The sequence below is a fragment of the Dactylosporangium sp. NPDC000244 genome (assembly GCF_040300725.1).
In the GTDB taxonomy this organism is placed as follows: Bacteria; Actinomycetota; Actinomycetes; order Mycobacteriales; family Micromonosporaceae; genus Dactylosporangium.
In genome coordinates this window covers 54919-110103 of record NZ_JBEPEH010000027.1, presented here as the reverse complement: position 1 = coordinate 110103, position 55185 = coordinate 54919, and the positions used below count along the sequence as shown (strand labels likewise).

The 55185-nt window shown below is 72.7% G+C and carries 55 protein-coding genes (2 of these 55 cut by a window edge); 28 read left to right on the top strand and 27 right to left on the bottom strand.

What is annotated here, in order from left to right; translation table 11 throughout:
• Positions 1–1101 carry the 5' portion of an MFS transporter gene (locus ABT369_RS34655; protein ID WP_350618430.1) on the bottom strand. Its footprint begins 90 nt before the window's first position, so 1101 of the gene's 1191 nt are visible here — the first part of the coding sequence; its start codon is at positions 1099–1101; the stop codon falls past the left edge of the window.
• Between the two features lie 135 nt (positions 1102–1236).
• On the opposite strand from ABT369_RS34655, the gene ABT369_RS34650 reads away from it, so the two are divergent.
• From ABT369_RS34650 to ABT369_RS34640, 3 genes are all read left to right on the top strand, one after another.
• Positions 1237–2016, top strand: a complete 780-nt coding sequence (locus tag ABT369_RS34650) for a lytic polysaccharide monooxygenase (protein ID WP_350618428.1) — start codon at positions 1237–1239, stop codon at positions 2014–2016.
• Positions 2013–2606, top strand: coding sequence for a DUF305 domain-containing protein (locus ABT369_RS34645; protein WP_350618426.1), 594 nt, complete (start codon positions 2013–2015; stop codon positions 2604–2606). Before ABT369_RS34650 ends, ABT369_RS34645 begins: the two co-directional genes overlap by 4 nt.
• Before the next feature lie 77 nt (positions 2607–2683).
• Positions 2684–2836: a hypothetical protein gene (locus tag ABT369_RS34640; RefSeq protein WP_350618424.1), complete on the top strand. Its 153-nt coding sequence runs from the start codon at positions 2684–2686 to the stop codon at positions 2834–2836.
• Between the two features lie 3 nt (positions 2837–2839).
• On the opposite strand, the gene ABT369_RS34635 is transcribed toward ABT369_RS34640, so the two are convergent.
• The gene (locus ABT369_RS34635) at positions 2840–3109 is read right to left on the bottom strand and encodes a hypothetical protein (RefSeq protein ID WP_350618422.1); all 270 of its coding nucleotides are present in this window, start codon (positions 3107–3109) and stop codon (positions 2840–2842) included.
• Positions 3110–3164: 55 nt separating this feature from the next.
• Positions 3165–3428, bottom strand: coding sequence for a hypothetical protein (locus ABT369_RS34630; RefSeq protein ID WP_350618420.1), 264 nt, complete (start codon positions 3426–3428; stop codon positions 3165–3167).
• A gap of 186 nt (positions 3429–3614) precedes the next feature.
• Here ABT369_RS34630 and ABT369_RS34625 point away from each other — a divergent pair, with 186 nt between their 5' ends.
• Entirely contained in the window at positions 3615–4844 is a 1230-nt protein-coding gene (locus ABT369_RS34625) for a sigma factor (protein WP_350618418.1), read from the top strand.
• Between the two features lie 61 nt (positions 4845–4905).
• Here the strand turns inward: ABT369_RS34625 and ABT369_RS34620 are convergent, their stop codons facing one another.
• Entirely contained in the window at positions 4906–6081 is a 1176-nt protein-coding gene (locus ABT369_RS34620; RefSeq protein WP_350618416.1) for a flavin reductase, read from the bottom strand.
• 25 nt (positions 6082–6106) lie between these two features.
• Positions 6107–6835, bottom strand: a complete 729-nt coding sequence (locus tag ABT369_RS34615) for a TetR/AcrR family transcriptional regulator (protein WP_350618414.1) — start codon at positions 6833–6835, stop codon at positions 6107–6109.
• Positions 6836–7150: 315 nt separating this feature from the next.
• Between ABT369_RS34615 and ABT369_RS34610 the strand changes: the two genes are divergently transcribed.
• From ABT369_RS34610 to ABT369_RS34560, 11 genes are all read left to right on the top strand, one after another.
• On the top strand, positions 7151–8320 hold the full coding sequence (locus tag ABT369_RS34610; RefSeq protein ID WP_350618412.1) for an LLM class flavin-dependent oxidoreductase: 1170 nt from the start codon (positions 7151–7153) through the stop codon (positions 8318–8320).
• A gap of 65 nt (positions 8321–8385) precedes the next feature.
• Positions 8386–9594 carry an ABC transporter substrate-binding protein gene (locus ABT369_RS34605; RefSeq protein ID WP_350618410.1) on the top strand — a complete coding sequence of 403 codons (1209 nt, stop codon included), beginning with the start codon at positions 8386–8388 and terminating at the stop codon, positions 9592–9594.
• Positions 9595–10323, top strand: coding sequence for an ABC transporter ATP-binding protein (locus tag ABT369_RS34600; protein WP_350618408.1), 729 nt, complete (start codon positions 9595–9597; stop codon positions 10321–10323). It abuts the gene before it with no gap.
• A gap of 2 nt (positions 10324–10325) precedes the next feature.
• The gene (locus tag ABT369_RS34595) at positions 10326–13031 is read left to right on the top strand and encodes an ABC transporter permease subunit (RefSeq protein ID WP_350618406.1); all 2706 of its coding nucleotides are present in this window, start codon (positions 10326–10328) and stop codon (positions 13029–13031) included.
• A 58-nt stretch (positions 13032–13089) separates the two neighbouring features.
• The gene (locus ABT369_RS34590) at positions 13090–14307 is read left to right on the top strand and encodes an acyl-CoA dehydrogenase family protein (RefSeq protein ID WP_350618404.1); all 1218 of its coding nucleotides are present in this window, start codon (positions 13090–13092) and stop codon (positions 14305–14307) included.
• Positions 14308–14309: 2 nt separating this feature from the next.
• On the top strand, positions 14310–15476 hold the full coding sequence (locus ABT369_RS34585) for an acyl-CoA dehydrogenase family protein (RefSeq protein WP_350618402.1): 1167 nt from the start codon (positions 14310–14312) through the stop codon (positions 15474–15476).
• On the top strand, positions 15473–15778 hold the full coding sequence (locus tag ABT369_RS34580) for a hypothetical protein (RefSeq protein WP_350618400.1): 306 nt from the start codon (positions 15473–15475) through the stop codon (positions 15776–15778). The genes ABT369_RS34585 and ABT369_RS34580 overlap by 4 nt, the downstream gene beginning before the upstream one ends.
• Positions 15750–17300, top strand: a complete 1551-nt coding sequence (locus tag ABT369_RS34575; RefSeq protein ID WP_350618398.1) for a class I adenylate-forming enzyme family protein — start codon at positions 15750–15752, stop codon at positions 17298–17300. Before ABT369_RS34580 ends, ABT369_RS34575 begins: the two co-directional genes overlap by 29 nt.
• Positions 17300–18745 (top strand): 4-hydroxyphenylacetate 3-hydroxylase N-terminal domain-containing protein, encoded by a 1446-nt coding sequence (locus ABT369_RS34570; protein ID WP_350618396.1) that lies wholly within the window; start codon positions 17300–17302, stop codon positions 18743–18745. Before ABT369_RS34575 ends, ABT369_RS34570 begins: the two co-directional genes overlap by 1 nt.
• A complete protein-coding gene (locus ABT369_RS34565; RefSeq protein ID WP_350618394.1) occupies positions 18742–19617 on the top strand; it encodes an enoyl-CoA hydratase/isomerase family protein in 876 nt (291 codons plus the stop codon). The genes ABT369_RS34570 and ABT369_RS34565 overlap by 4 nt, the downstream gene beginning before the upstream one ends.
• A complete protein-coding gene (locus ABT369_RS34560; protein WP_350618392.1) occupies positions 19614–20729 on the top strand; it encodes a hypothetical protein in 1116 nt (371 codons plus the stop codon). Before ABT369_RS34565 ends, ABT369_RS34560 begins: the two co-directional genes overlap by 4 nt.
• On the opposite strand, the gene ABT369_RS34555 is transcribed toward ABT369_RS34560, so the two are convergent.
• From ABT369_RS34555 to ABT369_RS34545, 3 genes are read right to left on the bottom strand one after another with little or no spacing between them, the layout of a single operon-like run.
• Positions 20726–21403: a GntR family transcriptional regulator gene (locus ABT369_RS34555; RefSeq protein ID WP_350618390.1), complete on the bottom strand. Its 678-nt coding sequence runs from the start codon at positions 21401–21403 to the stop codon at positions 20726–20728. The genes ABT369_RS34560 and ABT369_RS34555 overlap by 4 nt on opposite strands.
• A 24-nt stretch (positions 21404–21427) precedes the next feature.
• On the bottom strand, positions 21428–22195 hold the full coding sequence (locus ABT369_RS34550; protein ID WP_350618388.1) for an SDR family NAD(P)-dependent oxidoreductase: 768 nt from the start codon (positions 22193–22195) through the stop codon (positions 21428–21430).
• The gene (locus ABT369_RS34545) at positions 22192–22803 is read right to left on the bottom strand and encodes a TetR/AcrR family transcriptional regulator (RefSeq protein ID WP_350618386.1); all 612 of its coding nucleotides are present in this window, start codon (positions 22801–22803) and stop codon (positions 22192–22194) included. The genes ABT369_RS34550 and ABT369_RS34545 overlap by 4 nt, the downstream gene beginning before the upstream one ends.
• Positions 22804–22902: 99 nt before the next feature.
• Here ABT369_RS34545 and ABT369_RS34540 point away from each other — a divergent pair, with 99 nt between their 5' ends.
• The 4 genes from ABT369_RS34540 to ABT369_RS34525 are packed head-to-tail and all read left to right on the top strand — an operon-like array spanning position 22903 to position 26837.
• Positions 22903–23661 (top strand): SDR family NAD(P)-dependent oxidoreductase, encoded by a 759-nt coding sequence (locus ABT369_RS34540; protein WP_350618384.1) that lies wholly within the window; start codon positions 22903–22905, stop codon positions 23659–23661.
• Positions 23662–23681: 20 nt separating this feature from the next.
• Positions 23682–24848: a thiolase family protein gene (locus tag ABT369_RS34535; RefSeq protein ID WP_350618382.1), complete on the top strand. Its 1167-nt coding sequence runs from the start codon at positions 23682–23684 to the stop codon at positions 24846–24848.
• Positions 24849–24852: 4 nt separating this feature from the next.
• Positions 24853–26034: an acyl-CoA dehydrogenase family protein gene (locus ABT369_RS34530; protein ID WP_350618380.1), complete on the top strand. Its 1182-nt coding sequence runs from the start codon at positions 24853–24855 to the stop codon at positions 26032–26034.
• Positions 26031–26837: a crotonase/enoyl-CoA hydratase family protein gene (locus ABT369_RS34525; protein WP_350618378.1), complete on the top strand. Its 807-nt coding sequence runs from the start codon at positions 26031–26033 to the stop codon at positions 26835–26837. The genes ABT369_RS34530 and ABT369_RS34525 overlap by 4 nt, the downstream gene beginning before the upstream one ends.
• A 58-nt stretch (positions 26838–26895) precedes the next feature.
• Here ABT369_RS34525 and ABT369_RS34520 read toward each other — a convergent pair whose 3' ends face one another.
• From ABT369_RS34520 to ABT369_RS34510, 3 genes are read right to left on the bottom strand one after another with little or no spacing between them, the layout of a single operon-like run.
• Positions 26896–27675 (bottom strand): enoyl-CoA hydratase-related protein, encoded by a 780-nt coding sequence (locus ABT369_RS34520; RefSeq protein ID WP_350618376.1) that lies wholly within the window; start codon positions 27673–27675, stop codon positions 26896–26898.
• On the bottom strand, positions 27672–28652 hold the full coding sequence (locus ABT369_RS34515; protein ID WP_350618374.1) for an NAD(P)H-dependent flavin oxidoreductase: 981 nt from the start codon (positions 28650–28652) through the stop codon (positions 27672–27674). The genes ABT369_RS34520 and ABT369_RS34515 overlap by 4 nt, the downstream gene beginning before the upstream one ends.
• Entirely contained in the window at positions 28649–29272 is a 624-nt protein-coding gene (locus ABT369_RS34510) for a carboxymuconolactone decarboxylase family protein (protein WP_350618372.1), read from the bottom strand. The genes ABT369_RS34515 and ABT369_RS34510 overlap by 4 nt, the downstream gene beginning before the upstream one ends.
• A gap of 121 nt (positions 29273–29393) precedes the next feature.
• On the opposite strand from ABT369_RS34510, the gene ABT369_RS34505 reads away from it, so the two are divergent.
• Positions 29394–30014 (top strand): TetR/AcrR family transcriptional regulator, encoded by a 621-nt coding sequence (locus ABT369_RS34505; protein WP_350618370.1) that lies wholly within the window; start codon positions 29394–29396, stop codon positions 30012–30014.
• Here ABT369_RS34505 and ABT369_RS34500 read toward each other — a convergent pair.
• The 11 genes from ABT369_RS34500 to ABT369_RS34450 form a co-directional block, all read right to left on the bottom strand.
• A complete protein-coding gene (locus ABT369_RS34500; RefSeq protein ID WP_350618368.1) occupies positions 30011–30343 on the bottom strand; it encodes a DUF6285 domain-containing protein in 333 nt (110 codons plus the stop codon). The two genes, ABT369_RS34505 and ABT369_RS34500, sit on opposite strands and share 4 nt — an antisense overlap.
• A gap of 14 nt (positions 30344–30357) precedes the next feature.
• Positions 30358–31260: a phosphotransferase family protein gene (locus tag ABT369_RS34495; RefSeq protein WP_350618366.1), complete on the bottom strand. Its 903-nt coding sequence runs from the start codon at positions 31258–31260 to the stop codon at positions 30358–30360.
• Positions 31257–32774 carry an AMP-binding protein gene (locus ABT369_RS34490; RefSeq protein ID WP_350618364.1) on the bottom strand — a complete coding sequence of 506 codons (1518 nt, stop codon included), beginning with the start codon at positions 32772–32774 and terminating at the stop codon, positions 31257–31259. The genes ABT369_RS34495 and ABT369_RS34490 overlap by 4 nt, the downstream gene beginning before the upstream one ends.
• Positions 32767–36243: an ABC transporter permease subunit gene (locus tag ABT369_RS34485; protein WP_350618362.1), complete on the bottom strand. Its 3477-nt coding sequence runs from the start codon at positions 36241–36243 to the stop codon at positions 32767–32769. Before ABT369_RS34485 ends, ABT369_RS34490 begins: the two co-directional genes overlap by 8 nt.
• A gap of 15 nt (positions 36244–36258) precedes the next feature.
• Positions 36259–37473 carry an ABC transporter substrate-binding protein gene (locus tag ABT369_RS34480; protein WP_350618360.1) on the bottom strand — a complete coding sequence of 405 codons (1215 nt, stop codon included), beginning with the start codon at positions 37471–37473 and terminating at the stop codon, positions 36259–36261.
• Between the two features lie 79 nt (positions 37474–37552).
• Positions 37553–38110 (bottom strand): VOC family protein, encoded by a 558-nt coding sequence (locus tag ABT369_RS34475; RefSeq protein ID WP_350618358.1) that lies wholly within the window; start codon positions 38108–38110, stop codon positions 37553–37555.
• A gap of 20 nt (positions 38111–38130) precedes the next feature.
• Positions 38131–39036 carry an acyl-CoA dehydrogenase family protein gene (locus ABT369_RS34470; RefSeq protein WP_350618356.1) on the bottom strand — a complete coding sequence of 302 codons (906 nt, stop codon included), beginning with the start codon at positions 39034–39036 and terminating at the stop codon, positions 38131–38133.
• Positions 39033–39437, bottom strand: coding sequence for a nuclear transport factor 2 family protein (locus ABT369_RS34465; protein WP_350618354.1), 405 nt, complete (start codon positions 39435–39437; stop codon positions 39033–39035). Before ABT369_RS34465 ends, ABT369_RS34470 begins: the two co-directional genes overlap by 4 nt.
• Positions 39438–39473: 36 nt before the next feature.
• The gene (locus ABT369_RS34460) at positions 39474–40661 is read right to left on the bottom strand and encodes an acyl-CoA dehydrogenase family protein (protein WP_350618352.1); all 1188 of its coding nucleotides are present in this window, start codon (positions 40659–40661) and stop codon (positions 39474–39476) included.
• 106 nt (positions 40662–40767) lie between these two features.
• A complete protein-coding gene (locus ABT369_RS34455; RefSeq protein WP_350618350.1) occupies positions 40768–41913 on the bottom strand; it encodes an acyl-CoA dehydrogenase family protein in 1146 nt (381 codons plus the stop codon).
• Positions 41910–43460 carry an AMP-binding protein gene (locus ABT369_RS34450; RefSeq protein WP_350618348.1) on the bottom strand — a complete coding sequence of 517 codons (1551 nt, stop codon included), beginning with the start codon at positions 43458–43460 and terminating at the stop codon, positions 41910–41912. The genes ABT369_RS34455 and ABT369_RS34450 overlap by 4 nt, the downstream gene beginning before the upstream one ends.
• 113 nt (positions 43461–43573) lie before the next feature.
• Here ABT369_RS34450 and ABT369_RS34445 point away from each other — a divergent pair, with 113 nt between their 5' ends.
• From ABT369_RS34445 to ABT369_RS34430, 4 genes are read left to right on the top strand one after another with little or no spacing between them, the layout of a single operon-like run.
• Positions 43574–44773 (top strand): CaiB/BaiF CoA transferase family protein, encoded by a 1200-nt coding sequence (locus ABT369_RS34445; RefSeq protein ID WP_350618346.1) that lies wholly within the window; start codon positions 43574–43576, stop codon positions 44771–44773.
• Positions 44770–45645 (top strand): SDR family NAD(P)-dependent oxidoreductase, encoded by an 876-nt coding sequence (locus ABT369_RS34440; RefSeq protein ID WP_350618344.1) that lies wholly within the window; start codon positions 44770–44772, stop codon positions 45643–45645. The genes ABT369_RS34445 and ABT369_RS34440 overlap by 4 nt, the downstream gene beginning before the upstream one ends.
• Positions 45638–46705 carry a CaiB/BaiF CoA transferase family protein gene (locus tag ABT369_RS34435; RefSeq protein WP_350618342.1) on the top strand — a complete coding sequence of 356 codons (1068 nt, stop codon included), beginning with the start codon at positions 45638–45640 and terminating at the stop codon, positions 46703–46705. The genes ABT369_RS34440 and ABT369_RS34435 overlap by 8 nt, the downstream gene beginning before the upstream one ends.
• Positions 46698–47858 carry a thiolase family protein gene (locus tag ABT369_RS34430; RefSeq protein ID WP_350618340.1) on the top strand — a complete coding sequence of 387 codons (1161 nt, stop codon included), beginning with the start codon at positions 46698–46700 and terminating at the stop codon, positions 47856–47858. Before ABT369_RS34435 ends, ABT369_RS34430 begins: the two co-directional genes overlap by 8 nt.
• On the opposite strand, the gene ABT369_RS34425 is transcribed toward ABT369_RS34430, so the two are convergent.
• The 4 genes from ABT369_RS34425 to ABT369_RS34410 form a co-directional block, all read right to left on the bottom strand.
• Positions 47853–48257 (bottom strand): MaoC family dehydratase, encoded by a 405-nt coding sequence (locus ABT369_RS34425; RefSeq protein WP_350618338.1) that lies wholly within the window; start codon positions 48255–48257, stop codon positions 47853–47855. The two genes, ABT369_RS34430 and ABT369_RS34425, sit on opposite strands and share 6 nt — an antisense overlap.
• The gene (locus ABT369_RS34420) at positions 48254–48697 is read right to left on the bottom strand and encodes an FAS1-like dehydratase domain-containing protein (protein WP_350618336.1); all 444 of its coding nucleotides are present in this window, start codon (positions 48695–48697) and stop codon (positions 48254–48256) included. The genes ABT369_RS34425 and ABT369_RS34420 overlap by 4 nt, the downstream gene beginning before the upstream one ends.
• A gap of 91 nt (positions 48698–48788) precedes the next feature.
• Positions 48789–50042 carry a hypothetical protein gene (locus ABT369_RS34415; RefSeq protein ID WP_350618334.1) on the bottom strand — a complete coding sequence of 418 codons (1254 nt, stop codon included), beginning with the start codon at positions 50040–50042 and terminating at the stop codon, positions 48789–48791.
• Positions 50043–50097: 55 nt separating this feature from the next.
• Positions 50098–50466: a VOC family protein gene (locus tag ABT369_RS34410; RefSeq protein WP_350618332.1), complete on the bottom strand. Its 369-nt coding sequence runs from the start codon at positions 50464–50466 to the stop codon at positions 50098–50100.
• Between the two features lie 63 nt (positions 50467–50529).
• Here ABT369_RS34410 and ABT369_RS34405 point away from each other — a divergent pair, with 63 nt between their 5' ends.
• Positions 50530–50985, top strand: a complete 456-nt coding sequence (locus ABT369_RS34405; protein WP_350618330.1) for a MarR family winged helix-turn-helix transcriptional regulator — start codon at positions 50530–50532, stop codon at positions 50983–50985.
• Between the two features lie 17 nt (positions 50986–51002).
• On the opposite strand, the gene ABT369_RS34400 is transcribed toward ABT369_RS34405, so the two are convergent.
• Positions 51003–51662 (bottom strand): TVP38/TMEM64 family protein, encoded by a 660-nt coding sequence (locus ABT369_RS34400; protein ID WP_350618328.1) that lies wholly within the window; start codon positions 51660–51662, stop codon positions 51003–51005.
• Positions 51663–52031: 369 nt separating this feature from the next.
• On the opposite strand from ABT369_RS34400, the gene ABT369_RS34395 reads away from it, so the two are divergent.
• From ABT369_RS34395 to ABT369_RS34385, 3 genes are all read left to right on the top strand, one after another.
• Positions 52032–53108 carry a HesA/MoeB/ThiF family protein gene (locus ABT369_RS34395; protein WP_350618326.1) on the top strand — a complete coding sequence of 359 codons (1077 nt, stop codon included), beginning with the start codon at positions 52032–52034 and terminating at the stop codon, positions 53106–53108.
• Positions 53102–54274, top strand: a complete 1173-nt coding sequence (locus tag ABT369_RS34390) for a hypothetical protein (RefSeq protein ID WP_350618324.1) — start codon at positions 53102–53104, stop codon at positions 54272–54274. Before ABT369_RS34395 ends, ABT369_RS34390 begins: the two co-directional genes overlap by 7 nt.
• An 86-nt stretch (positions 54275–54360) precedes the next feature.
• Positions 54361–55185, top strand: the 5' end (the start) of a protein-coding gene (locus ABT369_RS34385) for a diguanylate cyclase domain-containing protein (protein ID WP_350618322.1). Its footprint extends 1056 nt past the window's final position; 825 of the gene's 1881 nt are visible here — the first part of the coding sequence; its start codon is at positions 54361–54363; its stop codon lies beyond the right edge, outside the window.

Here is a 55185-nt window from a genome sequence, read left to right as displayed (position 1 = left end):
GATCACCACGGGCGAGAGGATGAAGCCCGCGCGCGTCGAGGTCACCGCGTCCAGGATGGCGCCGTCGATCGCCGCGCCGGCCGCGGCCCCGACCGAGAAGGCGGTGGCCACCCAGGCGAAGGCCTCCGCGGCCGTGCCCGCCGGGGCGATGCGGTCCACGGTCAGGAACGCCCCGGCCAGCAGCGGCGGCAGGAACAGGCCGCACAGCACGGCGAGCGGCACCATGAGCGCGGCCGGGGACGGGGTCAGCAGCAGCGGCACGTAGGCGAGGCCGAGCAGGGCGCCCAGCAGCGGCAGCCGGCGCGCGTCCACCCGCACGCGGGTGTTCACCAGGCCGCCGATGAGCGCGCCGAAGGCCTGCGCGGCCAGCAGCCAGCTGGAGAACGAGCGGTGCCCGACCGACTCGGCGTAGTCCAGCATCGCCACCGGCAGCGAGCCCACGCCCGCGCCGATCAGGACCACCGCGGTCAGCAGCAGCCGCAGCGGGCCCGAGCGCAGGGCGCCCGCCCAGTGCCGCTCCGCGGGCTCGCCGCGCCAGGCGCGCACGGCCGGGGTGGTCACGAACCAGACGGTGCCGAGCAGCTGGAGCGCGGCGGTGGCCAGGACGCCGGCCGTACCGCCGCCGAGGGCCACCGCCACGCCGGCGACGAGCGGGCCGAAGATGAAGATGAGCTCCTGCACGGCGATGTCGAGGGTGTACGCGGTGGGGACCTGCTCCTCGTCGAGCAGGCTCCGCCAGAGCACCCGCAGGCCGGCCTCGAACGGCGGGGCGCCCAGGCCCGCGAGGAGCCCGGCGATCAGCGCCGCCCAGAGCGGTACACCCTGGACCAGCACGACGAAGCCGAGCGTGGACAGGGCGGCGCCGGCGAGCATGACCGGCGGCTGGCGGAGCCGGTCCGCGATGCGCGCCAGGACGGGGCCGCCCACGGCCAGGCCGGCGGTGTAGACGCCCACGAGCAGGCCGGCGGCGGCGATGGAGAGGCTCTCGCGCGCGTACAGCAGCAGGGCCACCGGGGCCGCGCCCAGCGGCAGCCGCCCGACGCAGCTGGCGGCCAGGACCCGGGCGACCTGCGCGGCGCGCAGCACGGTGGTGAGCGACATGGTCGCGATCATGCCAGCCCGGTCCTGATTAACAACAGCATAAACGGGCGTTAGGCCGGATTTGCAAATCGTACGAGGCGTCCTTAAGCGCAGCTCGGATACGTTTTGCGCACCCGAGAGAAATGGTGTTCGACAATGCGCAGAACGGTGCTGTACCCGCTGGTCGCCCTCGGTGCCGCCGCCGCCGGGACGCTGGTCTACGCCGAGCCGGCCTCGGCCCACGGATATGTGTCCTCGCCGCCGAGCCGGCAGGCGTTGTGCGCGCAGGGCAAGGTCTCCGACTGCGGCGCGATCCAGTACGAGCCGCAGAGCGTCGAGGGGCCGAAGGGGCTGCGCAGCTGCGACGGCGGCAACGCGCGCTTCTCGGTGCTCAGCGACGACAGCCGCAACTGGCCGGCGACCGCCGTGGGCACCTCGGTCACGTTCAACTGGGTGCTCACCGCCCGGCATTCGACGAGCACGTGGCAGTACTTCATCGGCGACAAGCAGATCGCCCAGTTCGACGACGGCGGCAAGCAGCCCAACGCCACGGTGTCGCAGCAGGTCAGCCTGGCCGGGTTCAGCGGCCGGCAGAAGATCCTGGCGATCTGGAACATCGCGGACACGGCGAACGCCTTCTACAACTGCATCGACGTGCAGATCGGCGGCGGCTCGACGTCGACGCCCACGCCGACGCCCACGAAGTCCGTGACCCCGACCCCCACTCCGACGAAGACCGCGACACCCACCAAGAGCGCGACCCCGACGAAGAGCGCGACCCCGACCAGAGGCAGCTCCGACTGGGCGCCGGACACGCTGTATCACGTCGGCGACGTGGTGACGTACAACGGCAAGCAGTATCAATGCCGCCAGTCCCACCGCTCGATCTACACGTGGGAGCCGATCTACACCCTCGCCCTCTGGCTTCCGGTGTGAAGCGCCTGGTGATCGCGGTCCTGCTGCTGTTCGCGGTGACCGCCTGCGGCGCGAAGCCCACGCCCGTGCCAGAGCTTTCGGCCAGCCAGGGCATCGCCGAGGCGGACGCGGTCACCGCGGCCGGCCCGCACAACGACTTCGACGTGATGTTCCTGCAGATGATGATCGCCCATCAGCAGCAGGGCCGGCAGATGCTGAAGCTGGGCCAGCAGAAGGGCGTACGCGAGGAGGTCGTCGACCTCGCCGGCGCCATCGACGTCGTCGAGGCCGAGGAGGTCCGCACCATGCGGCGCTGGCTGCAGGCGTGGAACGTGCCGCAGACCGAGGTCTCCGACCCGGCCCTGCACGCGGCCCACGGCGGGCGGCCGGCGACCGGGCCGGAGGAGATCCAGGCGCTGCAGGACGCGACCGGGGCCGACTTCGAGACGAAGTTCCTCAACCTGCTCATCGCGCACCAGCACAACGCGGTCGAGCTGGCCCAGCAGCTGGCCACGACCGGCCAGAACGTGACGGTCAAGCAGCTGGCGGAGCGGGTGCAGCTGTCCCGCCAGCAGCAGATCAGGCAGATGCTGACCCTCGCCGCGGGCTGAAAGATGTTCCGGCCGGCCGGACCCTGGGCACTACTACCAGGGTCCGGCTTTGCCGTTTTCATCGGAGGTGTACCGCCATGTCGTCGACGGCCACGCAGGCCATCAGCCGCTGCCCGAGCTGCGGCGCCCGCGTCCACGTGAACGCCGGCTCCCCCACGCCCGCCCACCAGCCCGACGGCGCCGGCCCGGGCTCGGGCGAGTGCCCCGGCAGCGGCCGGCCCAGCCGCTGACCCCTAGTCCCGGGCCGGTTTCGGCCCGCGGCGCAGCCCGAGCACCACGCCCACGGCCAGGGCGATCAGCCCCCGGCGCCGCACCGCGAGGGCGAGCAGGGCGCCGGCGGCCAGGCCGAGCACGTAGCCGGCCACGGTGAGCGGCCCGACCGGGCCGGGCTCGGTCCGGGCCAGGTCGACGGCGACGGGCGCGCCGGATCGGACCTTCAGCGACCACTCGCCCTTGCTGGCGGCCAAGCCGTCGCCGAAGGCGGCCGTACGGGTCGTCGCCACCCTTCGCCTACGAGCACACCCCGGGCCCGATGACCTGGCTCATCGGCGACGACGACTACAACGCCGGCGGGCTGGAGCTGACCGCGTCCGGCACCGACGCCTCGTGGCGGGCCACGGTGGTGAAGCGCGCGTCCGGCGCGGCGGGCTGGACCAGGGCCAGCACCGCCGCGCCGGACGGAAGGGCCGGCGCACCGAGCCAGCCCAGCCAGGCGCCGAGCGCCGCGCCGGCCGCGGCCACCGTGAGGGCGCAGACCCCGGCGGCGCTGGCTCGGACCAGACCGGCCCGCGATCGGACGGCGGGTGCGGAGGTGGTAGTCATCGTCGCCTTCGTTTCCTCTCAGGGCGAGCCGCGGCCGGCTCGGTCGGTTCAGCGGAATCGGATCACGGGCGGGTCAGCAGATCCGGACGGGATTGTGGATGTTCACCCAGTGCCACGGCCGGTGCCAGCCCATGCCGACCCACCCGGCGGGGCATGCGTCAGCGTGTGTGTCTTCAGGGAGGTGTGATGGAGGCACAGGACTCGTTCCACGCGTACGTGTCGGGCCGGCTCGCGGCGTTGTCGCGGCTGGCGTTTCTGCTGTGCGGGGACCGGCACACCGCGGAGGACCTGGTGCAGGTGACCCTGATCAGGGTGGCCGCGCGTCGGGAACGGGTGATCGCCGGCGGTGACCCGGACCCGTACGTGCGCCGGGCGATGGTCAACCAGCACGTGTCGCTGTGGCGGCGGCGCTGGCGGCTGCCCGGGGACGTGTGGCGGCGGGGGCGCCGGCGGCGGTACCAGGGACGGATCGCCGGGGCCGGAACGGCCCTGCTGTGCCTGGTGGGGGTGGCCGTGCTGCCGGGTCTCGGCGGCGGTGCGCAGCCGGCCGAGGGCGCCACGGCGGTGATTCCGGCGAGCATCGAGCGGCCGTACCCCTGGCAGGCGACGGTCGACGCGTCACCGCCCGGCCGCGCCTCGGTGCTCTTCGGCGGGGACAGCCTCGGCCTGGGCAGTGACCCGTTCGAGACCGAGGGCGGCAAGCTCGCCGTCGTCGGCCGTGGCGGCGACTACCGGACGCTGCGGTACCCGACCGGAAAGCAACGGGCCGGCCTCGACGTCCGCCTCTCGCCCGACGGCCACCTGGTCGCCCAGAGCGAACTGCACGACGGCCCGGCGGGGTGGCTCGTCGTCACCGACCTGCGCACCGGCCGCAGTCGCGGCTACGGCAACGGCCCCGCGGCCTGCTGCTACGAGGTCGCGGCCTGGCGCCCGGACAGCGGCGCCGTCCTCGTCCAGCACCGGGTCGGCGAGCATTCCCAGCTCACCCTGGTCGACCTTGCCAGCGGCACCGAACTCCCGATCGACGGCGCGGCACCGCGGGACGTCGACCGGTTCGCCTGGGCCGCGGCCTTCGCCCCGGACGGCGCCTCGTTCGTCGCGGCATTTCCCACCGGGGGCGGCACCGAACTGCGCGCGTTCGACGCGAACGGTCAGCGCCGATGGAGCCACGATCTCGGAAGCCGGAGGCTCGCGGGGGCCGGCGCGTACACGGCGGACGGCAGCGCGATCGCCGTGCTCACCATGACCGGTTGTGCCGACGACTGCGACCCGGCCCAGCTCGCCGGGCGGCGCTGGACCGTGTCCTACCTCGATGCCGCGACGGGCGCCGAACGCGGCGGGCCGGCGGTGACGGCGGCCGTGGTGCTCATACGCCGCCGGGTGATGCGCAGGCGCAGGGCCGCGGCCTGGGCCTGAACGGCGCTGACCCGACTCCCCGACCGCCTTCCGCCCGCGCCGGGCGGAAGGCGGTTTCCGGTCAGGCCCCCAGCGAGCGCGTCGCCTTCGCGGCGCAGCCCGTGACGGCGGCGATCGCCTCGCGCACGACATCCGGCCTGGCCTTGAAGCCGAAGACGGTCAGCGCCAGAACCGGGTGCCCCGCGCCGTCGAAGACCGGTGCCGAGATCACGCGCGCCTGCGCCAGCACCTCGTCGGACAGTTCCGGGGGCTCGTAGTCGAGGGACGCCACCAGGGCGTCGAGCTCCTCGTTGGGCACGGTGCCGGGCTCGGCGGCGAGCCGCTCGAGCGCCGCGGCGAAGCGCCGGTGGCCCTCGCTGCCCAGGCCGATGGAGAACCCGCGCTCGCGGATGCGGGCCAGGGCCCGGATCTCGGCCTCCTGCGAGTCCGGCGCGAATCTGGCGACCCACGCCTCCTGCTCCGCCGCGGGCGCCCAGGCCTCGAAGATCGAGGGGCCGTGCGGCCGGAAGGGCAGCCGCTGCCCGACGAGCGTGGTGGGCTGCGCCGCGGCCGACGCGGACGGCGGGTCGAGCTGGCCGACCACGACGACGCTGTCGCTCACCCGCGCGGTCACCAGGCAGCGCAGGCCGTTGTCGGGCAGCTCCTGCGCGATCGAGCGGATGAGCTCGAAGTGGCGCAGCGGGCGGGTGAGGCTCATGTCCGGGTCGTAGGCGGTCAGCGTGAGCGGCGTGAAGCTGCCGTAGCCGCTGCGGAAGAACAGCAACGGCAGCTCGGTGCTCGCGGTGTCGAGGTGGCGTACCTCGGCCAGCGCGATCTTGTGGTCGCCGGCGTCGTGCACCGCGACCGGGACGCAGTCGATCCAGGCCACAGCGCCCTCGATGATCGGGGCGCCCGACGGAGCCGGCCGCCAGGCGATGCCCTCGAAGCGCTGGGCGAGCGGCGCCGTCGCGATCCGGCGGCACACGTCGGACTGGTGGGCGGCGAGGATGTTGACGCACCAGTTGCCGGCCTGGTGCAGGTGCGGCCAGGTCTCCGAGGTGACGCTCGGGTAGAACCCGATCAGCGGCGGGTTCAGCGACACCGACGAGAAGGAGCCGACGACCATGCCGATCGGGGGGCCGTCCTCCGGTTGCGCGGTGATCACGCAGACGCCGGTGGGGTACTGCCCGAGAACGTGACGGAACCAGGCGGGGTCGTCGGGCGAGCCGGGCGGCCGGCGGGCGGTCTCAAGCGACATCTCGGTCCTTTCCATCGGTGCGACCTCACCCGTCGCCGGGCCGCAGTTCGCGGTCCTCGCGCAGCCCTATCGCGTCCGCCCACAGGGTTGTGAGGTGGTCGATCACGCCCTCGGGGTCCAGGGGCGGGTCGGGCGGGTCCGCGACGAAGGCGTCGTAGCAGTACGCGCTCACCATGAGGCTCATGGCGCGCGCCGTCTCCTCCGGGTCCAGGCCCGATCGGACGTGCCCGCTCTTCATGCCGCGCGCGAGCGAGCGTGCGAAGGAGTGGCGGAAGTTGGCGACCCATTCCCGGCGCAGCTCGGCCAGCCGGGCGTCGCTGTGGCTGGCGGTCTCCCAGAGGCTGAAGAAGTCGCGGTTCTCCCACTGGGTCGTCACGATGGCGCTGATCGCCCGGCGCAGGCCGAGCCGGCCGGTCGCCGCGTCCCAGAAGTCGGCGCCGAGGTTGAGCATCCGCAGGGCGCTCTCGCCGGCGAGCGTCGCCACGATGTCGTCGCGGTCGGCGAAGTACTGGTAGACGGTCCCCAGGCTCACCCCGGACTGCTGGGCGATGTCCCCGAGGGAGACGTTGCCGTAGCCGTCGCGGGCGAAGAGCTCCTCGGCGACGTCGAGCAGCTTCTTGCGGGTTCGCATGGCGCGGGGGCCGACCGGAGTCTCCCGGCCGTCCTGGCGCCGCACCGCGCCCCGCAGGTTGGCGGCGACCCGCTCCAGGCGCCTGCTGCGCGCCGCATCCGGCTCGTCAGGCAGATCCTGCATGCCGCCGCCTTCCGTCGCTAGTGCTCCCCGGTGAACGCCGGAGAACCATAACGCCCCCGTGTGGGAAATGCCACCCCGAATCTGAATAGATTCAGGTACGCCACCGGGCGTCGTGCCGCCACCCCACACGTCGAGAACCGTGCATATCCCCACCGGTGCCCGCGACAGGACGGTGACCAACATGTTTCCGGGAGTCTCTTGCGCTTGCCGAGTTTCTGAGTAGATTCAGCACTCACTTGCTTGAGACCGGCGTCACACGCCCGGTCGCCACCCTTCTCCGCTCTCGATCGACGACCGCTTATGAGGGAGATCTCCATGGCCCGCCCGGCGCCCATGACCTTCGGTGTGTTCATCGCCCCGTTCCACGCCAATGACGACAGTCCGACGCTCTCCCTGCGCCACGACCTGGCGCTCATCGAGCTGGCCGACCGTCTCGGCTTCGACGAGGCGTGGGTGGGCGAGCACCACTCGACCGGCGTCGAGCGGATCGCCGACCCGTTCATGGCCCTGGCGGCGGCGGCCGTGCGCACCTCGCGCATCCGGCTCGGCACGGGCGTGGTCAGCCTCCCGTACCACCACCCGCTGCTGGTCGCCGACCGCACCGTGCTGCTGGACCACCTCAGCTACGGCCGCGCGATGCTCGGCGTCGGGCCGGGCGCGCTCATCTCCGACGCCGACATGATGGGCATCGCGCCGGTGACCCAGCGGTCCCGGATGAACGAGGCACTGGACGTGATCATCAAGCTCCTCGACGGCGAGACCGTCACCGCCTCCACCGAGTGGTTCGAGCTGCGCGAGGCCCAGCTGGCCTTCCTGCCGCTCAACCCGAAGGGCGTCCCGATCGCCGTCGCCAGCACGACCTCACCCTCGGGCGTGACCACGGCCGGCAAGCACGGCGTCGGCGTGCTGTCGCTGAGCGCGGGGTTCATCGGCGGCAAGAAGGACATGCGCGCCCAGTGGGAGATCGCCGAGCAGGCCGCCAAGGACGCCGGCACGACCATCAGCCGCGACGAGTGGCGGATGGTCGTGCGGGTCCACCTCGCCGAGGACCGCGAGCAGGCGATCCGCGACGTCGAGCGGGGCCGGGCCGAGGAGCGGGAGAACTACTTCAAGCCGGTGCTCGGCCTGGAGAACGACTACACCCTGGCCGACGAGATCGCCGACGACAGCTCCATCATCGGCACCCCCGCGGACGCCATCGCGGCGATCGAGCGCATGCTCGAGCAGACCGGCGGCTTCGGCGGATTCATGATCATGACCCACGACTGGGCGAGCCGGGAGAAGGCGCTCACCAGCCTCGAACTCTTCGCCCGCTATGTCATGCCGCACTTCCAGGGCACGCTCGCGGCCGCCCAGCGGTCCGCCCGTGTCGTCACCGAGAAGCGACCGTCCTACAAGCCACTGGCCCAGGCGGCGATCTCCAAGGCGTACTCCGACTCCGGCCGCGAGCTGCCCGCCGGCGTGAACATCCAGAGCCTGCGCTGACTTGGTCCCGTGCTGCACACCCCTCTCCACAACGGAGACAGCTCGGATACTCCGAAAGGACCGACATGCCCTTCCCCTCACCCCGCCATGTCCTCGTCCCGTTAGCCACCCTCGCCCTCGCGGCCGGCCTCGCCGGCTGCCGCGGTGAGGCCCAACCAAGCTCCGCCGCCAGCAACACCGGCCCGATCAAGATCATGCAGATCGGGACCTTCGAAAGCCCGAACCTGTCGCTGAAGGACGCCAAGGCCGGTCTCGACGCGCACGTGCAGTCCATCAACGCCGCCGGCGGCATCGACGGCCGGAAGATCGAGGTGTCGTTCTGCAACGACGCCTACAACGCCAACACCGGTGCGGCCTGCGCCCGCCAGGCCGTCAGTGACGGCGTCGTCGCCGTCGTCGGCGCGGCCAGCTCGCAGGCGCCCGCGGAGCTGCCGGTGCTCGAGGCGGCCGGGATTCCGTGGCTGGCCGGCGCCGGATCGGGCGGCCCCACCGAGGGCACGAGCAAGGTGTCGTACCCGATCACCGGCGGCACCCAGTCGATGCAGGTCGGCCTGGGCCGGCTGCTGGCCAACAAGGGCGGCAAGAACATCGCGGTGATCGTCGCCGACGCGGCCGCCGCCTACGCCGCCGCCGACGACATCGCCAACGGGGCGAAGGCGGGCGGCGCGCAGTCGTACCGGATTCTGGCCCCGCTCGGCGCGCCCGACTTCAGCGCCGTCGCCTCCTCGGCCCTGGCCAAGACCCCCGACGCCATCGCCGTGGCCTCCACCGCGACCGACGCGCCCCGGATCATCCGGGCGGTCCGCCAGGCCGGCTTCAAGGGCAACATCGCAACCCTGGCGAACATCTTCAAGCCCGCCGACCAGAAGGCGCTCGGTGACCTCGCGAACAACGTGTTCATCACGTCGTCCGCGGTGCCCGTGACCAACACCTCGATCCCGCAGGTCAAGCAGTTCCTGGACGACATGGCCAAGTACCACCCGGAGGCCGTGACCGACAACGGCTCCCTGGGCACCTGGAGCTCGATCACGTTCCTCGTCGAGATCGTGAAGCGGCTCGGCGGCAATGTCTCGGCCGCCGCGATCACCGGCCTGCTGGACAAGCTCGACAAGCCCATCGTGCTGGGCACCGTGCCCGACTACGCCGGCATCCCCAACCCGCCGGTCGCGCAGAACTATCCGCGGGTGCCCACCTTCAAGGTCTACGTCTCCGAGGCGACCGGCGGAACGCTGAAGCAGGACGGCGACGCGATCGATCCGCTGGGCACCAAGTAGATGAACCCGGCGGCGGCAGTGGCGGCCGAGGACGCACCCGTCCTCGAGCTGCGCGGACTGAGTGCGGGGTACGACGACCTGGCTGTGGTGCGCGACGTCGACCTCAAGGTGATGCGCGGCGAGATCGTCGCGCTCCTCGGGGCCAACGGGACCGGCAAGTCGACGACGATCCTCACCGCGGCCGGCGAACTGCCGCCGATCGGGGGTGAGGTGCGGTGGCGCGGGAAGGCCACGACGGCCCCGCTCCACGTGCGCGCCCGCATGGGCATGAGCTTCGTTCCCGAGGAGCGATCCGTGCTCATGAGCATGTCGGTGCGGGACAACCTGCTGCTCGGGTCGGGGCGCATCGAACGGGCCCTGGAGCTCTTCCCCGAGCTCGAACCGCTGCTGCCGACCCGGGCCGGGCTGCTGTCCGGCGGCGAGCAGCAGATGTTGTCGCTGGCGCGCGCCCTGGCCACCAACCCGGTCGCGCTGCTGCTCGACGAGCTGTCCCTCGGTCTCGCTCCGCTCGTGGTCGACCGCCTGTTCGCCGCGCTGCGGCGGGCGGCCGACCAGGACGGGGTGGCCGTGCTGCTGGTCGAGCAGCAGGCCCGCCGGGCCATGGCGGTCGCCGACCGCTGGTATCTCCTGCGGCGCGGTGCCGTCGCGGCGGCCGGGAACGCGGCCGACGGCATCGCGGCCGTGGAGTCCCTCTACCTCGGTGACGCCACCGCCCCAGGAACGGAGTGATCGTGGAAATCGTCCAGTTCCTGCTGCTCGGCCTGGGCATCGGCGCGATCTACAGCCTCCTCGGCCAGGGGCTGGTGCTGATCTACCGGGGCTCCGGGATCGTGAACTTCGCGCAGGGCTCGTTCGTGATGGTCGGCGGCTACGCGTACTACGAGTTCCGCGTGTCGGCCGGCTGGCCGGCGATCCCCGCCGTCATCGCCGCCACCGCGGTCGGCGTCCTGCTCGGGGTCGCCGTGCAGTACCTGATCCTGCGGCCGATGCGCACCTCCTCGCCGATCGAGCGGGTGATCGCGACCCTGGGCGTGCTGCTCACGCTCCAGGCCGCGGCCGTGCTGCGCTACGGGGTGGGCCCGATCAGCGTGCCCTCGTTCCTGCCCACCAACGCCGTGGAGCCGCTGCCCGGCGCGGTCCTCGGCCTCGACCGGCTCATCATCCTGCTGATCGGGGCCGGGCTCACGACCGCGCTGTACGCCGTCTTCCGCTGGACGTCGTTCGGCCGGGTGGCCAGCGCCATGGCGGAGAACCAGCGGGCGGTCGCGAGCCTGGGCCACTCGCCGGACCGGATCGCGATCGCCAACTGGGCGCTCGCGACCGGCATCGCGGCCCTCGCCGGCGCGCTGATCGGCCCGATCACCTACCTGCAGCCCACGCAGCTCACGCTGCTGATCGTGCCGGCCCTCGCGGCCGCGCTGCTCGCGCGGTTCGTCTCGTTCCCGATCGCCTTCGCCGGCGCGCTGGCGATCGGCGTCGTGCAGTCCCTGACGACCCGCTTCGTCACGGTGACGGGCTGGGGCGACAGTGTGCCCTTCATCGTCATCGTGGCCTATCTGGTACTGCGCGGAAGCTCGCTGCCGCTGCGCAGTCACGTGCTGGAACGGCTGCCCAGCGTCGGCGACGGCCGCATCCGGGTCATCCCGACGGTCGTGGTCGCCGGCGTGTTCGCCTTCCTGATCGCGTTCGTGGTGTCGCCCGTGTGGGCGCAGGCGCTGACGGTCACGATGGCGTTCGCGATCCTCACCCTGTCGGTCACCGTGGTCACCGGATACGCCGGTCAGCTGTCGCTGGCCCAGTACGTGCTCGCCGGGTCGGGGGCCTTCGCCGCGGCGACCTTCGTCTCCCGCGCGGGCTGGAGCTTCCTGCCCTCGCTGATCGGCGCGATGGTGGCCGCCGCGCTCGTCGGCGTGCTGGTCGCGCTGCCGGCGCTGCGGACCCGGGGCATCAACCTCGCCATCGCGACCCTCGGCATGGGCATCGTGCTGTTCAGCCTGGTGCTCAGCGACTTCAAGTTCACCGGCGGCGACGTCGGCATCCGCATCGGCGAGCCCTCGATCTTCGGCTGGGACTTCGGGGCGATCAGGCACCCCTACAACTACGGGCTCGTGACGCTCGCCGCGCTGACCCTGAGCGCCCTGGCCGTGGCCAACCTGCGCCGCGGCCGGGTCGGGCGGCGCCTGCTCGCGGTCCGGTCCAACGAGCGGGCGGCGGCGGCCCTCGGCGTCAACGTCTTGGTCGGCAAGCTCTACGCCTTCGCCGTCGCCTCGGCGCTCGCCGCGCTCGCCGGTGTCCTGCTGGCCTTCCAGGGCGTCACGGTCCTCCCGGCCCAGTTCGACGTGCTCACCTCGATCACCGTCATCGGCGTCGCGGTCGTCGGCGGCATCGGCACCATCGGCGGGGCGCTGCTCGCCTCGACGCTGCTGCCCGGTGGCATCGGCACCCAGATCCTGCACGGCGTGGACAACCTGGAGAGCTACCTGCCGCTGGTCAGCGGCCTGTTCCTGCTCTACGTCCTGCGCAGCGGCCGCAACGGTCTCTACGAGATGAACGCCCACCTCGTGCGCCGCATCGGCCGGCTCCTGCGCATTCCGGCCCTGCCGTCCCGGCCTCGCAAGCAGCGGGAGGAGCCCGTCACGCCGGCGCACGACCGCCGTCCGTCGCGGACCCTGCACGTGTCCGGCCTGCGGGTGCAGTTCGGCGGTGTCGTCGCCGTCGACGACGTGTCGCTGGAGCTCGTCCCCGGCGAGGTGCACGGCCTCATCGGCCCGAACGGGGCCGGCAAGACGACGGTCATCGACGCGCTGACCGGCTTCGTGCGGCCCGCCCGCGGCACGATCAAGCTCGACGACGTGTCGATCGCGCCGTGGAGCGCGCGGCGCCGGGCCCGGGCCGGGATGGCGCGGTCCTTCCAGTCCCTGGAGCTCTTCGCCGATCTGTCGGTGCGCGAGAACCTCGCGGTCGCGTGTGACGACGACGGTGCCCGCCGCTACGTCAGCGACCTCGTCGTGCCGGGCCGCATCCAGCTGACGCCGCCCGCCCTCGCGGCCATCCGGGAGTTCCGGCTCTCCGACGACCTCGACCGCAAGCCGGGCGAGCTCGCGTTCGGCAAGCGGCGCCTCGTCGCCATCGCCCGGGCGGTGGCGGCCGACCCGCGGGTGCTGCTCCTGGACGAGCCGGCGGCCGGGCTGAGCGACGAGGAGGCCCGCGAGCTGGGCACGCTCATCCGGACCCTCGCGCGGGACTGGGACATGAGCATCCTGCTCGTCGAGCACAACGTCGACCTGGTGCTCAGCACCTGTGACCGGGTCACCGTGCTGGAGGCCGGGGCCGTGCTGGCCCGGGGGACGCCCCAGGAGGTCGCCCGGGATCCGCGGGTCGTGTCCGCCTACCTCGGCCGCGAGGCGGACGAGTCCGACGACGGTGCCCGCGTGTGAACGGCCGCCCGAACGAGGACCAGAACCAGAACCAGAGCGCAACCCGCAGGAGGAGCCGATGACCACGCCCACGACGCATCAGTCCGTGGCCGCTGAAGCGCACGCGTTCTTCGCGGCCCGCGCCCAGCGTCGCGAGCGGCGCGGCATGCTGCACGGCGTCGGCGACGACGACGTGGTCGGCGTCGGGCTCACCCAGCCGGACGCCGAGGCGGCCGAGGTCGCGCGGGCCCAGCAGTGGCAGCGGGAACTGTTCGACGCGCGGCTCGCCTGGCTCGACGGCCCCGCGGAGCTCGGCGGGCGCGGGCTCGACCACGACTACGTCGAGCTGGTCGCCGGCATCGCCGCGGAGTACGAGGTGCCCTCCACCTCGACCTACATGGTGAGCCACGGGATCGTGGCGCCGACCATCCTGGCGCACGGCACCGACGAGCAGAAGCAGGCGTTCCTGCCGGGGATCTGGCGCGGCGACCTGATCTGCTGCCAGCTCTTCTCCGAGCCCGAGGCCGGCTCCGACCTCGCCAGCCTGCGCACCACCGCGGTCCGCGACGGCGACGACTGGATCGTCACCGGCCAGAAGGTCTGGTCCTCCTTCGCCCACGTCGCGCAGCTCGGCGAGCTCCTCGTGCGCACCGGGCCGCCGGAGAGCCGCCACCGCGGCCTGAGCGTGTTCCTCATCGACATGGACTCCCCCGGCATCGACGTCCGCCCGCTGCGGCAGGTGACCGGCTCCGAGCACTTCAACGAGGTCTTCCTCGACGGTGTGCGGGTGCCCGACTCCCGGCGGCTCGGACCGGTGAACGGCGGCTGGAACATCGCCATGACCACGGTCGGCAGCGAGCGCTCCGTGCTCGGCCGGGCCCACAACGGCATCATGATCGAGCCGGTCATCCGGCTCTTCGCCCTGGCCCGCTCGACCGGCGCCATCGAGGACCCGGCCATCCAGGACCTGCTGGCCGAGTGCTGGGCGCGGGAGCAGGTGCTCCACGAGACGGCCACCCGGCTGCGGGACGCCGGCGGGCCGGCCCCGGGATCCGTGGTCAAGCTCATGACGACCAACGACATGGAGTACTACTCCGACGTCGCCGCGCGCCTCCTGGGCTACCGGATGGTCGCCGACACCGGCGCCTGGGGCACGTACTCCTGGTCGCAGCTGCTGCTCAGCGCGCCGTCGCACCGCATCGCCGGTGGCAGTGACGAGATTCAACGCAACATCCTCGCCGAGCGAGTGCTCGGTCTTCCGCGCGAGGAGCGCCCGGTGAGCGAGAAGAGCGCCTAGTCATGGACGAGATCGAGCAGTTGCGGCGGGTGGTCCGCGATCACCTCGAGCGAGACCCCGGAGCCGCGCTGCGCGGCGGGGCGCTCGACCCCGACGAGGTCCGGCGGCTCGACCGGGATCGCTGGCGGCGCCAGGCGAGCGAGCTGGGGCTGCCCGGCGTCCGGATTCCCGAGGAGTTCGGCGGCGCGGGCATGGGACTGGCGGAGGAGGTCGCCGTCCACACCGAGCTGGGCCGGGCGCTCGACGACGGCCCGTTCCTGACCACCTCGCTGGTGGCCGCGGCGCTGGTGGCCCTCGCCGACGACGAGGCGAACCACGGCCGGCTCGCACGCATCGCCGCCGGTGACCTCGTCGCGGTGCCGGTGCTGCCCATCGAGGAGAAGTTCCCGCTCGAGTACCCGCACGCCAAGGCCGCCGCCGGTGGAGACTTCGAGATCAGCGGCGAGCTGCCCTGCGTGGTCGACGCGACCGTGGCCGACGCCCTGCTCGTGCTCGCCGACTATCAGGGGTTCCACGCGTTCTTCTGGGTCGAGGCGAACGACCCCGGCGTCGAGATCGTCCCGCTGTCCACGCTCGACCTGACCCGCCGCATGGGCACGGTGCGCCTGGCGGGCGCCCGCGCCGAGCTGCTCGCGGAGCAGGACCGCGCCCGTGCCGGGGTGGCGGCCATCCGCCAGGGCGCGATCCTCGGCATGTCGGCCGAGTGCGTGGGCGTCGCCGAGCGCGCGCTGGAGATGGCGGTCGACTACGTCAAGGTGCGCACCCAGTTCGGCCGGCCGATCGGTTCGTTCCAGGCGGTCAAGCACAAGTGCGCCGATCTGCTGGTCTCGCTGGAGCGGGCGCGTTCCGCCCTGTCGGTCGCGGTGCGCTCGGTGCAGCACAACGACGCGATCGGCCGGCGGCCGGAGTCGCTGGCCGGGCTGGCCGTCGCGCGGATGTACTGCGGGCGGGTCGCCGCCGAGATCACCCGCGAGTCGATCCACCTGCACGGCGGCATCGGGTTCACGTGGGAGCACCCGGCCCATCTGTACTACCGCCGGGCCGTGTCGAACCGGCAGCTGCTCGACTCCACGGGTCAGCAGCCCCGGCTGCTGACCGCGTCCGTGCTCGCCGCGCACGGCGAGGACACCCAGCTCGCCTCGTTCTACGCCGGGAAGGCCGGGCGATGATCCTGCGGGTCGAGGAGGGCGGCGTCTCGCTGGCGGAGCTCGACGACCTGCGGCGGCTCAGCGCGCAGATCGCGGGGGACGCGGCCGTCGGCGACTGGGGACGCCTGGAGGACGACCACGTCTTCGTGACCACCCGGACGTTACTGCGGCTGGCCGGTGACCGGGCGAGCGATGCCCGATGGCGCGACGAGTTCGACGCCATGCTGGATCACGCCCGGCGGCACGGGTGGGTGGAGGGCGACGAGGTGCGCATGCACGTGAGGAGGTACCCCCGTGCAGCTTTCCGGACTGGCACCAGGTGACTGGGTCACGCTGCAGGCGCGCTTCACCCCGCAGGCCGCCTTCCTGGTGGCCGCGGACGGCCGGACCCGCACCTACGCCGAGGGCGAGGCGCGGATCACCCGGCTCGCCCGGGCGCTGCGGCGGATCGGGATCGGCCGCGGGGACCGGGTCGCCCTGCTCGCGGTCGACTCCCTGGAGTACATCGAGGTGCTGCTGGCCTGCATGAAGCTGGGCGCGACGTACGTGGCGCTCAACTTCCGCCTGTCGCCGGCCGAGATCCGCACGGTGCTGGCGGCCAGCGGCGCCCAGGTGATCTTCCACAGCGCCCGGTACCAGGAGATCGTCGACGACTGCGGGCTCGGCGTCGCGATCCAGTTCGAGTCGGGCTACGAGGAGTTCCTCGCCGGCGGTCCGGACGGCGGCGAGCTCTCGGCGGTCACCGGCGACGACGACATCCTCAGCATCTCCTTCACCAGCGGGACGACCGGCACCCCGAAGGGCGTGCTGCAGTCGCAGCGCATGGTCAAGGCGATCACGCAGTCGGGGATCCTGGAGCTCTGCCTCCGGCCCGGCGACCTGATCTACGCCGGCGCCCCGCTCTTCCACGCCGCCGGGTTCGGCCACGTGCTCTACGGCCTGGCCCGGGGCGGGGCCTCCGTGGTCATGCCGCAGTGGGACGCCGATCTCGCGCTGTCCTGGCTCGGGTCCGGGCGGGTGCGGCACACGACGCTCGTCCCCAGCATGATCATCCAGCTGCTCGAGCACCCGAAGCTCGCGGAGGCGGACTTCTCCGGCCTGCGCTCCATCATGTACGGCGGCGCGCCCATGCCCACCTCCGTCATCCGGCGCATGGTCGAGGTCTTCGGCTGCGACCTGCACAACGGGTTCGGCGCGGGCACCGAGGCGGGCGGCCAGCTGGTCCTGCGGCCCGAGGACCACCGGCGGGCCCTCGCCGGCGAGGAGTGGCTGCTCGGCACGATCGGCCGGCCGGCCTTCGGCTGCGACGTCCGGCTGCTCGACCCCGACGGCAACGAGGTGCCGGACGGGGAGATCGGGGTCATCGCCAGCCGGGGCGACACCGTGATGAGCGGCTACCTCGACCGGCCCGATCTCACCGCCCGGGCCGTCCGCGACGGGTGGTTCGTCGCCGGCGACCTCGCCTGGAAGGACCCGGAGGGCTTCCTGCACCTGGCCGGCCGGGCCGACGAGATGATCATCCGAGGCGGCGAGAACGTCTACCCCGTCGAGATCGAGGACGTGGTGGGCGGGCACGCGGCGGTGGCCGAGATCGCGGTCGTGGGCGAGCCGGACCCGCACTGGGGCCAGGTGGTGACCGCGGTCGTGGCGCTGCGCGACGGCCACAGCGCACCGTCGGCGGCCGAGGTCAAGGAGCACTGCCGGGGCAGGCTGGCCAGCTACAAGGTGCCGCAGCGCATCGTCGTCGTCGAGACCTTCCCCCGCAACCCGGCCGGCAAGATCGACAAGCTGCGGCTGCGTGAACTCCTGGCCGACCAAGTTTCCAATGTTGAGGAGCCGTCCTGATGCTCACCGGAGACCAGTACCTGCAATCCCTCCGGGACGGCCGGCGCATCTTCGTCAACGGCCACTCGGTGCCCGACGTGACCGCCGATCCACTCCTGCGCGGGCCCGCCCTCGCCGCGGCGCTCGGCTACGACCAGCACTACCAGCCCGGCGACGACGTCCACGGCCCGTACTTCTTCATCCCGACCTCCGTGGAGGAGCTGCGCGAGTCCCAGCAGCGGCAGCTGCACTGGGACTTCCCGACCATCTCCACGTCGGCCAGCCTGCTCATGGTGCTGACCGCGGCCAGCCGGATGCGGGCGCAGCACCCGCTCTACGCCGAGCGGGCCCTGGCCTACTTCGAGGACAGCAAGCGCCGCGACATCCGCATCGTGCAGGGGATCACCGACGCCAAGGGCAACCGCGCGCTGTCCCCCGGCAAGCAGGACGACCCCGACCTCTACGTCCGCATCGTCGACCGCGGTCGCGACGGGGTCGTCATCCGCGGCGCGAAGATGCACATCTCCTCGGCGGCCGTCTCGCACGACGTGATGGTCATGCCGACCAAGCGGATGAAGCCGGGCGAGGAGGACTGGAGCGTGGCCGCCGCGGTGCCGATCAACGCGCCCGGGGTCAGGGTCATCAACGCCTCGTTCGCGCCGCGGCCCGACCTGGACCCGGACTTCTACCCGTACAGCTCCCGGCACGTGATGACCGAGGGCCTCATCGTCTTCGACGACGTCTTCGTGCCCAACGAGCGCGTCTTCCTGGCGGGCGAGCTGGAGCACTCGGCGACCTTCGTGCACTCCCTGGGCCTGTGGGAGCGCCTCGGCAGCGTCGGCAGCTACGTGCGCCTCGCGGACACCCTCGTGGGGCTGGCGCAGCTGGTCGCCGAGGCCAACGGCCTGCAGCGGATCGCGCACATCAAGGACAAGATCGCCGAGATGATCACCTACGCGACGCTCATCCGCGCCGCGTTCGAGGCGGCGATGACCCACGCCACCTTCACGCCGGAGGGCTGGGCCTCGCCCGACGAGCTCTTCACGAACGCGGCGAAGTACCACGCGGCCGCGCAGTTCAGCACGATGGTGCGCAACCTGCACGACATCGCGGGCGGCTCGGTGCTGACCGCGCCGTCCCTGCGCGACCTGCACAACCCGGAGACCGCGGCCGACCTGCGCAAGTACATGCGCACGATGGACGGGGTCGACGCCGACTACCGGATGCGGCTGTTCCACACGATCCGCGACTTCACCGCCGACTCCTACGGTGGCTGGAAGCACGTGACCGTGATCCAGGCCGGCGGGGGGCTCTACGCCCAGAAGGTGGTCGTGACGGCCCACTTCGACATGGAGAACGCGAAGGCGCTGGCCCGCGAGACCGCCGGCATCAGCGCGTCCGGCGAGGTGCTCACCGACCTCGAGCGGCTGGGTCCGCACGGGTACGACCCGAACGCGGCCGTGTGAACTACGAGGAGAACACGTTCGCCTGGGCCGACACCTCCGGCGCCGAGCGGCCCGAGCGGCTCACCCGGCTGCGGTGCGAGACCGACGACGGCGTCGTCACGGTGACCCTGGACCGGCCCGAGCGGCTCAACGCGATCGACCGCACCATGAACCACGAGCTCAGCGCCGTCCTGCGGTGGTGCGACGCCGCCGACGAGGTCGGGGCGGTCGTGCTGACCGGCGCCGGGCGGGCCTTCTCGGCCGGCTCGGAGATGACCGAGAACGGCTTCGGCGGGGCCGAGGCGCAGGGCCCGGGCGTCGAGTGGATCGCGCCGTACCAGGTGCGCAAGCCGGTGGTCGCCGCGATCCAGGGCGCCGCGGTGGGCGCCGGGCTCACCCTGGCGATGCAGTGCGATGTCCGGCTCGTCGCCCATGACGCCGTGCTCGCGCTGCCGTTCGTGCGGCTCGGCGTGACCGCGGAGTGGATGGGGCATTGGAACCTCGTCCGGCACGTCGGCCTCGGGCGGGCCCAGGAACTGCTGCTCACCGGCCGCCGTTTCACCGGTACCGAGGCGGCCATGTGGGGGCTGGCCGTCTCGGCGCTGCCACGGGACCAGGTCCTCGCGCGCGCCCAGGCCCTCGCCCGCGACATCGTCGAGCACGCCGCGCCGGTCGCGGTCGCGGCGACCAAGCGGCTGCTCTGGGAGGCGGTGGACGCCGACCCGTTCGCGCACAGCCGCACAGAACGGCTGGTGATGGAGGCGCTGCTCGAGCGCCCCGACGCCCGCGAGGGTGTGGACGCGTTCCTGCGGCACCGCCGCCCCGCCTGGACCGGCCGCCCATCGACCGATCTTCCGCAATGGCCCACCGATCCCGGGGAGGACAGCGCATGACCGCCATCGACCGAGAGTTCATCGGGGTACCCTCCCCGGCGCTGGGACGTGCGGGCGCCGGTGGCCACCCGTGCCAGGGCATCTACTACACCCCGTCCGGCCTGGCGCCGCGCACGGCCCTCATCGCCAGCCACTACAACGTGGACTTCTCCGAGCACTACATGGCGACCCGCATGGCGGAGCGCGGCTACGGGTTCCTCGGCTGGAACACCCGGTTCCGCGGGGCCGAGCACCTCTTCTCCCTCGACCACGCCCTGGCCGAGATCGGGGTCGGCGTGCAACTGCTGCGCGACCGCGGCGTCGAGCGCGTCGTCCTGCTCGGCAACTCGGGCGGCGGCTCGCTGATGGCGGCGTACCACTCGCAGTCGCGCGAGCCGAACATCCGCCCGCCGTACGGCCGGTCCAAGGTCTTCGAGCCGGCCCTGCACCTGCCGCCCGGCGACCTGATGGTGTTCCTGGCGGCGCACCCGGGCCGGCCGGAATGGATCACGCGGACCATGGACCCGTCGGTCGTCGACGAGAACGACCCGAACTCGGTCGACCCCGAACTCGACATGTACGACCCGCGCCACGGCGGTTCCTACTCCGCGGAGTTCCTGGAGCGCTACCGGGCCGCCCAGATCGCGCGCAACCGGCGGCTGACCGCGTGGTGCAAGGAGCAGCTCGACGCCGCGCGGGACCGGCCGGCCCGCGACCGGATCTTCACCATGGGCCGCACCTGGGCCGACCCCCGCTACGTCGACCCGAGCATCGACCCGTCGAACCGTCCGACGCCGCTGTGCTACTTCGGCGATCCCAAGCGGGCCAACTACGGCGTCATGGGCGTGGGCGTCGTGAACACGATGCGCACCTGGCTCAACATGTTCAGCCTGGAGGAGTCCGACTGCGTCGCCGCACGGCACCTGGCGCGCCTCGACCTGCCCACGCTCGTGGTGCAGCCCGACGCCGACACCGGCGTCTTCCCGAGCGACGCCCGGAGCCTCTACGACGGGGCGGCGACGTCCGACAAGGAGTTCGTGACGCTGCCCGGGGACCACTACTTCGCGGACGCGGAGAGCAACCGCGACACGGTGGCCGACACCCTCGCGGACTGGCTCAAGGGCCGAGGCTAGTCCTCCTCGTCGCGCAGCGACGCCACGATGGTCGAGCGCGCGGCCAGGATGTGCGCGCGCATGACCGCCTCGGCCCAGGCGCCGTCCCGGGCCCGCAGCGCCTGCACGAGCTCGGCGTGCTGGCGCACGCTGGTGCGCATGCGCTCCCCGCCGTAGCGCTGGAAGGTGCGGAAGATCAGCGGGGTGTCCATGATCCCGCGGACGATGCTGTCGAGCTGGGTGTGCCGGGAGGCCTGCAGGATCGCGCGGTGGAAGTCGCCGTTGAGCACGGTCAGCTCGTCGGCGGCCGCCGCGCCCTTGCGGCTCAGCGCGGTCATCCGGGCCGCGATCCCGGCGATCGCGTCGAGCTCCTCGTCGGTGATGCGCTCCGCGGCCAGCCGGGCCCCGTAGCTCTCCAGCATCGCGCGGACCTCGTAGTTGTCCTCGAGCTCCTGCTCCGACCAGGCGACCACCCGCGCCCCGCGGTTCGGCGCGAACTCGACCAGGCCCTCCGCGTCCAGCCGGCGCAGCGCCTCGCGGACGGGCGTGCGGGACACCCCGGCGCGCGCCGCGAGCTCCTCCTCGCGCAGCCGCTGACCGCGGGCGAACTCGCCGGACAGGATGCCGGCGCGGATGGCCTCATACGCCGTCTCGGCCGCCTTGGCCATCCACGCTCCCCGGACGCTTGTCGTCATAGATCCGGGCGCGATTCTAATGGTTCAGATCGTCGCCGAGAGGCCGCCGTCCACAAGCAGGGTCGTCCCGGTGACGTACGAGGATGCCGGGCTGGCCAGGAACAGCAGCGCCCCGTCGACCTCGGCCTGCTCGCCGAAGCGGCCCAGCAGGCTGTGCTCGGCGACCATGGCGCGGAGGTGCTCCTCGCCCGTCGCGGTCATCTCGGTGGCGACGTACCCCGGGCACAGCGCGTTGACCCGGATGCCCTTGCGGCGGGACCACTGCTGGGCGAGGTCGCGGGTCAGCCCGATCACGCCCGCCTTGCTCGCCGCGTAGGAGGCCCCCGGAAACCGCGAGGCCACGACGCCGTGGACGCTCGCCACGTTGACGATGGACGAGCCCGGCGGCATGACCCGGGCGCAGGCCTGCGCCATCCAGAACGTGCCGTGCAGGTTCACGTCGATCACCTGGCGGAAGCCGTCGGGGGTGTCCCGCAGGGCCGGCACGGAGCCGCCGAGGCCGGCGTTGTTGACGAGCACGTCGACGCGCCCGAACTCCGCCGTGGCCGCGTCCGCCAGCGCCTGGCACTGCTCGGGCACCGTGACGTCCACCGCCTGGACGAGGACGGACGCCCCCGCGGCCCGCAGCTCGTCCGCGATCGCGTCCAGCCGGTCCACGCGCCGGGCGCCGAGGACCAGGATGCCGCCGACGGCCGCGACCGCCCGGGCGAATCCCAGCCCGAGCCCGGAGCTCGCGCCGGTGATGACCACCACCCGGTCGTCGAGCCGGAACGCGTCGAGTGGCCCGCTCATCGTGACGCCCCTTCGCCGGTGTGGTGCTGCACGGTGGCGAGCGCGAGGTCGGCGTACCGGCGGGCCATGGTGGGCGCGTCGACCGGCCCGCCCGGCCGGAACCAGCCGGCGACGCCCTGGCACATCGACAGGATCGCCCGGCCACACTCGTCCGGGTGCGGGGTGCGGAAGACGCCCTGCTCGACTCCCCCGCGGATCGTGTCGCGCAGCTCCCGCTCGAGCTCGTCGCGCCGGGCGATGTAGTGCGCCCGGTTCTCGGGTGTGAGGCTGCGCCGCTCGGAGTCGAGGAACGCCAGGTCGCGATGGTGCGCGGTGTAGAGGACGATGGCCTCGACCAGCGCGCTGAGCCGGGCCGTGCAGTCGGTTCCGGCCTCTTCCAGCGCGGCCCGGGCGTGCGTGAGCACGATCCGCATCGCGTGGTCGAGCAGCTCCCGGAGCATGGCCTGCTTGTTCTCGAAGTGGTAGTAGAGCGCCGGCACGGTGACCCCCGCGCGGCCGGCGATCTTGCGCACCGAGGTGCCGTCGTAGCCGTGCTCGACGATCTCGTCCAGCGCCAGCGCCAGGAGTGGCTGCAGCTCGAGCGGGGGGTACTCGCGCCAGTCGCTCATGTCACCTCATCTCGGCCGGACCTGGAACCTAGCAAACGCTCGCTAAGTACGCTAGCTTAGCGATCGCTAACTAAGTCAACCGGGTGCGGAGGTCGTGGCATGGAAGTCCGGGGCAAACAGGCACTGGTGACCGGGGGCGCGTCCGGGCTCGGGCTGGCGACGGTGGAGACCCTCGCCGCGGCGGGGGCCCGGGTGGTCGCCCTCGACCTGCCCGGCGCCGACCGCAGCGCGCTCGACGCGCTCGGCGACGCGGTCCGGTTCGCCGGCGCCGACGTGACCGACGAGGGGGCGGTCGCGGCGGCGGTCGAGCTCGCCAACGACGAGGGCGGCCTGGCCGTGCTGGTCAACTGCGCGGGCATCGGCAACGCGTTCCGGACCGTCGGCAAGCAGGGGCCGTTCCCGCTCGCCGACTTCGAGCGGGTGATCCGGGTGAACCTGGTCGGGACCTTCAACGTGCTGCGTCTGGCCGCCGCGGCGATGGCGGGGAACGAGGTCACCGGCGAGGAGCGCGGGGTCATCGTCAACACCGCGTCGGTGGCCGCGTTCGACGGGCAGGTCGGGCAGGCCGCGTACTCGGCGTCCAAGGGCGCCATCGTCGGCATGACGCTGCCGATCGCCCGCGACCTCGCGGGCCTGAAGATCCGCGTCGTCACCGTCGCCCCGGGGACCTTCGAGACCCCGCTGCTGGGCCAGCTGTCGCAGGAGGTTCGCGACTCGCTGGGCGCCCAGGTGCCGCATCCGAGCCGGCTCGGCCGCCCGGCGGAGTACGCGCAACTGGTCGCGGCCATCGTCGCCAACCCGATGCTGAACGGCGAGACCATCCGCCTCGACGGCGCCATCCGCATGGCCCCGCGCTAGAAGATCTGGAGGAAGAGATCATGCGTCAAGCGGTCATCGTCGACATCGTCCGGACCCCGTCGGGCAAGGGCAAGCCGGGCGGAGCGCTGTCCGGGGTGCACCCGGTGGAGCTGTACGCCACCGTGCTGCGCGCCCTCGCCGAGCGCAACAACCTGGACCCGGGACGGGTCGAGGACGTCATCACCGGCTGCGTCGGCCAGGCCGGCCAGCAGGCCCTGAACATCGGCCGCACCGCCGTGCTCGCCGCGGGCTGGCCGGAGTCGGTCCCCGCCACCACCATCGACCGGCAGTGCGGCTCCAGCCAGCAGGCGGTGCACTTCGCCGCGCAGGGCGTGATGGCGGGCGCCTACGACATCGTCGTCGCCGGCGGTGTGGAGTCGATGAGCCGGGTTCCCATGGGTGTCACCGCGATGGGTCAGGACACGCAGGGGCCATCGGTCGCCCGGCGCTACCCGGAGGGGCTGGTCAACCAGGGCGTCTCGGCCGAGCTCATCGCCCAGAAGTGGGGGCTCTCGCGGGAGCGGCTCGACGAGTACTCCGCGCGGTCGCACCGGCTGGCCGCCGAGACCGCGAAGGCCGGCGGGTTCGACGGCGAGATCGTGCCGGTGGACGCGTTCGCGGCCGACGAGACGATCCGCGCGGCGACGACTCCCGAGAGCCTCGCCGCGCTGCGACCGGCCTTCGACACCCCGGAGATGCGCGAGCGGTTCCCGGACCTGGACTGGCGGATCACGGCGGGCAACTCCTCGCCGCTGACCGACGGCGCCTCCGCGGCGCTGATCATGGGCGAGGACGTGGCCGAGCGGCTGGGCCTGCGCGCGCGGGCCCGCTTCCACGCGTTCGCGGTCGCCGGCGACGACCCGCTGCTCATGCTGACGGCGCCGATCCCGGCCACCCAGCGGGTGCTGGAGCGGGCCGGCCTGGGCATCGACGCGATCGACGCCTACGAGGTGAACGAGGCCTTCGCCCCGGTGCCGCTGGCCTGGCTCGCCGAGCTGGGCGGCGACCTCGAGAAGCTCAACCCCCGCGGCGGCGCCATCGCGCTGGGCCACCCGCTCGGCGCCTCCGGCATCCGGCTGATGGGCACGATGCTGCACCACCTCGAGGCCACCGGCGGCCGGTACGGGCTGCAGACCATGTGCGAGGGCGGCGGCATGGCCAACGCCACCGTCATCGAGCGCCTCTGACGACATGGCCAAGGATCTCTGGGCCCGCCGCCCGTTCTTCACCGCCGACCACGAGGCGTTCCGCGCCACCGTCGCCGAGTACCTCGGCCGGCACGTCACCGCGCACGTCGAGGCCTGGGACGAGGCCGGCATCATCCCGCGTGAGCCGTGGCTCGAGGCCGGGCGGCAGGGGCTGCTGGGCATCAACGCGCCGGAGGAGTACGGCGGCGGCGGGGCCATCCGCGACTTCGGCTTCCGCTGCGCGATGATGGAGGAGTTCGCCAGGGCCGGCGCCACATCGCTCGGCGCGGGGTTCTCGGTCCACGCGGACATCGTGCTGCCCTACTTCTTCGACCTCGCCACCCCGGAGCAGGCCGAGCGGTGGGTGACGGCGCTGTGCTCGGGCGAGAGCATCGGCGCCATCGCCATGACCGAGCCCGGCACCGGCTCGGACCTGCAGGGCATCCGCACGACGGCCCGCCGCGACGGCGACCACTGGGTGCTCAACGGGGCCAAGACGTTCATCACCAACGGCATCCTGAGCGACCTCGTGATCGTCGTCGCCCGGACCGATCCCGACCCCGGCGCCGGGAGCCGGGCGTTCAGCCTGCTGGTCGTCGAGCGGGGCATGCCCGGCTTCGAGCGCGGCCGCAAGCTCGCCAAGGTCGGCCTGAAAAGCCAGGACACCGCCGAGTTGTACTTCGACGACGCGATCGTCCCCGCCGGCAACGTCCTCGGCGAGGTCGGCCGCGGGCTGTCCTACCTGATGAGCCACCTGCCGCTGGAGCGGCTGGGGATCGCCGTCGCCGCGTGTGCCGGCGCCCGGGCCGCGCTCGCCTGGACCGTCGACTACGTCGCCCAGCGGCGGGCGTTCGGCCAGCCCATCGCCTCGTTCCAGAACACCCGGTTCGCCGTCGCCGAGATGCTGACCGAGCTGGAGGTCTCCCAGGCCTACGTGGACGACGCCGTGCTGCGGTTCAACCGCGGCGAGCTCAACGCGGTGGACGCGGCCAAGGCGAAGTGGTGGGCGACGGAGATGCACAAGCGGCTCGTCGACCGCTGTGTCCAGCTGTTCGGCGGCTACGGCTACATGCTCGAGTACCCCATCGGCCGGGCGTACGCCGACACCCGCGTCACCACCATCTACGGCGGCACCACCGAGATCATGAAACACATCATCGCGCGCGACATGCTGGAGACCCGATGACCGACGCCGAACCGGCCGCCCTCTACGAGCGGGCCGGCCACATCGCCGTGATCCGGCTGAACCGGCCGCAGGCTCTGAACGCCGTCAACGCCGAGCTGTCCACCGCGGTCGGTGAGGCGCTGGAGCGGGCGGCGGCCGACCCCGAGGTGCGGGTCGTGGTGGTGACCGGCAACGGCCGGGCCTTCTGCGCCGGCGCCGATCTCAAGGAGCTGGCCGCCGGACGCTCGGTCGCCGCGCCGGAGCACCCGGAGTGGGGCTTCGCCGGTCTCGTCCGGCACTGGATCGACAAGCCGCTCATCGCGGCCGTCAACGGGTTCGCCATGGGCGGCGGCACCGAGATCGCGCTGGCCTGCGACCTGGTGGTCGCCGCCGAGGATGCGCGGCTCGGCCTGCCCGAGGTCAAGCGGGGCCTGCTGGCCGCGGCGGGCGGGGTGGTACGGCTGCAGCGGCAGATTCCGCTCAAGCGCGCCCTGCAGATGGCGCTCACCGGCGACGCCGTCGAAGTGCGGGAGGCGGCCGACTGGGGCCTGGTCAACGTGGTCGCCCGGCCCGGGGCCGCGCTCGAGGAGGCCATGGCGCTGGCCGAGCGCATCGCGGCCAACGCGCCGCTGTCGGTGCAGCACACGAAGCGGGTCATGCACCAGGTCGCCGAGGCCGGCTCGGACTGGGACCCGCAGTGGTCGCGGCTCGAGCCGTGGACGGTCAACGACGAGGCGACCGGCATCGTCTTCGGCAGCCGGGACGCCGTCGAGGGGCCGACCGCCTTCGCCGAGAAGCGGGCGCCGGTCTGGGAAGGCCGGTAGCCGAGGCGTTCGGCGGCCGCCGGGCCTCCTTCCCCGCGAGGAGATCCGGCGGCCGTCTCTACGCGGGGTAGACCGGGTCCCGGCGCTCCCGGAGGGCGGACAGGCCCTCCGCGTAGTCGGGGCCGTCCAGCAGCTCCCCCTGGTCCTCCAGCTCGCGGCGCATGGCCGCCTCGAGCTCGTCGGCACCGGCCCGCCCGAGCGCCCGTTTGGTGCGCCGCAGCGCCTCCCGCGACGCGCCGGCCGTCCCGGCCGCCAGCGCGCGGGCGGTCTCGAGGAGGTCGGCGGCCGCGACGACGTCCGAGACCATGCCCCATGACAGCGCGACCGGCGCCGGCACGCGCTCGGCGAACAGCGCCATCCGCGAGGCCCGCACCCGCCCGATCGCGGCCGGGAGCAGGTGGGTCGCTCCCCCGTCGGGCAGCAGTCCGATCTTGACGAACGGCAGCTGGAACCAGCTCGTGTCGGCGGCGAGCACGGCGTCGCAGGCGACGGCGAACGAGACGCCGACGCCGACCGCCGGACCGTTCACCGCGGCGACGACCGGGATGCCGGCGCGGACCACGGCGAGGACGACCTCGTTGGCCGCGGCGACGATCGCCCGGCCGTCCGCGCCGCCGGTCGCCGCGCCCGCCGGGGAGACGTCGGCGCCGGCGCAGAAGGCCCGCCCCTCGCCGGTGAGCACGACGCAGCGCACGCCGGGCCGGCCGGCCGTTTCGCGCAGGCGGCCGGCCAGCAGTTGCATGCCCGCCAGATCGAGGGCGTTGAGCCGGTCGGGGCGGGCCAGGGTGACCGTCGCGACCGGGCCGTCGACCGTGACCCGCACGGCGTCGTCCGTCATCGTCCCGCCACGACCAGGGTGCCCAGCTTCGCGGTGATGAGCTCCTCGGCCTGCGCGACCATCCGGCTGACCAGCTCGGCCACGGTCGGGATGTCGTCGATCAGCGCCTGCGACTGCCCGACGGTCCAGAGGCCCCGCTCCAGCTCGCCCGTCTCGTAGACCTCGCGGCCGCGGACGCCGGCCACGAGCTCGCGCACGTCGGCGAACTGGCCACCGGCCCGCAGGATCTCGACGACCTCGTTGCTGACGGAGTTGATCGCGACGCGCGAGGTGTTGCGCAGCGTCCGGAAGATCAGGGTGGTGTCGAGCTCGGTCGACTCGACGATGCGCCGCTTCACGTTCTCGTGCACCGGGGCCTCCACCGTGCACATGAACCGGGTGCCCATGTTCACCGCGTCGGCCCCCAGCGCCAGCGCGGCGACCAGGCCGCGGGCGTCGGCGATCCCGCCCGAGGCGACGATCGGGACGGTCAGCCGGCGGGCGGCGGCCGCGATGAGGATGAGCCCGGGCACGTCGTCCTCACCCGGGTGGCCGGCGCACTCGAAGCCGTCGATGCTCACCGCGTGCACCCCGAGCGACTCGGCCTTGAGCGCGTGCCGCACGCTGGTGCACTTGTGGATCACCTTGATGCCCGCGGCGTTGAAGGCGGGCATGTGGTCCTTCGGGCTGAAGCCGGCCGTCTCCACGACCCGGATCCCCGACTCGATGATCGCGTCGCGGTACTCGGCGTAGGGCGGCGGCGTGATCGCGGGCAGGATCGTGAGGTTGACGCCGAACTCCTGGTCGGTCAGCTCACGGCAGCGGGCGATCTCCTTGACCAGGTCCTCGGGCGTCGGCTGGGTCAGCGCGGTGATGAACCCGAGCGCGCCGGCGTCCGCCACCGCGGCCACCAGCCCGGCCCGGCCGACCCACTGCATCCCGCCCTGCACGATGGGGTGCCGGACGCCGAACTCGCGGGTGAAGCGCGTCTCGATCATGCCATTCCTCCGATGGCCAGGCCGGTCTTCGGGTCGAAGCCCTCCGGCGCGGCGATCTCGACCACCGGGTCGGCGGCCGCGTCGTACTCGGTGCGCAGCGCGCGCGACATGATGGCGTGCTGCACGTAGAGCGTGGTGATGTAGGTGAGCTCCAGGATCTGCTCGTCGGTGAGGTGCTCGCGCAGCGCGTCGAAGACCTCGTCGGCCACCCGGCCGCCGGAGAGCGCGAGCGCGTCGGCGTAGGCCAGCACCACCCGCTGCCGGGCGTCGAACAGCGGGGAGACCTGCCAGCCGGGGATGGCGGCGACCTGCTCGTCGCTCAGCCCGGCGCCGCGGCAGGCCTTGGCGTGCTGCGAGTAGACGAACTGGCTGCCGATCGCCCAGCCGGCCCGGGCCTGGCCCAGCTCGCGCAGGTCGGGCGGGAGGTGCCGCTTCGGGCTCTGGTACAGCGTGAAACCCCGCACGGCGTGCTTGAGCACATCCGGCACGAGGGCGAACACCGTCCACCAGTTGCCCGGCGTGCCGGTCGCGGTGCCCGGCTCGGCCACCGGGTCCCGGTCGTCGAACATCCGGTCGTAGCAGCCGAGGACCAGCGGGTCGTCGGTCTCGGTCCGGGACACTTCACGGAGTCTGGGCACCGCTGTCTCCTGTCGCGCACGCCCGAAATCGGACGAAAAACTTGATGTTAATATCACTTTTAGTTCCCCCCGAGACGCGGGAAGACGACGGAAAGCAGGAGCGATGCCACGCCAGTACTCCAAGGGAGCGCGCACGGCGGCCGCGTTTCTCGAGGCGGCCCGCAAGGAGTTCGCGACCCGTGGGTACCTCTCGACCAAGGTCGAGGACATCGCGCGCACGGCGGGCCGGTCGCCCGCGAGCTTCTACAACTACTTCACCGACAAGGCCGACGTGCTCGCCGCCCTCGCCCAGGCCTTCCACGAGGACACCCGCGCGCAGATCGCGGTGCCGTACCAGAAGGGTCGCCCGCCGCAGGAGGCCATCCGCACGGCGATCACCATCTTCTGGGAGACCTACCGCGACCGGCTCGGCGCGCTCAGCGGGGTGTTCCAGGCCTCGATGGCCGACCCGGCCTTCCTGGAGAGCTGGCGGGAGATCCGGCAGTCGGCCATCGAGTTCATCGCCCAGGGCGTCGAGCGGGCCCAGAAGGACGGCTACTGCCCGGGCATCGACGTGCGGATGACCTCGTCCGCGCTGTCCTCGATGCTCGAGCTCTCCTGCTACGTGTGGCTGGCCCAGGGCGGCGACAACGGCGACTCCCACGTCGACGAGAACGCGGCGATCGACTCGCTGGCCAGCATCTGGTACCACGCCATCTACTGGCGCCCGGAGGACCATGACTAGGCGCGGCCGAGGACGCGCAGCTCGACCTCGGTGCGCCGGCCCAGTGCCGCGACCATCTGGGCGAACCGGGCGGGGTCGAGGCCGGCCCTGATCTCGGCGACCAGGGCCCGCTCGTCCGGCACGCCGAGCTCCGCGAAGACCGCGCCGTCGACCAGTTCGCGCTCGGATCCGGCGGCCAGATCCCGCCGCACCGTCTCGAGCGCGGCGACGCACGCCTTGAGCAGATAGCGGGCGCGCCCGCCGGCCTCCGGCAGGATCTCGGCCTGCAGGGTCTCCACGACGGCCGTCAGCAGCTCGTCGTGGCCGGGCACCGCGGCGTGCGATGGCATGTGTTCTCCCGTCGTCATCGGAGCAGCCCGAGCAGGTCGTGCTCCACCTCGACCACCCGCCGGCCGACCAGCGCCAGATCGATCGAGCGGGTCGTCCCGGACAGGTGCCGGTCCGCCTGTTGCAGGCAGCCGACGGCCCAGATCCAGGTGCCGAGCACCACCGCCCACGCGAAGTCGGCGTCGGACACGTCCTCGCCCGACGCGGCCCGGTACCCGTCGAGGAAGTCCCGGGCGCCGCCGAAGCCGCCGACCACGCCCGGTCCCCGGAAGCGCCAGCTGCGCACCGCGATCCACCCGAGGTCCTCCAGCGGATCGCCGCGGTGGGTGGACTCCCAGTCGAGGATCCCGACGAGACCGTCGCCGTCCACCACGAAGTTCCCGAGCCGGAAGTCCCCGTGGGTCACGGCCGTCCGGCGGCGCGCCGGCCGCCGCTGCAGCAGCCACCCGTAGGCGAGCTCGAGCACCGGCCGGTCGGGGTCGAGGCGGTCCAGGGTCGCGCGGTACTCCACCAGCCGGTCCTCGTCCGGCAGGCCCGCGATGGCACCGGGATCGACGGTGTGCAGCCGGCCGAGGGCTTCGCCGCACTGGCGCGCCAGCCGCGGCCCGGCCGAGCCGGTCGCCAGCCCGTCGAGAATCCGGCGCGGCACGGTCTCGCCTTCGAGCCGCTGCAGGACGAGCCCGCCGGGCACCACCGCGACCGCCTCGGGCGCCGCGACCCCGGCCGAGCGGGCCGCGCGGATGACGCTCGCCTCGAACGCGGCGCCACCGCCACGCTGCTCCCCGGGGGGATCGGTCAGCAGGATCAGCCTGCGGCCCGCGGACTCGAACGCCCAGACCTCCCGGGACGAGCCGCCGGTCAGCCGCTCCAGTCCGGTCACCGGCGCGCCGAGGGCCGCGGTGAGCGCCGTCTCGTTCATCGGCCGGCCACCCGGTCCCACGTGCCCGCCGTGAACGGGTCGCGTTTGAGCTCCACCTTGCGCACCTTGCTCGTCGGGGTCTTCGGCAGCTCGTCGAGGAACTCGATGTACCGCGGAACCATGAACCGCGGCATCGTGGCCGACAGGAACTCGGCCAGCGCCGGGGCGTCGAGCTTCACGTCCGGCATGGGCACGACGCAGATCTTGATCTCTTCCTCCCCGTCGTCGGACGGCACGCCGATCGCGGCGCACTCCAGGACGTCCGGGTGGGCGGTGACCATCGACTCGACCTCGAACGAGGAGATGTTCTCCGAGCGCCGCCGGACCGCGTCCTTGACCCGGTCCACGAGGTAGTAGTTGCCCGCCTCGTCCCGGCGGAAGGCGTCGCCGGTGTGGTACCAGCCGTTGCGCCAGGCGTGAGCGGTCTCCGCGGGCCGGCCGAGGTAGCCCAGGTTCATGGTCCACGGCCGGTCGGAGCGGACGATCAGCTCGCCGATGTGGCCCGTCGGCACCTCGGTGTCGAAGTCGTCCACGATGCGCAGCTCGAACCCGTCCCGGGCGCGGCCGCAGCTGCGGTGGTCGACCACGTGGTCGCCGGTCGCGATCGGCCAGCCGGCCTCGGTCATCCCGTAGTTGGTCCGCATGCGCAGCCCGAACCGCCGCTCGAACGCGGCGTAGTCGGGCAGCAGCGGGCCGCCGGTGATGCTCTCGACCGGGTTGTCGCGGTCGTCGGGGCGCGGCGGCTGCTGCCAGATGAAGTTCGCCATCGCGTAGAAGGCCCAGGCCCGGTTGCAGGAGTGCGCGCGGACGTCCGGCCAGAAGCGGTCGGTCTTGAAGCCGTCGCGGAAGACGAACGAGCCGCCCCAGTGGGCGACGATCTGCAGCGGCACCTTGCCGCCCAGGTGGAACGCGGCGAACGGCGCGTAGAGCACGTCCCCCGGGCCGATGTCGTCGAACGTGTCGATCCCGGTGACGAGCTGTCCCCAGGGCGTGAGGACGCCCTTGGACGGCCCGGTGGTGCCGGAGGTGTAGATGATGGCGGCGGTGTCCCAGGGCTTCGGATCGTCCAGGCCCGCGAGCACCGCCGGATCGAACGCCAGCGGCTGCCCGAGCTCCAGGGCGAAGAGGGCGGCCTCCGGATCCGCGGCCTGCCGGAGCTCGTCGGCGCGGGGGCCGGTCGTCACGATCAGCCGGGGCCCGGAGTCGTGCAGCACGTGGCGGAGCATGTCGCCGCGGTACGCCGGGTTGATCGGCACCTGGACCGCGCGCAGCCATCCGCACGCGATCCACAGCGCCTGCTCGTCGATGCACGTGGGCAGCAGCACGGCGACCCGGTCGCCCGGGCCCACGCCCTGTTCCCGCAGCAGCCGGGCGAACTCCTCGACCCGCCGCTGGAACCCGCTGTACGTGACCCGCCCGTGCTCGGTGTCGATGAGGAAGTCCTTGTCCGCCAGCTCGGTCGCCCGCCGGCGGATGAGGCCGGGCAGCACGCGGGCCGGGTCCAGCTCAGCCACTCGCCACCTCGCTCAGGTAGCTGCGTTCGAGCTTCGACCAGTCCCGGGCGAGCTCGGCCGAGCTGCCTTCGGCCACGACCCGGCCGCGCCGCAGCACGTAGGCCCGGTCGGCCACCTCCAGCGCCCGCGCCGCCTGCTGCTCGACGAGCAGGACACCCAGCCCGTCGTCGGCGGCCTGCCGGATGGAGCGCAGCAGCCGGTCGACCACCAGCGGCGCCAGGCCGAGCGAGAGCTCGTCGGCGAGCAGCAGGGCGGGCCGCCCGGCCAGCGCCCGGGCCAGGGTCAGGATCTGCTGCTCGCCGCCGGACAGCAGGCCGGCCCGGCGGTCGAGCAGCGGGGCGAGCTCGGGGAACGTCTCCAGCGCGACCGAGCGCGCGCCCCGGCCGAGCCGCAGGTTCTCGGCCGCGCTCAGCTGCATGAACACCGACCGTTCCTCGGGTACGAAGGCCATGCCCTCGCGGGCCCGCCGGTGCAGCCGGGCCGACGCCGGCTTGCCGCGCCACAGCACGGAACCGGCCAGCGGCTTCAGCTCCCCGGCCAGGGTCAGCAGCGTCGTGGTCTTGCCCGCGCCGTTGGGTCCCAGCAGCGCCACGACCTCGCCGGGCCGGACCACCAGGTCGAGGTCCCGCAGCGCGGCCAGGTCCCCGTAGCCGGCGCTGAGCCCGCGGGCCTCGATGAGCGGCTCGCCGTCCGCGGCGGCCCTGTTCTCGGCGGGCCGTTCGCGCTCGACCACCTCGACCGGCCCGGTCTTGGTGGCGTCGCCGAGGTAGGCGGTGATGACGGCCGGGTCGGAGCGGATCTCCGCGGGCGTTCCGGTGGCGATCACCTTGCCGAAGTTGAGCACCGAGACCTGGTCGCTCACGTCCAGCACGACGGAGACGTTGTGCTCCACCAGCAGTACCGCCATCCGCAGCTCGGTGGCGAGCCGGCGGATGAGGTGCCCGAGCTCGGCGGTCTCGGTGTCGTCGAGACCGGCGGCCGGCTCGTCGAGCAGCAGGACCGAGGCCCCCGTGGCGACCGACCGGGCGATGGCCAGCAGCCGGCGGCGGCCGTACGGCAGCTCGTCGGGCTTGCGCTCGAGGTCGTCCTCCAGGTGGAACTCGCGGATCGCGGCGAGCGCCGCCGGCGAGTACCGCTCCCGGCCCGGGGCGACGAGGTTGGTCAGGAACGCGAGCCAGTCCCGGCGGTCGCTCGCGGCGAGCAGGTTCTCCCGGACCGTCATCGTCTCGAACAGCTCGAGGCTCTGGAAGGAGCGGCTGATGCCGGCCGCGGCGCGGCGCTGGGCCGGCCAGCGGCTGATGTCCTGGCCGTCGAGGGTCATCGAGGCGCCCGGGCTCTCCACGAACCCGGTCAGCGCGTCGATCAGCGTCGTCTTGCCGGCCCCGTTCGGCCCGATGAGCCCGTGGACCTGCCCCGGCACGAGCTTGAGCGCCACCCCGTCGAGCGCGGTCACGCCGCCGAAGCGCACCGTCAGCCCGCTCACGTCCACCGGCCGCTCGGTCACGCTGAACGTCGTCGCCCCGTCCAGCTCGGCGATGTCGCGCCGGCGGACCCGGCGGCCGCCGCGCGCCCGCACCCACTTGGGCACCAGCCATCCGGGCAGCCGCTGCGTGGCCAGGCCGTTGGGCAGCTGCGGCAGCACCAGGAGCAGCGTCAGGCCCAGGATCATCTGCCCGACCTCGTTGCGCGAGATGAACTGCGCGAACGCGGTGCCGGGGAAGAGCTGCGAGATCACTCCGGAGAGCAGGCCGGCCGGCGCGTACATGGCACCGATGACGGCGCCGACGAGGTACCCGATGCCGCCGATGATCGAGAACACGACCGCGAAGATGGACTGGAAGGCGGTGTACGTCGGCACGAACGTCACGTTCGGCTGCCGGAACGACAGCAGGACGCCGCCGGCCGCGGCCAGGCCGGCCGAGATGCCGAAGGCGAAGATCTTGGCGCGGGCCACGCTGATGCCGATGCTCGCGGCCGCGCGCTCGTTCGACCGGACCGCCACCAGGCGCCGTCCGGCCCGGCCCCGCCGGAGGTTCGCCACCATCAGGGCGGCCAGGACGAACAGCACCAGGCAGAAGATCGCGTAGCGGCTGGGCCAGAAGTACGTGTCCATGTCGATGCCGAAGATCTTCGGCGAGCCCACGTTGATGCCCGTGAACCCGCCGGTGCGCTCGGTCGAGGAGAAGATCTGGTGCTCCAGCACGACGGCCAGGCACAGCGTCACCACGGCCAGGTTCATGCCCCGGGTCCGCAGGGCGGGCAGGCCGACGATGATGCCGACCGGGATCGCGCCGGCGACGCCGATCAGCAGCGCCGCCCAGAAGGGCACGCCGTGGTCGGCGACGAGGCGGGCCGCGATCCAGGCGCCCATGCCCGCGAGCGCCATCTGGGCCAGCGACAGCTGTCCCGTGTAGCCGGTGACGACCACAATGGACAGTACGACGAGGCCGAGCGCGAGGGTGATCTCGGTCGCGCCGAGCAGGGCGGGCGGGAACACGAAGTACAGCAGCCCCAGGGCGACGAGCCCGGCGCCGATCAGCACCGAGGGTCGCACGGTGCCGCTGCCGAGCTGCGGCGGGCGCTGGATCGCCTCGCCCCGCAGCGGCAGGGACCGCCCCGAGACGACGAGCACGAGGATGATGACGATGAACGGCACCGTCTGACCCCAGCCGTCGGCGTGCTGGCGCGTGCCGATCCAGGCCACCTCGGACTCGAGCATGCCGATCAGCAGCCCGCCGGCCATCGTCAGCGGGAAGGACTTGAAGCCGCCGAGCAGGGCGGCGGCGAGGGCCGGCACGATGAGCATCGCCAGGTTCTCCACCTGCAGCGTGCCGATGCTGACGATGAGCACGGCCGACACCACGCTGAGGGCGCAGCCCACCATCCAGTTCACGGTCGCGATGGTGTCCGGGGAGATGCCCAGCGCCGAGCTCGCCCGCCCGTTCTCGGCCACGGCCGAGGTGGCGAGGCCGAAGCGGGTGGAGCGGTACACGACCGTGAGCACGACGGCGAGCACGATCCCGACGCCGAGGATGGCGAGCCGGTCGGTGCCGATCCGGATGCCGGGCAGGACGGTCGTCGACCCGCCCGGCAGGATCGATTGGACGATGCGGGCCTGTCCCACGCCGAAGAGGTACTGGCCCAGGCCGAAGAGCAACGCGAACACACCCAGCGTCGCGATGAGCCGCGAGACCGGCGGTGCGTCCCGCAGTGGTCGCATCACCAGGTGATGGACCAGCGCGCCGATGGCCAGGCCCACGCCGATGGCGAGCAGTGCCGCCACCGGCGTGGACATGCCGTCCTCGCGTTGCAGGTAGAAGACGTAGGCGCCCAGCATGCCGACCGCGCCCTGGCTGAAGTTCAGGATGCCGGAGCCGCGGTAGATGAGCACAATCCCGAGGGCGGACAAGCCATAGATCGCGCCGGCTCCGAGTCCGAGCACGGCGAACCTGATCACGTCGGTCAGCATGTGGGGGCCCGATCCTCAGCTCTTGGCGGGAGTCGTGCAGTTCTGGCCGGTGTAGGCGTCGCGGAAGGTGTCGTACACCGGCAGCTCCTTGCCGCCGCTGTACTTCACGATGAAGGCGCAGGAGGTGAAGATCCGCGGGTAGCCGCCGACGTTGCCCTTCTGCCACTGGATCGGCGGCGTCAGGCCGATGTCGATGCCGCTCATCGTCGGCAGCGCGTCCCACAGGGCGGTGTTGGTCGGCTCGGGCACCTTCTTGGCCGCCGCGGCGAAGGCGAGCACGGCGGCGTAGGCGTTGAGCCGGAAGCCCCGCGTCTCGGAGAAGCCCAGCTTCGACATGTCCGCGACGAAGTTCTTGGTCGCCGCGTTCTCGTACGACGGCGGCAGGTAGCCCAGCGCCTCGTAGAGCCCGTCCGAGGCGGTCCCGAGCGCGTCGGCGACCTTCTCCTTCTGCGTGCCGATGATGCCGATCGCGATGTTCGGGTTGTCCTTCTTGAGCTGCTTGATGAAGGCGGTCGAGTCGGTGCCCGGCAGCACGGTCAGGATGGCGTCGGTGCCGTTGGCCAGCACGGCCTGCACGTAGGGCGCCATGTCGGGGGCGCCGGTCGGCACGGGCACGTCGTTGAGGATCTTCTGGTTGGCGGACGTGAGGCCCTGGTTGGCGAAGCCGCTGAACGCCCCGCCGCCGTCGATCTGGATGCGGGCCATGCTGATCTTCTTGAAGCCCTGCGCGGCCAGCGCGTTGGCCAGCGACGCGGTCTGGATCGGGGTGCTGCCGTCCAGCGGGAACTGGGCGACCTCGGTCAGGTCGGTGCCGGAGGTGACGGCGCCGATGATCGGGATCTTCGCCTCCCGGAGGATCTTCTCGTGGCCCTTCTGCAGGGTCAGCTCGCCGACCACGGCCGCGACCCCGAGGCTCTGGGCCTGGCGGGCGCAGTTGTCGGCGGTGTTCGGGTCGTTGCCGGTCTTGCAGACGGTGAGCTCGACCGGCCGGCCGTTGATGCCGCCGTTCGCGTTCACGCGGGCCAGCCCGGCGTTCGCGCCGTCGACGAGCTCGGGGGCGGCGCCCGAACCGGTCTCGTCGTAGATGAGCATGATCTTCACCGGCGCGCCGGCCGAGGACCCGCCGCCCGGGGCGGCGGCGGGTGACTTGCTCTTGTCGTTGCTACAGGCGGATAAGGCGACGAGCGGCAGGACAAGCGCCGCCGCGAGGCGGGTTCGCAGCGTCCTCATGGATGCCTCCATCAAGGCCAGGGAAGGGGTGTGGGCCTGATACTGACATTAGTTTCAGAAAAATGGAACGGAGCTTCGATCACGCTTTGGCGGTCGCCGGTGCCGCGGGCGCGGCCGGCTCGTGGCGGACGTCCTCGGGGGTGAACGCCCTGGTCCAGGCGGCGAACTCCAGCAGGATCCCGTCCGGGTCGAAGAAGTACAGCGAGCCGACGTACACGCCGTCGTGCATGCGCGTGGCGATCGTGGACGGGCTGTCGTCATGGAACAGGACCCGCCCGACCTCCACGCCCTTGGCCTTGAGCCGGTCGCGGTACTCGTGGAACTTGTCGACCGGAATCTGCAGGGCCACATGGTTCATCGACGCCACGGCGCTGGCGATGTCGCCGAACCCGGGCATCGCACCGGGGTGGGTCACGCCGGGAACCTTCTGCGGCGCACCGGGGAACCAGAAGAAGGCCAGGGCGTTGCCGCCGCCGCAGTCGAAGAAGAAGTGCTGCCCCATTCCGTCCGGCAGCTCCACCGTCTTGATCAGGGGCATGCCGAGCACGTTGGTGTAGAAGTCCACCGTGCGGCGCATGTCGCTACAGACCAGCGCGAGGTGGTTGATGCCGCCGATCTCGAACTCTCTCTCGGCCATGGTTCCCCCTTCGAAGGTGCTCAAATCCCGGCTTGGCCGGCGACCAGTTCCAGGTGCGACGCCGCACCGCCGACGAGCTGACTGTTGGTGTGGGCCCGCTTGAGAAAGATGTGCGCGGGGTGCTCCCAGGTGAAGCCGATGCCGCCGTACGTCTGGATCGCGCCCTCGGCGACCGCCAGGTAGGCGCCCACCGCGGCGAGCTTCGCGACCGAGGCGGCCAGCGTCGCGTCCGGTGCGTCGAGATCCAGCCGGCGCAGCGCGTACTCGACCGCCGCCACCGCGCCGTCGAGCTGACTCGACACCTCGGCCAGCCGGTGCTTGACCGCCTGGAAGGAGCCGATCGCGCGGCCGAACTGGACTCGCTGCCGGGCATAGGCCACGACGTCGCGCAGCACGGCCCGGGCGCCGCCGATGGAGTCGGCGGCGACCAGCGCGGCGAGCTCGGACCGCAGCCGCTCCTCGTTGCAGTCGCCGAGCGGCGTCGCCGCCGACCCGTCGAACTCGACGCGCCAGAGGACGCGCGACGGGTCCAGTGTGGACAGTGGGCGCCGGTCGACGCGATCGGCCGGCACCACGGACAGGCCCGCCTCGGCCGCGACCACGAACCAGTCGGCCGCGCCACCCTCGAGCGCGTGGCCGTCGGGCAGCACCAGCGCGAACCGTTGCCGGCCCGCCAGGAGCCGGTCGCGGTCCGGCGACGCGGGCGCGGCGTGCAGCGCCCGCAGGCCGAACATGTGACCCAGCAACGGCGTGGCGGCCGGCACGGCGCCGCACTCCTCGATCGCCACCGCCAGGTCCTCGAGCCCGATCTCGGCCACACCGAGGTCGAACAGCGCGTCCCAGGATCCGCCGGCCGTACAGCGGGCGACGACTGCGGCGACCGAGGCGCGCCATGCGTCGCGCTCGGCCGCGCTGAGCTGACTCACGGCCGGAGCGCGGCGGCGGCCTGGCTGTCGAGGTATTCGTCGATGCGGGAGATCCGCCCGCCGGACACCGTCACCACGAGGCACGCGTGGATCTCGAGCTCGGTGCCGTTCGGAGCGGTGCCCCGCAGCACGTGCTGCTCCACGTAGCCGGTCGGCGTCGCGTGGCGCACCACGTCCTCGTAGCGCTTGTTGCCGACCTTACGGTGCAGCCAGTTCAGGACCTTGAGGTTCTGATCGACACGCTGCTCGTGCAGGTCGTCGTTGTGCCAGACCACCACGTCGGGGGTGTAGATCTCGTTGCGCAGGGCGTCGAGGTCGTTCGCGTCGATCGCCGCGGTCAGGCGCTCGGCCAGCGCGAGCGAGACGTCCGCCGGGCTGGTCGTGGATTCGCTCGTCGTCATCACAATCCTAAAAGTAATGTCAGTATCAGAAAAATGCTAGTGGACGATGTCCGACCAGGGCGTCTGCGTCCGGTAGTCGCTGCGCAGCAGGCGCTTGGCGACCACCATCCGGTGCACCTCGTCCGGGCCGTCGTAGATGCGCGCGTAGCGGGCGTCGCGGTACATCCGCTCGAGCGGCGTGTCCTCGGTGACACCCATCGCGCCGTACACCTGCAGCGCGCGGTCGACGACGTCGTGCAGCATCTGCGCGCCGAAGAACTTGATGAGCGAGATCTCCATCCGGGCGTCCAGGCCGGCGTCGATCTTCCGCGCGCCGTCCAGCGTCATCAGCCGGGCCGCCTGGATCTGGGCGGCCGACTCGGCGACGTACCGCTGAATCTCCCCCTTCTCCGCCAGCAGGGAACCGTGCGCGTAGCGGGTGTTCGCCCGGTCGCACATCAGCTCGAAGGCGCGCTGGGCCTGCCCGAGCCAGCGCATGCTGTGGGTGATGCGGCCCGGCCCGAGGCGCGCCTGGGCCACGGCGAAGCCGCCACCGCGGGGCCCCAGCAGGTTCGCCGCGGGCACCCGCACGTTGTCGTACCGGACCTCGCAGTGGTTGCCGCCGTAGTGGCCCATGGTCCGCACGACCCGCTGGATGTTGTAGCCGGGCGTGTCGGTCGGCACCAGGATCAGCGAGAACTGCTTGTGCTTCGGCGCATCCGGGTCCGTCTTGACGAAGACGCTGGTGTACATCGCCTTGTTGGCCCCGGACGTGAACCACTTGTGACCGTTGATCACCCACTCGTCGCCGTCGAGCACCGCGGTGGACTGCACCAGCGTCGGGTCGGAGCCGGCGACCTCAGGCTCGGTCATCCCGATCGTCGGCCCGGTCACGCCCTCGAACAGCAGCGGGATCCACTGGGCCTTCTGCTCCTCGGTGCCGAACTCCAGCAGCATCAGACAGTCCTGAAAGGACAGTGTGCCGAGGGCCTCGGTTCCCCAGTAGGAGCGCCCGACGATCTCGTTGATCATCACGTATTCCATGAACGGAAGACCGCCGCCGCCGATCGCGGCCGGGTGCCCGAGCGCCCACACGCCGCGCTCCTTGGCCAGCTTCTTCAGCTCGGCCATCGCCTCGGCACTGCTCGCGTCGTTGCGGTCGAGGATCGGTTCCCGAGGGATCAGCTCCTCGTCGACGAACCGCCGGACGTCCTGGCGCTGCTGGGCGAAGTCCCGGCTGGGCACGGACGCCACCTCCCAATCTTTTTGATAGTAACGTCAGTTTCAGTTTTACAGCGACACGTCGCCGCTGGTCAACAGCCGTAAGGTGGCGGAGCGGTGGCGCTGAGGGTCAGCGTGGGATCTGCGACCAGGGCGTGTCGCGGGGCAGGCCGGGCTCCTTGGGCAGCCCCAGCACCCGCTCACCGATGATCGTGCGCATGACGTCCGAGGTCCCGCCGGCGATCGTGTAGGCCTGGGACTGCAGCCACGTCCACACCGGGTCGCCCTCCGCCGGACCGTTCGCGCGCACCGCGTCGGCGTCGTACACGAGCCCGGCCGGGCCGAGCAGCTCCAGCGCGAACCGGGCGATGCGCTGCTCCAGCAGGGCCCGGCGCAGCTTGAGGCCGGACCCGCCCGGACCCGGTCCCCCCTCGGCCCGCGTCTCCTGGTCCCGCAGCGCGGCCAGGCGCAGCACCTCGGCGTCGACCCAGAGCCGGGTCAGCTCGGCCCGCCGGCCCGGGTCGGATCCGGTCCGGCGCCAGGTTTCGACCGCCAGCGCGATGGCGCCCGACCCGCGCTCCCCGACGGACGCGCCGATCACGGCCCGCTCGCTCGCGAGCATGGTGGTGGCGACCGCCCATCCCTCGCCGACGCCGCCGATCCGGGCATCGTCACCGACCCGCACCCCGTCGAGGAAGACCTCGTTGAAGTGCGCGCCCCCGGTCAGGTCGCGCAACGGCCGGACCTGCACGCCCGGGGCGTGCATGTCGATCAGGAACGCGGTCAGCCCGGCGTGCTTCGGGGCGCCGGGATCGGTGCGGGTCAGGGCCAGCCCGAAGCGGGCGGCGTGCGCGAGGGACGTCCACGTCTTCTGCCCGTCGACGACCCACCCCTCGCCGTCGCGCACGGCCCGGGTGGCCAGGCCGGCGATGTCCGATCCGGCGCCCGGCTCGGAGAACAGCTGGCACCAGATGTGCTCGGCCGTGAAGATCGGCCGGAGGAGCTCTCGCTGCGCGGGCGTGCCGTGCGCCATCAGCGCCGGCGCCACCATGCCGATGCCCATGGGGTTGCGCTCCCAGGACTCCAGCCGGCCGGCCGCCGAGAGCACGGCGTCGACCTCGGCCTGCCGGTCGGGCCCGAGGCCCAGTCCCCCGGCGCCCTCGGGATGGTGCACCCAGGCCAGCCCGGCGTCGAACTGGGCACCGAGCGCCGTGGCGCGATCGGCGCCCTCGGTGTCGCGGACGAACTCGGCGACGTATTGCCGCAGCCCGGTCACTGGATCAGGGTCTTTCGCCCGGCCCAGTACTGGTCCTTCAGCTTGCGCTTGTAGAGCTTGCCGGTCGGCAGGCGGGGCAGCTCGCCCACGAAGTCGACGGAGCGCGGGCACTTGTAGTGGGCGATCGACTCGCGGCAGAAGGCGATCAGCTCCGCCTCCGTCTCCGGGCCGGCCTCGACGCCGGGGGCGAGCTGCACGACCGCCTTGACCGCCTCGCCGAAGTCCTCGTCGGGGACCCCGATCACCGCGGCGTCGTACACCTTCTCGTGCGTGATCAGGAGGTTCTCGGTCTCCTGGGGATAGATGTTGACCCCGCCGGAGATGATCATGAAGCTCTCCCGGTCGGTGAGGTACAGGTAGCCCTCCTCGTCGAGGTAGCCGATGTCGCCGACCGAGCTGGCGCCGAGCGCGGGGTCGCGGGTGGCGGCCGTCTTGCCGGGGTCGTTGAAGTACTGGAAGCCGGCCGGACCCCGGAACCACACCGTGCCCGCCACGCCCGGCGGGCACAGGCTCCCGTCCTCGGCCCGGATGAGCAGCTCGCCGCTCGCGGCCCGCCCGACGGTGCCCGGGTGGTCGAGCCACTCCCGCGAGTCGCAGAACGTGTAGCCGATCCCCTCGCTGGCGGCGTAGAACTCGAGGATGATCGGGCCCCACCACTCGATCATCTGGCGCTTCACCTGCGGCGGGCACGGGGCCGAGGCGAGGATGACGGTGCGCAGCGACGAGACGTCGGCCCGGCTCCGGCGCTCCGGCGGCAGCTTCAGCAGCCGGGAGAACATCGTGGGGACCAGCTGCGAGTGCGTGACGCGGTGGGCGGCGACCAGATCGAGGTACCGCTCCGCGTCGAACGACTCCATGATGATCGAGGTCCCGCCGGCCCGCAGCGTCATGGACACGCTGCCCTGGGGGGCGGAGTGGTACAGCGGCGCGGGCGACAGGTACACGCTGGTCTCGTCGAGCCCCCACCGCTTGCTCTGGATGCGCGACCCGAGCGGCTCCTCGGACGGGTGCGCGACCGCGAGCGGGTGGTAGATGCCCTTCGGGCGGCCGGTGGTGCCGGAGGAGTACAGCATCGCCATGCCCAGCTGCTCGTCCGGAATCGGATCCGTCGGCAGGCCGGCCACCGCCCGGTCGTACGACTCGAACGGGGCCGGCGGGTCGTCGCAGTCGGCCATCAGCCACCGCTCGACGCCCGGGCACCGCTGCGGCAGCTGCCGGGCGACGTCGAGCTTGGCCGCCGACGTGACCACGATCCGGGCCGAGCTGTCGTTGATGATGTAGGCGGCCTCGTCTGGCGATAGATAGTGATTGATGCAGGTGTAGTACAGGCCGCTGCGTTCGGCGGCCGCCTCGCTCTCCAGCAGGCGTGGGTTGTTCTCCATGAGCATCGCCACGTGGTCCCCGAACCGCAGGCCGCTGCCCCGCAAGAGGTGCGCCAGCCGGTTGGCCTCCGCCTCGTACTCGCCGAAGGTGACCCGCGTGCCGGACTCCGCCATGAAGATCGCCAACCGGTCCGGATGGGCCTGCGCGATGTGTGCGGCGTACATGGATCGGAGTGTGCCGCAGCCGCCGATTGTGTGCAATAGTGCAGACCGACGCGGCGCGAACGCCATTTCTACGTCGCCCGCGCCTCAGATTGTGCACATTCGGAGGAGCAAACGTGTCGAAGGGTCCACTGTCGGGCGTCCGGGTCCTCGAGTTGGGAAGCTTCATCGCGGGGCCGTTCGCGGGTCAGCTGCTGGCCGACTACGGCGCCGAGGTGATCAAGCTGGAGCCGCCCGGCGCGGGCGACCCGATGCGCCGGTGGGGCATCGTGCAGGACGGCCAGAGCCTGTGGTGGCCGGCCATCGCCCGCAACAAGAAGTCCGTCGCGCTGGACCTGCGCCACCCGGACGGCCAGGCGGTGGCGCGGGCGCTCGCCACGCAGTCCGACGTCGTCCTGGAGAACTTCCGGCCCGGCACGCTCGACGGCTGGGGACTCGGCTACCAGGCCCTCGCCGAGCTCAACCCCCGCATCATCGTCGTGCACGTCTCCGGGCTGGGACAGACGGGCCCACGCTCGCGCGAGGCCGGCTTCGGCAGCATCGGCGAGGCCATGGGCGGCATGCGGTTCACGACCGGCGACGCCGGGTCCCGCCCGGCGCGGACCGGCATCAGCATCGGCGACTCCCTCGCGGCGCTGTTCGCCGTGGTGGGAACCTCCACCGCACTGGTCGAGCGGGCGGCGAGCGGGCGCGGCCAGGAGGTCGACGTCGCCATCTACGAGGCGGTCGCGGCGCTCATGGAGTCGACGATGGTCGACTACGAGCGGGCGGGCGTGCTGCGCACCCGGACCGGCAGCGTCCTGCCCGGCGTGGCACCGTCCAATGTGTACAAGGCCGCGGACGGCGCGGACATCGCGATCGCCGGCAACGCCGACGCGGTGTACCGGCGGCTCTGCGACGCCATGGGCCGGCCGGAGCTGGCGACCGACCCGCGCTTCGACGGCCACGAGGCCCGCGGCCGCAACGCGACCGTCCTCGACGAGGAGGTCGAGCGGTGGACCGCCTCGCTCGGCTCGGCGGAGCTGCTGCGGATCCTCGCGGAGCACGGCGTGCCGGCGGGGAAGATCTACACCGCGCCCGACATGATCAACGATCTGCACTACGCCGCCCGGCAGATGGTGCTGCGGCCGGAGACGGACGACGGCGTCGCGGGGCCGATGGCCGGCATCGTGCCGAAGTTCAGCCGGACGCCGGGCGAGGTGTCCGCCGTGGGGCCGCGCCTGGGCCAGCACTCGCGCGCCGTCCTCGGCGAACTCGCCGGGGTGGACGACGAGGCCTGGAAAGACCTCCTCACCCGCGGGGTCGTGGCCGAGTGAGCGCGCCGCGAACGGCCGTCGTCACCGGGGGCGGCCGCGGCCTCGGCCGGGCCTACGCCCTCGCCCTGGCCGCCGCCGGGCACGCCGTCATCGTCAACGACCTCGGCGACGGACCCGCCGGCGAGGTCGTCGCCGAGATCGAGGCCGCGGGCGGCACCGCCCTCGTGAGCCGGCACGACGTGACGGACTTCGCCGCGACCGCGGACCTGGTCGGGCTCGCCGTCGAGCGCTTCGGCGGGCTCGACGTGGTGGTCGCCAACGCGGGCATCCTGCGGGACCGGACCCTGGCGTCGATGAGCGAAGCCGAGTGGGACGACGTCATCGCGGTACACCTCAAAGGCACCTTCACCATCGCCCACCACGCCGCCGCCCACTGGCGGGCCCGGGCGAAATCGGGCGCCGACGTCGACGGGCGGCTGATCACGACGACCTCCGCCTCCGGGCTGTTCGGCAACATCGGGCAGTCGAACTACGCCGCGGCGAAGGCCGGCATCGCCGCGTTCACGCTCGTGGCGGCCCAGGAGCTGCGGCCGTACGGCGTGAGCGCCAACTGCGTGGCCCCGAGCGCCCTCACCCGTCTCACCGAGGAACCGCTGCGGCGCTACGAGGGCGAGATCACCGACCGCCGCCGCGAGGAGCTCGACCCGCACTGGGTGGCGCGCGTCGTCGCCTGGCTCTGCGGACCGGGCGTGCGCGACGTCACCGGCCGCGTCTTCGACGTCCGCGGCCCCCAGGTCGGCATCGCCTCCGGCTGGCGCCTCGAGCCGACCTTCACCCAGCCCGACGACCCCGAACACCTCGACCGGGCCCTCCGCTCGGCCATCGCGGCCGCACCGCCCGCCGCCGACATGGAAGGCCAGCGCCATGAGTGAGCCCCTGCTGCGCGGTGTCCGGGTCCTGGAGCTGCTCGGGATCGGGCCAGAGCCCTTCGCGGGCATGCTGCTGGCCGACCTCGGGGCCGACGTGCTCGCGCTGCGCCGCCCCGGCCAGGTGCCCGGGGGCGGCGGGCTGGAGCGGGGCCGGCCCGTCGTGGGCGTCAACCTGAAGGACCCCGCCACCCTGGAGGTCGTGCGCGGGCTGGTGGCCGAGGCGGACGTCCTCCTCGAGGGCTACCGCCCGGGCGTCGCCGAGCGGCTCGGGCTCGGCCCGCAGGATTGTCACGCCATCAACCCGCGGCTCGTCTACGGCCGGATGACCGGCTGGGGTCAGACCGGGCCGCTGGCCCACACCGCCGGGCACGACATCAACTACATCGCCGTCACCGGCGCCCTGCACGCCGCCGCGCGGCAGGGCCGGCCGCCCACCCCGCCGTCGAACCTGCTCGGCGACTTCGGCGGCGGCGGCATGTACCTCGTCACGGCCGTCCTGGCCGCGCTCGTCGAACGCGCGCGCACCGGCACCGGGCGCGTGCTGGACGTGGCGATCACCGACGGCACCACCTACCTCGCGTCGATGCTGTACGGCATGCACCGCGACGGGCAGTGGCGGGACAAGGCCGGCACGAACCTGCTCGACACCGGCGCGCCCTACTACGACGTGTACGCGTGCGCCGACGGCCGCTATGTCGCCATCGGGGCCCTCGAGCCCCAGTTCTTCGCGGTGCTGGCCGGCCTGCTGGGGCTCAGCCCCGAGGTGTGCGAGAACCGCGACGATCCGGCCCGCTGGCCGGCGTTGCGCGCGGCGATCGCGGCGGCGGTGCTCACCCGGACCCGCGACGAGTGGGCCGACCTCGCCGCCGGCACCGACGCCTGCCTCGCACCCGTGCTGAACCTCAGCGAGGCACCGCGGCACGGCCAGGCGGTGGCGCGCGGGCTCTTCGCCGACGGGATGCCCCGGCTTCCGCTCGGCCGCGCATCGGCATCGGCATCGACATCGACCGAAGACGTGGTGCGCGCCTGGGGCGCCGCAGCCGAAGGGATTCTCCGTGCATGACGCCGTGATCGTCGACATCGTCCGCTCCGCCTCGGGCCGCGGCAAGCCCGGCGGTGCGCTGTCCGGGCTGCACCCCGTGGAGCTGCTGGCCACCGTCCTGCGCGCGCTCGTCACCCGCACCGGGATCGACCCCGTCCTGATCGACGACGTCATCACCGGCTGCGTCGGCCAGGCCACCGAGCAGGCGGCCAACATCGGGCGCAACGCCGTGCTGGCGGCGGGCTGGCCGCTCACCGTCCCGGGCACGACCGTCGACCGGGCCTGCGGATCGGGCCAGCAGGCGATGCACTTCGCCGCCCAGGGCGTGATGGCCGGGGCCTACGACGTCGTCGTGGCGTGCGGGGTCGAGTCGATGAGCCGGGTCCCGATGGGGGTCGCGATCGGCGCGGCCGACCCGTTCGGCCCGAGCGTGGCGGCCCGGCTGGGCCTTGTGTCGCAGGGCATCGCGGCCGAGCTGGTGACCGATCGCTGGGGCCTCACGCGGGAGCAGCTGGACGCGTACGCCGCCCGGTCGCACGCGCTGGCCGCCGCGGCCGCCGGCTCCGGGGCGTTCGCCGCCGAGATCGTGCCGGTCGGCGAGCACACGCAGGACGAGACCATCCGCCCGGCGACGACCCCGGAGGGCCTGGCCGGGCTGAAGCCGGCCTTCTACGACGCCGCCGCCGGTGCGCGGTTCCCGCAGATCGGCTGGCACATCACCGCGGGCAACTCCTCGCCGCTGACCGACGGGGCGGCGGCCGCGCTGATCATGAGCGCGGCGCGGGCGGCCGAGCTCGGGCTGCGGCCCCGGGCCCGGTTCCACGCCTTCGCGCTGGCCGGCGACGACCCGGTCATGATGCTGACCGCGCCCATCCCGGCGACCCGCAAGGTGCTCGCCAAGGCCGGCCTCGGCATCGACGACATCGACGCCTACGAGGTGAACGAGGCCTTCGCGCCGGTACCGCTGGCCTGGGCGGCCGACCTCGGGGCGGACCCCGGACGACTCAACCCGCGCGGCGGCGCGATCGCCCTCGGGCACCCCCTGGGCGGCTCCGGGGTGCGCCTCATGGCGACGCTGGTGAACCACCTCGAACAGACCGGCGGCCGCTACGGGCTGCAGACCATGTGCGAGGCGGGCGGCCAGGCGAACGCCACGATCGTCGAGCGGCTATAACTTCGGTACTTCGAACACGGCGGTGCCGGCGAGGTGGACCTCGCCGGTCTGCCGGGTCACCTGGAGCGCGACCGTGCAGACCGTGTGCGTCGCGGACTCCTCGACGGCGACGACCTCACCGCTGTACGTGAGGGTGTCGCCCGGCCACGCGATCGCGCGGAACTGCACCTCGAACCGGCGGACGTTGTCGGGCCCGAAGTGGTCGGCGGCGAACGCGGCCAGGGCACCGGCCTGCCGCATCCCGACGGCGAACACCGTCGGGAACCCGGCGGCCCGCGCGAACTCGGCGTCGTGGTGGATCGGGTTCATGTCGCCCGACGCGCCCTGGTAGCGCACGAAGTCGGTGACGGTGAGCGGGCCCTCCACCAGCGGCGCCCGGAAGCTTCCCAGCGCCGTCATGCCGTCGGCGCCTGTTCGGTCACCACGAGCGTGGCGCGGGCCTCGGCGACCAGGCGCCCGTCGGCGTCGCGGAACTCGGTGACGATGTCGGCGAACTCGAGGGCGCCACCGCGCCGGCCCTGCTTGGTGTAGACCCGGTCGATGCGCTCCTGGCAGTGCAGCACGGTTCCCGCGCTCGGCGGCGGCCCGTGGAACACGTACTGCTGGCCGGCGTGCAGCACGCGCGACAGGTCCGGTGGCTGATCGCCCCACGCCGCACTGGCATCCGTCGTCCAGAACGCGGCCGAGGCCAGGAAGGTGGGCGGGGAGATCGGGTCGTCGCCGGAGTGGAGCGGATGCCCGGCGCCGACGGCGGCGGCGAACTCGCGAATCTTGCCCATCTCGACCGTCATCGTGAACTCGGCGCCCGACCGCCCCTCGAACTCGGACAGCTGACCCATACGTCCACTACTCCTTCCGAGATTGTGCGCAATCTAACGACTCTGGGGGCAGATTCCCCCGATGGACGACCAGGATTGTACACAAAATAGTTCAGTTGCGCTTCCGGCTGATCCGGTACTCGAGGGTCAGGAACGGCAGGCCGAAGACCGAGAACGCGTGGTCGGCCCGCAGCTCCCCGCCGTCCACGTAGACGTCGAGCTCCTCGGAGAAGCCGTGCACCGCGAGCGTGGACAGCGCCCGGCTCTCGCCGTCGATGTAGCTCAGGTAGTGCCCGGTCTGCCCGTCGCCGGCCCGGCTCGTGAGCCTCAGCCCGCCGCCGGGCCGCGGCCGGGGCGCGAGGGTGGCCGTGAAGTTGGCCTGGGGCAGGGGGAAGCCCACGCTGACGTACCCGCGCTCGCCGTGCCGGTACGTCGTGTAGATGCCCACGTAGATGGGCTCCCCGTTGTGCGCGAAGGAGCGGATCCAGCCCCGGGTGGACACGACCCCGTCGGTGCCGGTGATGGTGTCGATGCGGCTGTGCATCCCGCGCTGCGCCTCGCGGAGGTTCATCGGCACGTTGGCCTGCCCGAGCGGCCGGGCGACGAGGGTGCGGTACAGCAGATATCCGGGTCGCACCCAGGCCCGCCACCGCGGCACGATGTCGAGCGTGAACCGGGTCGTGTGCTCGTAGAACTCCCGCACGAGCGGGTCGACGGCCGCCGGGTCGAACTCGGGCCCGGAGAGGGCGTCCAGGCTCGCCACGATGCCGATGTCGGCGGTCGCCTCCTCGTAGGTGCCGCCGGTCGCCGCGGCGAGGTCCCGCACGTAGCCGGTGCCGACGTAGCGGGTGCGGGCCTCCAGCGGTACGACGAAGGGGAGCTGCTCCGCGGTGGCACTCTCGGCCAGGAGCTCGACCTGCGGCTCCCGGAACACGAGCTGCGACACGGTCCGGAACGCCACCACGCTCGCCGCGGCCACCTGCGCCGGCGGCCGGTTGCGCAGCGCGGCCCCCACGGCCAGCCCGACCACCGGCCCGAGCGCCACCTTGTGCGGTCGCACGCCCATCGCCCCGGCGACCGCTCCCGCCGCGACCCCGACGGCGAGCGGCGACGCTCCGGCCTTCCCGGCCGCCCATCCGGCGGGCGCCGCGATCGCCCCGCTGGCCGCGATCCGCGCCCACACCGCCGGGATCTCGTCCGGCCGCTGCAGCGCCCGTGCGGCCCCGTCGATCGCCGCGAGCGCGCCGCCGCCGAGCGCGGCGGCCTTCAGCGCGGCGCGCGGCCCGCGGTGCGCGGCGAGCGCGGCGCCGGCCGCGGCTCCCATGAGCGCGGCGAACCCGATTCCCTGCAGTCGCTTGGCATCCACGGCATCTTTCTTACACCGCCGACGCGCGGCAGGCACGGGAGTGTGGCCGTCCGCGTCAGGCGCGGTCGTGGAGCGTGATCCGGTAGCCGTCGGGGTCGGCGAAGGTGAACGTCCGGCCGAAGGGGCCGTCGATCGGCGCGGCGACGATGGCGTGACCGCCGGCGACGAGGTCGTCGTGAATGGCCTGCACGTCGGTGGCGTGCAGCCAGATCGCGGCACCGATGCCGGGCTGGGCGACGGATGCGAGATCGGTGCCGGGAACGACGTCGCGGAGTGCGAACGCGATCGGCTTCGTCTCGAAGACGACGGCGTGCGGAGGTCCGGCCGGCGAGCGGACGAGGCCGAGGTACCGCTCGTAGAACGCCTGCGAGGCGTCGAGGTCGCGCACCTGGAGCGAGATGAAGTCGGGGCCGGTGGCGGGCATGAGGATGCTCCTTCCGTTCGTGTCAGTCTCCTGACACGGACCAACGTATGTCAGAATACTGACATGAGTCAAGACGGTGCCGGGGTCGACCTGGACACATCACTGGGCTACCTGCTCAAAGAGGCGTCGAGCGTCCTGCGCGCGGCCATGGAGGAGGTGCTGCGGCCGCTCGGGATGACCGTGACGCACTACTCCTGCCTCGAGCTGCTGGCCCAGCGGCCGGGCTTGTCCAACTCCGAGCTCGCGCGGGGCGCGTTCGTGACCCGGCAGTCGATGAACGTGCTGCTCCAGGCCCTGGAGCGAGACGGCTACGTGACCAGGCCCGCGGAGGCGCCCGTCGGGAAGGCGCTTCCCGCACGGCTCACGCCTCGGGGCCGGCGGAGCCTGGAGAAGGCGAGCGCGGCGGTCCGGTCCGTCGAGGTCAGAATGCTGGCCGGCCTGAACGGGACCGAGCAGTCGGCCGCGTTCCGGATCCTGCGGAGCATGATCCATTCCCTGCGCGACGGCGACGGCGCATAGCTAGTCGTCCGCGGCCCTCACCGATCAGCATTCGCGCTCCGGCGGCCGCGGCGGTGGCGCTCGGCCAGCAGGCCGCCCACGGTGAGCACGACCAGCGCCGCCAGCGCGGCCCACAGCGGCCACGCCCCCGGCTGCCACCCGTAGGCGCCGACGGTCACATAGGCGGTCGTGGCCGGCAGGATGCCCACCGCCGTGCCGAGCACGAAGTCCCGCAGCCGCACGCTGGTCACCCCCGCGAGGTAGTTGACCGCGGTGAACGGCACGACGGGAATGAGCCGGGCGGCGACGATGGCCCAGATCCCGTGCCGGGTCAGCCGCGCGTCGAACGCGTCCAGCCGCCCGCCCGCGAGCCAGCGCACCGCGTCACGGCCCAGCAGCCGGCCCAGGTACAGGGCCGCCACCGCGCCCAGCAGCGCGCCGCAGACGACGACCGCCAGGCCGCCCGCGACGCCGAACAGGGCGCCGGCGGCGAGGGTGAGGACCGTCTTCGGCAGCGGCGACAGGCAGGCCACGCCGTAGAGGCCGGCGCACGCCACGGGTGCCCACCAGCCGAGCCCCGCCATCGTGGACCGCAGCTCGTCCCGCCCGGGCAGGCCGACGAGGATCGCGACCGTGACGAGGCCGCCCACGAGGGCGACCAGCCCGGCCAGTCGCAGCAGCCGAGCCGTGCGCGTCATGCGCGCATCATGCCCCGTCGGCCGCCGGCCGAACCAGGCCGTCCGGACAAGGAAATCAAGACTTAGTCGTAGATCAATATGAGGTCATCTTGGCGACCGGCGGCAAGTCGAATCAAGGACTGTCGGGTGTCGATGCCTTGCATACGTTTCTTCCACCGGAGCGGGCAACCGCCCGCCGGAGACCGAAATCCCCGACCGATGGGAGAGACACGTGAAGATCAAGGTCAAGAAGGTCGAGCCGATCGAGGCGACCCGGATCCACCTCGACCCGGACGCGCCCCAGGGCGCCGCCTGATCCACTCGACCGGCCGGCCTGGCGCGATCCGCCGGGCCGGCCGAGCTCTTTTCTGCGATCGGAGTTTCTGCATCATGCGGGTCATCCCCCAGCTCAAACCGATCTCGGTCATCCAGCGCCCCAACGAGGTCATCCTCCTGCGCCGCGCGCTCGAGGCCACCTACCTCGACGACGACAACGGCAGCGTCACCGCCCTGTTGCGGGTGCTCGCCGAAGGCTCCCGGACCGTCGCCGAGCTCCCCGCGGCCATGCGCGAGCGCGGGTTCGAGGTCACCGAGGACGAGATGGCGGACGCGGTCGGCGCGCTCGACGACGTCGGGGTGCTGCTGCGGGCCGGCGACGACGGGCTCGACGCGGGCACGCGCCGGCGGCACGAGAGCAACCTGCGCTTCTACGACCTTTTCGCGGGACTGGACCGTACGAGCGCGCAGTTCCACCGGGGCATGGCGAGCGCCGACGTGCTCCTGCTCGGCGCGGGCGGCATGGGCAGCGGCGTGCTGCAGTCGCTCGTCGGGCTCGGCGCCGGCCGCGTGCGGATCGTGGACTTCGACCACGTCGAGGAGAAGAACCTCGCCCGGCAGTTCGCCTACGGCCACGCCGACGTCGGCCGCCCGAAGGTGGCGGCGGCGAAGGACTGGGCCGCCCGCTACTGCGGCGACACCGTGGTCGAGTCCGTGCACGCCCGGGTGTCCGATGTGGACGGCATCGTCGCCCTGGGCCGGGGCGCCTCGCTGGTGGTCTGCGCCATCGACTCCCCGGACGACGTGCACCTGCTGGTCAACCGGGCCTGCTTCGAGCTGGGCGTGCCGTTCGTGACGGGCGGGCTGCAGTACTCCACCCTCTTCTACTGGTCCGTGCGCCCCGGCGTGAGCGCGTGCCGCATGTGCCTGGAGCTCAACCGCGAGGACGAGGGCGGCGCCATGCCGGAGCTGGCCGAGCAGTCCGTGGTGCTCCCGGCCGGGCGGGTCAACCGCGCCACCGGCCCCGTCGCGCAGCTGCTGGCCGGGTTCGTGGCGATGGAGGCCGGCCGCTACCTCACCGGCACCGACGAGCCCGTCGCGGCCGGCGTGTACCACACCGTCGAGCTCGCCGACGGCATGCGCACGACCCGGGCGCCCTGGCCGCGCAACCCCCGGTGCCCGCTGTGCTGAACCAGCTCACGCTCGTGCGCGACGGCGACGGCTACGTGGTGGGCAGCCCGGGCACGGCCGCCTACGTCGAGGTCCCCGAGATCGGCGCGCGGATCATCGAGTGGCTGCAGCAGGGCGCGAGCGTCGCCGAGGCCGAGCGGCGGGCCGAGGAGCTGGCCGGCGAGCCCGTCGACGTGGCGGACTTCCTGACCGTGCTCGCCGACGAGGGCCTGCTGGCCGGCTCCGGCGACGACGGGCGCATCGACGGCACGCGGCGCCAGCGCGCCGGTGCGCTGCTGTTCGGCCGGGTCGCCTGGGGCCTCTACGCCGCGCTCGCGCTCGCCGTGCCCGTGCTGCTGGTCGCGGTGCCTTGGCTGCGCCCGACGTACCGTGACGCCTTCCCGTTCACCACCCAGCTGCTGAACATCCTCGCCGTCAGCGGCCTCGGGATGCTGGCCGTCGCCGCCCACGAGGGCGCGCACGTGCTCGCCACCGCCGCGCTCGGGCTGCCCAGCCGCCTGTCGGTGAGCCGCCGCCTGTACTTCCTCACCTTCCAGGCCGACCTCACCCGCCTCTGGAGCGTCCCCCGCCGCGCCCGCTACGGGCCGCTGCTGGCCGGCCTCGCCTGGGACGCGGTCGTCCTGGCCGGCGCGCTGGCGGCCCAGGAGCTCCTCGCGCCCGGCTCGGTCGCGGCCCGCCTGCTGCGGGCGCTCGTGCTGCTGCAGTTCACCGCGATCCTGGCCCAGGCCATGGTCTTCGTGCGCACCGACGTCTACGCGCTGCTGGTGAACGCGACCGGCTGCAAGACCCTGTGGGCCACGAAGGGCGCCTTGCTGCGGCGGTACCTGCACCGCTCGACCCCCGCCGACGAGCGCCAGCTGGCCGACGCCGACCCGCGGGAGGTCACGTGGGCCCGGCGCTACCTGTGGCTCTACGTTCCCGGCACCGCGGTCGCCCTGTACTACCTCGCGAAGTTCGTCCTGCCCGGCCTGCCGCACCTCGTCGCCCTGTGCGTGGCCCCGATCCGCGCCGACGGCCTGACCACCGCCGCCGCGTGGGAGGGCCTCGCCGCCCTGACGGTCGCGGTCATCCCGTCCACCCTCGCCCTGTTCGGGGCGATTCGCGGGGGATGGCGGGTCATCCGGCGCGTCATTTCCGCGCGCAAATCCACGCGCACTTCAGCCTGACTCAGGTCTTCCGCCGTATGGACGATGTAGACGGCACCTTAGGGTGCCCGCCCAGGCGGTAGAGTCCGGCGCAATGAAGGAGTGCCGTGAGCACATCCCATGAGCAGCGGCCTCGCCCGGCGGCGAGGGGGGCGCTGCTGCGCGATCCGGTCCTGCGCGTCCTGCTGCTGTTCACCGCGGCCTTCACCGTCTGGTATGCCCTGCCCGGAACCGGCGCCAGTGCGAAACTTGCCCTGTTCTGGCCGATTCAGGTGCTCCTCGACATCGTCTTCGCGGTCTTCTCGGCGCGGATGAGCGCGCTGCCGGGCGTGTCCGCGGCGCACCGGCGGTTCTGGCGGCTCATCGCGGCCGGGGCCGTGTTCCTCACCGCCGGCGACGCGGCCCAGGGCGTGCAGACCTTCGCCACCCCCGTCGACGGCATGGTGCAGGGCGGCGCGGTGCAGTCCGGGCTGGTCACGTGCGGGTCGCTGGTCTGCCTGCTCGCCATGGTGCTGCACCCGACCAACACGGCCGGCCGGGAGCGGCTGCGGTTCATGCTCGACGCGGCCACGGTCGTCGCCGCCACCGCGGTCTTCGTGTGGTACCTCTCCCCCAGCGTCGACCTCGGCGAGAGCGGCGGCGCGCTGCTGCTCGCCCTGGCCTCGGCCGGGGTCAGCCTCGCGGGCTCGTTCGGGCTCGTGAAGCTCATGCTGGGCCGCAACATGCCGTTCACCCCGATCGCCGGCTGGAGCGCCGGCCTGGCCAGCGTGCTCATCGGGCTCTCCACCGGCCTGACCGCGGCCCTGGTGGAGGTGACGCGGCCCGAGGTCGCGATGCTGGCCCGGCTGCTGCCGTGCGCGCTGCTGGCCGCCGTGCCCCGCATCAACGAGGCGAACCTGCGCGCCGACCCCGACATCCTCGCGCGCCGCCCG

Coding starts and splice junctions, on each gene's coding strand:
- ABT369_RS34650 (WP_350618428.1), top strand. CDS start 1,237: ATGCGCAGAACGGTGCTGTACCCGCTGGTCGCCCTCGGTGCCGCCGCC.
- ABT369_RS34640 (WP_350618424.1), top strand. CDS start 2,684: ATGTCGTCGACGGCCACGCAGGCCATCAGCCGCTGCCCGAGCTGCGGC.
- ABT369_RS34630 (WP_350618420.1), bottom strand. CDS start 3,428: ATGACTACCACCTCCGCACCCGCCGTCCGATCGCGGGCCGGTCTGGTC.
- ABT369_RS34625 (WP_350618418.1), top strand. CDS start 3,615: ATGGAGGCACAGGACTCGTTCCACGCGTACGTGTCGGGCCGGCTCGCG.
- ABT369_RS34620 (WP_350618416.1), bottom strand. CDS start 6,081: ATGTCGCTTGAGACCGCCCGCCGGCCGCCCGGCTCGCCCGACGACCCC.
- ABT369_RS34615 (WP_350618414.1), bottom strand. CDS start 6,835: ATGCAGGATCTGCCTGACGAGCCGGATGCGGCGCGCAGCAGGCGCCTG.
- ABT369_RS34610 (WP_350618412.1), top strand. CDS start 7,151: ATGGCCCGCCCGGCGCCCATGACCTTCGGTGTGTTCATCGCCCCGTTC.
- ABT369_RS34605 (WP_350618410.1), top strand. CDS start 8,386: ATGCCCTTCCCCTCACCCCGCCATGTCCTCGTCCCGTTAGCCACCCTC.
- ABT369_RS34600 (WP_350618408.1), top strand. CDS start 9,595: ATGAACCCGGCGGCGGCAGTGGCGGCCGAGGACGCACCCGTCCTCGAG.
- ABT369_RS34590 (WP_350618404.1), top strand. CDS start 13,090: ATGACCACGCCCACGACGCATCAGTCCGTGGCCGCTGAAGCGCACGCG.
- ABT369_RS34585 (WP_350618402.1), top strand. CDS start 14,310: ATGGACGAGATCGAGCAGTTGCGGCGGGTGGTCCGCGATCACCTCGAG.
- ABT369_RS34580 (WP_350618400.1), top strand. CDS start 15,473: ATGATCCTGCGGGTCGAGGAGGGCGGCGTCTCGCTGGCGGAGCTCGAC.
- ABT369_RS34570 (WP_350618396.1), top strand. CDS start 17,300: ATGCTCACCGGAGACCAGTACCTGCAATCCCTCCGGGACGGCCGGCGC.
- ABT369_RS34560 (WP_350618392.1), top strand. CDS start 19,614: ATGACCGCCATCGACCGAGAGTTCATCGGGGTACCCTCCCCGGCGCTG.
- ABT369_RS34555 (WP_350618390.1), bottom strand. CDS start 21,403: ATGACGACAAGCGTCCGGGGAGCGTGGATGGCCAAGGCGGCCGAGACG.
- ABT369_RS34550 (WP_350618388.1), bottom strand. CDS start 22,195: ATGAGCGGGCCACTCGACGCGTTCCGGCTCGACGACCGGGTGGTGGTC.
- ABT369_RS34545 (WP_350618386.1), bottom strand. CDS start 22,803: ATGAGCGACTGGCGCGAGTACCCCCCGCTCGAGCTGCAGCCACTCCTG.
- ABT369_RS34540 (WP_350618384.1), top strand. CDS start 22,903: ATGGAAGTCCGGGGCAAACAGGCACTGGTGACCGGGGGCGCGTCCGGG.
- ABT369_RS34535 (WP_350618382.1), top strand. CDS start 23,682: ATGCGTCAAGCGGTCATCGTCGACATCGTCCGGACCCCGTCGGGCAAG.
- ABT369_RS34530 (WP_350618380.1), top strand. CDS start 24,853: ATGGCCAAGGATCTCTGGGCCCGCCGCCCGTTCTTCACCGCCGACCAC.
- ABT369_RS34525 (WP_350618378.1), top strand. CDS start 26,031: ATGACCGACGCCGAACCGGCCGCCCTCTACGAGCGGGCCGGCCACATC.
- ABT369_RS34520 (WP_350618376.1), bottom strand. CDS start 27,675: ATGACGGACGACGCCGTGCGGGTCACGGTCGACGGCCCGGTCGCGACG.
- ABT369_RS34515 (WP_350618374.1), bottom strand. CDS start 28,652: ATGATCGAGACGCGCTTCACCCGCGAGTTCGGCGTCCGGCACCCCATC.
- ABT369_RS34505 (WP_350618370.1), top strand. CDS start 29,394: ATGCCACGCCAGTACTCCAAGGGAGCGCGCACGGCGGCCGCGTTTCTC.
- ABT369_RS34500 (WP_350618368.1), bottom strand. CDS start 30,343: ATGCCATCGCACGCCGCGGTGCCCGGCCACGACGAGCTGCTGACGGCC.
- ABT369_RS34495 (WP_350618366.1), bottom strand. CDS start 31,260: ATGAACGAGACGGCGCTCACCGCGGCCCTCGGCGCGCCGGTGACCGGA.
- ABT369_RS34485 (WP_350618362.1), bottom strand. CDS start 36,243: ATGCTGACCGACGTGATCAGGTTCGCCGTGCTCGGACTCGGAGCCGGC.
- ABT369_RS34480 (WP_350618360.1), bottom strand. CDS start 37,473: ATGAGGACGCTGCGAACCCGCCTCGCGGCGGCGCTTGTCCTGCCGCTC.
- ABT369_RS34475 (WP_350618358.1), bottom strand. CDS start 38,110: ATGGCCGAGAGAGAGTTCGAGATCGGCGGCATCAACCACCTCGCGCTG.
- ABT369_RS34465 (WP_350618354.1), bottom strand. CDS start 39,437: ATGACGACGAGCGAATCCACGACCAGCCCGGCGGACGTCTCGCTCGCG.
- ABT369_RS34450 (WP_350618348.1), bottom strand. CDS start 43,460: ATGTACGCCGCACACATCGCGCAGGCCCATCCGGACCGGTTGGCGATC.
- ABT369_RS34435 (WP_350618342.1), top strand. CDS start 45,638: ATGAGTGAGCCCCTGCTGCGCGGTGTCCGGGTCCTGGAGCTGCTCGGG.
- ABT369_RS34425 (WP_350618338.1), bottom strand. CDS start 48,257: ATGACGGCGCTGGGAAGCTTCCGGGCGCCGCTGGTGGAGGGCCCGCTC.
- ABT369_RS34420 (WP_350618336.1), bottom strand. CDS start 48,697: ATGGGTCAGCTGTCCGAGTTCGAGGGGCGGTCGGGCGCCGAGTTCACG.
- ABT369_RS34410 (WP_350618332.1), bottom strand. CDS start 50,466: ATGCCCGCCACCGGCCCCGACTTCATCTCGCTCCAGGTGCGCGACCTC.
- ABT369_RS34405 (WP_350618330.1), top strand. CDS start 50,530: ATGAGTCAAGACGGTGCCGGGGTCGACCTGGACACATCACTGGGCTAC.
- ABT369_RS34400 (WP_350618328.1), bottom strand. CDS start 51,662: ATGACGCGCACGGCTCGGCTGCTGCGACTGGCCGGGCTGGTCGCCCTC.
- ABT369_RS34395 (WP_350618326.1), top strand. CDS start 52,032: ATGCGGGTCATCCCCCAGCTCAAACCGATCTCGGTCATCCAGCGCCCC.